Genomic DNA, 51909 nt, shown 5'->3' on the forward strand with positions numbered 1-51909 from the left:
GTCTTTTTCTAATTAAAAGTTAATGCAGCAGATGGAGCTTTTTTATCCAGGAAAGATATTCAATTTGGAGTTTCCTTTATCTTTCTTTTTTATAAAATACAAACTAACGATTTTTAATTCTTCATTTAACAATGATATCTGCTTATTTTTTACAATCTTTGTTTCGTTAATCTTAAAAGCAGTTGTATGAAATCAAAGTTGAGAAGAATATTGCTTACGGGTATATTCGTTTTCCCTATCTGCGCAGCCTGTGCCCAAGTTAAAACAGATAAAATGCTTGGGAAAGAATTAGCTAATCAAATGTCGAAACTGTCGGCCGATGCCCGTGATCTATTTATTGAAGAACGTTTTAATTCAGGAAATCACCCTGATTTTATGAATAAGTTTGCGCGAGTCGATGTGCGAATTACAGATAAAGGCGGGAAAATAGTAGAGGGGTATTACTTTGTTGCTCCGGATTACTTGTGCATTGGTACAAATAACGATTTTATCCGTATGCCCATACAGCCTGCTACCGCGCAACGTATAGCAGATAAGTCGGGTTGCTTTCTTTCCACCCGTAAAATCAGTGATGATGTATATAATTCGGCTGTTGTAAAGTTAGAACCCCACCCGTTGACTAAAGACAGGGATTCTCTTTATACATTTATAGAACATAATAATATTATCGAAGGGCAGCGAGCCGGGCGTTCCGGACTTATCGCAGGGCATAAAAAAGATGTGATCATTACACAGCGATTGCTCGAAAGTCCTAAAGATGACAGAGTAGCATTGTATGGTTGGCATAAGCCTGATGGTAAGCCTATTCAGCCTATCTATACAGGTCATGTCGATTGGTATTTGGATTATAGTCATGGCATCCGTCTGGTTAAAGATACTATATATGTCGAGGGTAAGCCAATGCATTATATCGATGTAATGAAGCATCCTGTATATAGTAGGCTTATAAGCGATGAAGAGCCTTGCGACTATTATGCGTACCCTACCGAAAATAATAGCCGCAAAAAAACTTGTTATCTGGATGGTTTTTCGCTGAACGGATTGAATGAACAGCGGTTGGTTATTAAGGATGCCTTTCCGGATGTTACGATTATTGTTAATGCGCCATCACCTGTAAAATTCGATAGAGATAAAAAAACAGCTCTTGTCTTATATGCTTTGCCTAACGGAAATACAATAGACTGGACTGCGGGCAAGTTGATGGAAAACGGAGATGATTGGCATTATGATATACAGCACATTGGGGCGCAAATACGTTTTGTCAGAGATGTTTGTCCCGGATATAACTGGGTCGTGGCCTATTTGCAGAGTTACGAGAAGAGCAGTTGGACTACATGGAGTAAAAATCATCCTGATAATGGGAAAATGATTATTCAACAGGTTGTTGATAGCCTCCGTAATCTCTTTGCACCTTACCATCCGGTTATTATGCTGAATGGACATAGTGGTGGCGGACGGTTTATATTCGATTATATCACAGGTGTCGGTAAAATTCCGCATGATGTAGAGCGAATAGCCTTTCTCGATAGTAGTTATGGCTACGAAGATTCACTTCATTATAATAAACTGAAAAATTGGCTTAAAGATTCAAAGGATCGTTATCTGGATGTGATTGCTTATAATGACAGCACGGTCATTTATAACGGCAAGCCGTTGGTAAGCCCGACCGGAGGGACATGGTATCGCAGCCGTAAAATGCAGAAGGATCTATCAGCCGATTTTGATTTCAAAACGGTGACTGATACGACCATGATTCGGCACGATGCGCTTAACGGGAGAATACAATTCCGGTTGAAGCAAAATGATGATGGAAAAAATATCTATCATACCGTGTTAGTTGAACGTAACGGATTGATTCATTCCCTTCTGTCCGGAACTAAATATGAAGATAAGCAATATCTGTTCTGGGATGAACGGGCGTATAGACGGTATATTTTTAAAACAGGTTATTAATCGTTTAATTCGATCACATCCAGATCAGAGATATTTCCATTGTCAAGCACAAAACGAACGAATGTCCTGACTTTATGAAACCCGTATTTTCCGGCAGCCCCGGGATTGATATGCAGGCAGTTCAGTTTTTTGTCGAACATTACCTTTAAGATATGGGAATGACCTGTGATGAATAGCTTAGGTGGCTTTGCGTAAAGTATCGGGCGGATAAAAGGATCATATTTTCCGGGATAACCGCCTATGTGTGTCATCAGCACATCTACATTTTCCAGAGTAAAACGCAAAGTTTCGGGGTAAGCCCTTCGTACTTTACTGTCGTCTATATTGCCATATACGGCACGAAAAGGTTTTAAGGCTTCGAACTGTAATGCCAGATCGAGAGAACCGATGTCGCCGGCATGCCATATTTCGTCACATTCGGCAAAATATTTTTCGTACTTGTCGTCCCACCAGTTATGGGTATCTGATAATAATCCTATCTTTTTCATTTTTATAGATTAATGCAAATACAGAAACAAACAGACAAAATAAATGTCCCCATCGATGTATATTTCAGATAAGGATCGAGCCGGCGATTTTCAGAGATACGAAATATATCGATCAGAATTTTTATAAAGAAGATAAAACTGAATAAGTACAGATACTGATACCATTGTTCTGCATAAATAATGGAGTATATGGCAAAGCATGCCATCGCCCCAATCGTTAGCGCCGCATGATATAGTTTTGCGTTCTTCAGGCCGATACGAACCGGAATAGTAATTTTACCGGACTTACGATCATTGTCTATGTCGCGCATATTATTAAGATTCAGTACACAAACGGTAAGGAATCCCAATCCGATAGCAGGTAGCCAGGGTTTGAAGCCCAGTTGGTGTGAATGCAAGAAATAGGTGCCGACAACAGATACCAACCCGAAGAAAACAAAAGAAAATATATCACCCAGTCCTTTGTATCCATATGGATTTTTTCCCGCTGTATATTTAATAGCAGCCACGATACTTGCGCCTCCAAGTACCAGAAACAGGAGAATATACTTCAGTTCCATAAACTGCAAGGCAACGTAGATGAGCAAGCTGCCGACGATGGCAGCTGCCCCGATAGCAATGTATATGGCCTTTTTCATTTGTCCGGGGGTGATTGCTCCGCTTTGCACCGTCCGCTGAGGTCCTACGCGTTCGCCTGTTGTATCCGTGCCATGTTCGAAATCTCCCAGATCATTAGCCATATTGGACAATAGTTGGAGGATATTGGCAATCAAAATGGTTAGGATAAGTACGGGTGTGCTATATTTACCACTGCTATATGCTATGCCGCTTCCACAAAGGGCTGTAGCAGTCGCCAGAAATAAAGTGCGTGGGCGTAGAGCCGATATCCACGATTTTGCTGAAGCCATATATAATTTCGTTTTTCGGGATACAAAGATACATAAAAGAAAAAATCACAAGGTATTCTAAAAAACTCTTTTAACAGTACCCCAATCCAACAATAAACGAATACCCCAATCCTGATATTTTGCTTTGCGGAAAGATGTAAAAACACCTATGTTCAATAGAGGGGTAATGTTCAGAGAGTATCCTGCTTCTGTATATAACTTCATATCAGGTGTATATAGATTCTTTAAATGCAGGGTTTCCGTAAACATTTTTCCCTGGAAATATGGTATGCGCTTAATCAATATATGATTACTATTGTAGTTCAACATACTGTTTATCCAATACTTGTTAGTTGAAGCTGAGTAATTGTCTAATAACATAAAAGAGCTAAACGGGGATTTCAGATTAATCATTACATTGGACGTATTGAAATGCTGATAATCGGCAAAATGAAGATTGTTTTTATTTCCTATATAAGTTCCACCACTTATCTGATAATTGAAACGATTAAATTCATTCAACGTAATATTCTGAGAAACCGCAAGTCCTATTTTCCGGTATCTGGAATTGTTGGTTTGCCACGAAGAAAATCCTTCGCTATACCTCAAATAGAAAGTAGGAGATGTAAGCTTTTCATATCGTTTAGCCCCGTCCCTCACAGAATAGTAAGCATAGGGAGTGTAGTTTATACCTACATAGTATGCGGTTTTGTCGAACCGGTCGTCAGGATATATGTTTGATGATATTTTGCCGCGTTTTCCCCATGTATAATCCGTATGATTGCTTAATCCCGATCGCCGGGCTATTTCAAACCCTGTTATCAGTTTTAATCCGTTGGAAATATCTATATTGTTGGTAATGGAAACAAAATCTTTCTGATAATAAAAATTATAGTTATTCCCTTTTATTAATGAATTTGTCGCGTTATTGAATCGAAGGATACCATTCGGATTAAAATCTTCACTAACCGAGCCCGTAGATATTTCTAGTTTGCCCAGCCGCATAGGTGCGTAACTTAGGTTGATGTCTCCGCCTCCGAGTAATCTTTTTCGGGATAAGGCGTAATATACGTATGGAGATACTTCCAGCCTGTTGTGTTTATTTAGTTTGGTTTTTACCCTGAACTTCTGCCCCAGCCATAACCCGTCCACAAAATTGTATTCGGGTGCAGCACGGAACAGTCCGTCGTATTCTATAACCACTTTGCTGGAATCCCCGCCGATTTGCCCTCCGGTAAAAATATCACCAAAGGAAAACTTTGGATTATGATGCTCTTTCCTTACCGAATCGAGATGTTGCTGAACGGAATCTTTTTTTTCAAAACTGGATATTTCCCGCTTGTCCAGAGGTATAATCCTGATGTTGTCCCAATAGATAGAATCTCTTTTGTTAGCAAGGCTGTCCGCTGTTTTTGTGTATAATGTGTCTCTTTTTATTTCAAAGTCTCTCTTCTTACCTTTTTCTTTCTTAGCTACCTCTTCCGCCGCCTCTTTATTCAATTCAATATCTCTATAAGTAAGAGACGCGTAATAATTCATGGTTATATGATTGCCAAGCATATTCAAATCTACTTCGGTAAGATATGTAATTGGAAGATACACTCCTGGGTTAACCTCCTGATACGTAATGTTGTAAAATTCCTTAACGCCAAAGGTGTTACTGTTTAGTTTCACAGAATGTATATGCCAGGTGTTATCGGCAATATAAATATAGCCTTCATAAAGCGCCGGATCTTTTAGCTTCGGTTCCACCTTTATTTTGTTTATTACCAGTCCGTCTTCTTCCGAAAAACCTTCATATCGAAACTTATAATATGAAAAAGCTTTAGGATTTAGTGGCGATATAAGAGAACCTGCTTTAGGATTGTACAGTGACGACCTTGTAATACCCATCGCGTCTTTTGAGTCTAAATTGTCAGGTATGCTACTCGAGAAAGCTTTGACTGTCTGTTTATATTTGTCAGGCGCCGTAAATTGTATTTCACTGAACGATTCTTGTACGAATACGCGGTTTTTTAATTCCGATAACTTTACGCCTTCTTCTTTTTTAGCCAATTTGTCTACAAGAGAAGCTATTTTAAGTAATTCCGCGTTTCCTTTTATATATACGTCTGCGGTATATGCTTTTGCCGATTTGGCATAAACAGGAGCTTTTTCTATTGCTTTTCTCATGATAGGGTAGGCCGGATCCTCGCCTTTCGATACTGTAACCTCATTCAGCATAAAGGGGTTTTCTTCCAGAGTGACATTGACAGAGATTGTCCCTGTTGAGGAAATATTCACTTTTCTTTCCTCTGTTTTAAATCCCAAGCATTTATATTCTACCGAATAATTTCCGGGAGCGAGGGTTGTCTGGTAATACCCGTCTTCATTGCAAATAAGTCCCTGTTTAATTTCTTTAATAAATACAGAACTGCCGTACAATGGGGTGGCTGTCTTGTCGACTATCCGGCCTTTAAAGTTTTGAGCCAAAAGTTGAGATGTAAAAAGTATACAAATGATGAAAGATAGAATGTATTTCATTCGCTAAATCTGTTAATTAACATAGTTTGCTGTCGGACACAAATATATTATATATTTTTTTTACGCTAAAATAGTTTTGCCTCCTGATCATTTTTTGTAACAAAAAAATGACATTCTTCTATATAAGTAGAAGGTATGAGATTATTTTATTATTTTTGCGCAGAATTTTTCTCAAATATTTTAAATATAGAAATGCTTACAGTAGAGAAGATTGGCGGAACATCCATGTCCCAGTTTAAAGATGTACTGGAAAATGTGATTGTCGGAAAAAGGAAACCCGAAGATATGTATAACCGTATTTTCGTCGTTTCGGCGTATAATAATGTGACTAACTGGCTTTTGGAACATAAAAAAACCGGAGAGCCGGGTGTCTACGTGCAATTTCTCGAAAATAGCGATTACAGTATAGGGTTAGATAGCTTATGCCAGCGCCTGCTGATGATCAATAAAGGATTTGAAGAAATAGGATTGGATCAGAAGGAAGCGGAAGAGTTTATAACGTTCCGTATCAAACAAGCCAAAACAATGCTTCATAGCTTGAGCAAGGTGATGGCGTCCGGTTATGTGAATGCCGAAGATATTTGCTTGGCTGCCCGCGAAATACTAGCTTCGTTAGGAGAAGCCCACTCGGCGTGGAATACGGTCAATATATTGAATAATAACGGAGTATCGGCGCGGTTTATAGACCTCTGTGGATTTAACGACTCACTGCCGTTGACTATAGATGAACGCATACATAGGGCTTTCAAAGGAATCGACTTCAGCAAAGTTATGTGTGTGATTACCGGGTATACCAAAGGTACAGAGGGTATTATGAGGGCTTTCGACCGGGGATATACCGAAGTCACATTTAGTAAAGTCGCGGTAGAAGTAAATGCAAAGGAGGCAATTATTCATAAAGAATATCATTTATCAAGTGCAGATCCCAACATTGTCGGAGTTGACAAGGTCGTTCCGGTAGGTCGCACTAACTATATAATAGCCGACCAGTTGGCAGATATAGGAATGGAGGCTATCCATCCTAAAGCATCTAAGCCTTTGGAATTGGCGAATATAGATATTCGCATAAAAAATACTTTCGAGCCGGAGCATCCGGGGACACTGATTACTCGGGAATATGTGTCAGAGATACCTAAGATAGAGATTGTTTCAGGGACAGACAAGGTTCTGGCTATTGAAATACACGATCCGATGATGGTCGGCGAGGTTGGTTTCGACTTAAGAATAATGCAGATATTTGCCAGATTCGGTGTTAGTTACATCCTTAAATCCACGAATGCCAACTCGATAACAATGGTTGTTTGGGATAACTATAAATCCCGCGAACTGATAACAGATCTGGAAAGTAGTTTCTATCAGGTTACAGTCGAACGGGTTGCTTTGGTGTGCGTTATGGGTACTAATATAGCATTGCCCGGTTTCTTGTATCGGGCATCGAAAGCTTTATTTGAAAGAGAAATAAACGTGGAGAGCTTCGCTCAATCCTTGCGTCAGGTTAATATGCAGTTTGTTATTAAAAGAGAATCGTACAAAGACGCGGTAATAGCTCTTAATGATGAGTTATGTATTGATAAATAGATTTAATAAGACTTTTTTATATTTTTTAATTGCATGGAATAATATTTAATCCTATTTTTGTTAGCTGAAATATAAGAAAGAGTTTGCTTTAATACCTTGTGGGACACTTGACTTGATAGAAAACCACATGTGTAATATAAAACCTTTGAATTTGTTTAATTATTCTCTATTAGAAATTGTTTTCGACGTTATATTTAGTTAAGAGCGTAGGTCTGAGTGCAATATTTGGGACAAGATACTTTGAAAGAAAAAACAGAATAGTATATTTGTACCCTTAAAGATTGTCACTAGGGCATTTTTTTGATTTGAACGGAGATAAATATAAATAAAATAAAAAAAATTGATTCACTAAACTTAAATTATTTATTATCATTATGGAAACTAAAAAACAACAACCAACCCAAAAACCAAGATCGAAAGGCGTTTCTGCTTTCCTAGTAGTTATTGGATGTCTGATTGTAGCACATCTTTTCTTCTACGTAGTTGCTGGAAGTCCAAGTAACTTTGATGAAAAAGGACATCCTATTAACGGAAACATATTAGGTACGTTATTTCAAGGTGGGTTTGTAATTCCTATCGTAATCACGCTGTTGCTTACAGTATTAGTTCTTTCTGTTGAAAGATTTTTTGCATTAAACAGAGCTAGCGGTAAAGGAAGCACTGCAAAATTTGTGATGAACGCAAAAGCTAAATTGGAAGCCGGAGATATCGCTGGTGCTTCTAAACTTTGCGACGAACAAAAAGGTTCAGTAGCTAATATCCTTAAAGCCGGTTTGATCAGATATGCAGATGTTGAAAAATTGACAGATGTTCATAATGATGAAAAAGCTGCAATGATCCAAAAGGAAATCGAGGAAGCTACTACTTTGGAACTTCCATACTTACAACAAAACCTGTCGGTTATCGCTACTATTTCTACACTAGGTACATTGATGGGACTATTCGGTACAGTACTTGGTATGATCAAATCATTTAGCGCTATGGGACAAGAGGGCGCTCCTGATGCGACACAGCTGGCCGTTGGTATCTCTGAAGCCCTGATGAATACAGCGATGGGTATCGGTACAGGTGCTTGTGCTATCATTTCTTATTCTTTTTTCTCTGGAAAAGTTGAAGATATTACTAATGCTGTTGACGAGGTAGGTTTTGCTATCGGCCAAACTTATACTACTCTACACGGTGGTTTATCTAAATAATTGATTTTTTTCAGAAAGATTTGTGGAATTTTTATGAAATTCTACTCTAATAAGTAAAAACAAGAAGATGGGAAAGACTAAAGTCAAGAAAAACAGTACATTCATCGACATGACGGCGATGAGTGACGTTACTGTACTCTTGCTCACATTCTTCATGCTAACAGCAACTTTCTTGCCGAAAGAACCGGTACAGGTGCAAACACCACAATCAGTATCCGAAACAAAGGTGCCTGACTACAATGTATTGAATATTTTGGTAGATCCGAGCGGTAAAGTGTTCCTGAACATTGAGCCTGCGGATAAAAGAAAACAAGACTTGCTGGAAGCCATGGGGAAAGATTTCGGCGTAACATTTACTCCAAAGCAAATACGATCTTTCATGGACCAAACTCATATTGGTGTTCCTATGAACCGGATGTCTGCATTTTTGGATTTATCGTTAAGCGAGCAAGATGCTGAAATAAAAAAATGGGGCGTGCCCATTGACAGCGTGAACGACCAATTTTCACGTTGGGTAAAACACGCGCGTGAAATAAGCGAGGATATGGGGATTGCCATTAAGGCTGACCAGACAACACAATTCCCTCTTGTAGATGTTGTGATGAAAAGACTGGTTACTATTAAAGAGAACAGATATAGTTTGGTAACATCTCTGAAGGCTATGCCGGATGTGTAATCATGATTTTAACCTATAATTAGAAAAAAAAATTATGGCAGAAGTACAACAATCGGGTGGCGAAGAGAAAAAAGGTAAACCCAAAAAACAGACTTTGAGGGTAGACTTTACACCAATGGTGGATATGAATATGTTATTGATCACATTCTTTATGTTCTGTACAACGTTGAGTAAACCGCAAATTATGGATATTGCGATGCCAACAGATCAGAAACTGACAGAAGAGGATCAAGTAAAGGTAAAAGAATCCAAAGCAGTTACTCTCATCTTAGGAGCAGATAATAAATTGTATTATTATACAGGAATGCCTAACTATGCAGATTACACTTCATTAAAGGAGACTGACTATTCTCCCGAAGGTATCCGCAAGATATTGTTAGAACGCAATGCTCCTATTGTGGCTAAGATGAAAGATCTGAGAAAAGAAAGAACCGATAAGAAAATATCGGAAGACGCTTTTAAAGAACAGTCGAAAGAGATTAAGGATGACAAAGATGGACAGGTGGTTGTTATAAAACCGACATCGGAAGCGACTTATAAAAATCTTGTAGACGCTTTGGACGAAATGGCAATATGTAGTATAGCAAAATATGCTATTGTGGACATGGCAGAAGGTGATCAGTTCTTACTTGAAAACCTGAAAACTAACGGGGCTTATGGGGCTAACGCCGCACCACCAAAAAAGTAATCACATTCTAAAAAAGGACTAAAATTATGGGAAAAGACATTAAATTAAATTCCTCGGAATGGTGTGATGTGGTTTTTGAAGGTAAAAATAAGCAATATGGAGCCTACAAACTACGTCAGTCATCATCGAAAAGACACATTGTCGCGTTTTTAGTAATTCTTCTTTTCGCGGGATTCGTATCAGCCCTTCCGGGTTTGATAAGTGAGATCAAGAAATTGGCGCAAAACCAACAGGAGAACATCGACGAGACTTTTGAACTTTCAAATATTCCGGTTGAGGATATACCGGAAGAGAATAAGATTATGCAGGAGACTGCTCCTCCCCCTCCTCCATTGAAAACAACAGTTCAGTTCGTTCCTCCTACAATTGCTAAGGACGAAGATGTTTCAGATAAAGATGTGATGAAATCGCAGGATGAAATACAGGAATCAAAAATCCAAATTTCGGTAGCGTCTGTACAAGGAACTAGCGACAAAGGTGTTGATATTGCAGAATTGAGAGATCATAAGGTAATTGTCGAAGAAAAGCAGGTTGAAGAGAAGCCGTTTATTACAGTAGAGCAAATGCCGACTTTTCCGGGAGGAGAGGTTGAAATGCAGAAGTTCATCCGTGACAATCTGAGATATCCTGTTGTTGCTCAGGAAGCTGGTATACAAGGTCGTGTAACTCTTCGTTTCGTTGTATCTAAAACAGGAACAATAGAAAATGTAACAGTTGTGCGTGGTATTGACTCATCATGTGACAAAGAAGCTGTCAGGGTAGTGCAGTCTATGCCTAAGTGGATTCCAGGGAAACAGAATGGTTTGAATGTACCTGTGTACTTTAACCTTCCAATTCAATTCCGTCTGCAAAACTAAGATGAATATTTTGTGAAATATTTGTTATAGAGATTACAAATAAGATTTAGAAAGAAGAGAAGCTGGAATGAAAGACATCTTCTCTTCTTTTTTCCAATTTTTAGATATATGAAAGAAGGAAATAAGCTGTCAGCAAAAGTCATTTACGGAATAGTTATGGTGCTTTTTTATGTGTGCATATCTATTTTAGTCGTATTCACATCCGTTTTTAAGGAGTTTATGCCTAATGATATTATTCGTGTGATAATAGGTGTATTGTTTTTTGCATATGGCTTGTTCAGAGCCTACCGGGTATGGAAAGGGGTCTGAATTATCAAGAATTATCTATAAAAAGTATGTTATGAAAAATCTAAGTCTTATTTTATGTGTGATATTTATTTTCTTTTCATCTTGTGGTAGAAAGAGAATAACACGGACTGATACTCTGACAAGCGGTGTAGCCACATTTGCTGTGGATGAGTGTTTTGCTCCGGTTATACAAGAACAAGTCGATGTCTTTGGGGCTTTGTATCCACAAGCGCTCATTGTTCCCCAGTATACAAGTGAAAACGAAGTATTTAATTTATTTATGAAGGATAGCCTGCGCCTTATAATTGCGGCTCGCGAACTTACACCAAACGAAGCACAAATAATAAAAGACAGAAAGCAGATTCTTCGTTCGCAAAAATTGGCGATAGATGGTCTTGCTCTCATTGTAAATAAAGAAAATAACGATACTTTAATAACAGTATCTGATTTGAGAAAAATAATGACAGGAGAGATTCGTTCGTGGAAAGAACTGGACCCAAAATCATCTCTTGGCAATATTGCTGTGACATTCGACAGCCCAAATTCGAGTACAGTAAGGTTTGTTCGGGATTCAATATTGCATGCCGGACAGAAATTAGGTGATCATGTCAAAGCCAGAGCAGCGGATAGTATAAAAACAGCGAATTTGAAAGACCGGACTCCAAATCAACAAGTGATAGATTATGTCGCATCTAATCCTAATGCGTTAGGCATAATAGGAGTCAACTGGATAAGTAATCCATCCGATTCTACAAATTTGAGTTTTATCAATAATATAAATGTAATGTCGGTAAGTAGAGAAGAAGTGGCTACAGCTGCAAATAGCTTTAAGCCTTTTGCTGCTTATTTGGTACTAAAAAAATATCCTCTGACACGTGATATTTATATAATAATATCAGATGTGAGGGAAGGGTTGCCGGCAGGTTTTGTACGCTTTGCAGCCGGCGAAAAGGGGCAAAGGATTATACTTAAAGCCGGGCTTTATCCGGCTACAGTGCCAACAAGGTTGGTTCGAATCAATCAGACACTGGATTATAAGAAATAAATATTAATTGTAAATAACTATAAGATGAAAATGAAGTATTTTTTAGGCTCGTTACTGGGCTTCATTATTAGCATTACAGCAATGGCTCAGAATAATCCCGGATATGATTATTTGAGTCTTGACGAAATTAAATTGGCGAAAGACTATTTTACAAAAAATTTGACAAAGTCTCCCGCTGAATATAATTTCTACTTGGGCGAAATAGCTTATAAAGGAGGAAATATGGCTGAAGCTAAATCTCAGTACGAAAAAGCTTCTTCGGCTAATGTGGAATCTCCATTTGGAGCTATCGGATTAGCAAAGCTAGAGCTAAAGTCGAATACAAAAGAAGCTACTAAAACACTTACAGATATTCAGAAAAAAAATAAGAAAGATATATCTATCGGTTTGGCTGTTGCTAAAGCATTCCTCGATAACGGAATGAAAGACGAAACAGTAAAGGCTATCCAGGAGCTTCGCAAGGCGGATAAGAAATCTCCTTATTCCTATATTCTTGAAGGTGATATGTTAGCTAAAGAAAATAAACCGGGAGAAGCTGCTGCTCAGTACGATCAGGCTATATATAACGATCCTAACAGCGTGTTGGCATACATGAAAGGTGCTAAAGTTTACGAGTTTATCAACCGTAAAACGGCTACGGAATTGTTGAGGAAAGCGATAGAAATCCGTCCTGATTATAAAATTGCATATAAAGACTTAGCTGATTTGAATTACAGAGAGGGAGTATATGCGGAAGCTATCCCTGCCTATAGGGAATTCTTTAGCGGGGGCGACTACACAGTGGATGATATTCGCCGTTATGCCGGCGCTCAGTTTTTTACAGGAAACTATGAAGATGCGAAAAAGGTTATAGCAGAAGGAATACAAAAAGAACCAAATGATTTTGTATTGAATCGTCTGTTGATGTATAGCTTGAATGATTCTAAAGATTATGTAAAAGGATTGGAAGTAGGTGATAAATTCTTTAGTCTACCTCTTAGACCAGGAATTGATACAGCTAAATATATTGTACAAGACTATTTGATTTATGGTAATTTGAAAAGCGAAAACGGAGATAAAAAAGGTGCTGTGGCGCAATTCAAAAAGGCCATCGAGCTAGATCCATCTAAAGTCGCGCTACTTAAATCAATAGCATCTGAAAGTGCAAGAGAAAAAGATTTTGAAGCTGCTGCCGAATACTACAACCAATACCTTAACATGGCAGGTGTAACAGCCAATGCGGAAGATTATTTCCAGTTAGGTAGTTACTATACTTCAGCAGGTCAATCGTTGATGGGAAATGAAGATCCTGAAATAAAGGGAAAAGGCCTCGCATTGTTGAAAAAAGCAGATGAAGCATATGCGAAGGTTGCGGAACTTAAGCCGGATAGCTATTTGGGTAATTATATGAGAGCCCGTGTGAATTACCAGATGGATCCAACTTCAGAACAAGGATTAGCAAAACAGTTCTATGACAAGACAATAGAAACGCTCCTTGCTGACGCAGAACCTAATAAAAATGTTATGATTGAAGCATATAGTTATTTAAGCTACTACTATTATTTGCAATTTGATAAACTTAAAAAAGCAGATGATAAGGCTAAAGTAAAAGAATATGCAGGAAAAGTTCTTGAACTCGACCCTGAAAACAGTAACGGTAAACAATTATTTGATTGGGCTAGCGCCAAGTAAAATAAGAAATAAAACAAAAATAAACCTGTACTGAAAAGTGCAGGTTTATTTTTTTATAATTATTATGATTCTGAGATACGGAAAAAATAGTATCTTTGTACCCAATTAAGTGGATAGATTTGTATCGATTGCAACCACATGAAAAAATGCTAAAACATTTTCTACTGCGCATACATCTCTTTCTGTTTTTATTAACAGTTAAATTAATTACACAATGAGTTATTTATTTACATCTGAATCGGTTTCGGAAGGACATCCCGATAAAGTTGCCGACCAGATATCAGATTCCTTACTAGATGAGTTCTTAGCCTATGACGCGGACTCTAAAGTAGCATGTGAAACATTGGTTACTACAGGTCAGGTTGTTTTGGCCGGAGAAGTAAAATCGAAAGCATATATAGATATTCCTGAAACAACACGCAGAGTGATTGAACGTATAGGCTATACAAAGAGTGAATACCAATTTGAAGCTCAATCGTGCGGTGTGTTATCAGCCATACATGAGCAATCGGATGATATAAACAGAGGTGTCGACGGAAAATCGGACCCTATGGATCAGGGAGCCGGAGATCAGGGTATGATGTTTGGTTATGCGACGGGCGAAACCGATAACTATATGCCATTGGCCTTAGACCTGTCTCACGCTTTGTTACTGGAACTTGCCGCAATACGTAAGAATGAACCGGCCTTGATGCCATATCTTCGCCCGGATGCGAAATCTCAGGTTACTATCGAGTACGACGACGATGGAACACCTTTACGTATAGACACTATTGTTATCTCTACCCAACATGATGATTTTGCGGATGACGATACCATGCAAAAAAAGATTAAGTATGATGTAATCAATATTCTTATTCCTCGTGTCAAGGAGAAATACAGTTTCAGAGAAGATATAGCTAAATTATTTACGGATAATATCACTTATCACGTTAACCCTACCGGACGTTTTGTTATAGGAGGCCCTCATGGTGATACAGGCCTTACCGGGCGTAAGATTATTGTAGATACTTATGGCGGTAAGGGAGCACACGGAGGTGGAGCGTTTTCGGGAAAAGACCCATCTAAGGTTGATCGTTCGGCGGCATATGCGGCTCGTCATATTGCTAAAAATCTGGTGGCGGCAGGAGTATCTTCTGAGGTATTAGTACAGGTTTCTTATGCTATAGGTGTCGCTAAACCAATGAATATTTATGTAAATACATATGGGAAAAGCAATGTAACACTGACAGACGGAGAGATAGCTAAAAAAGTAGAGGCTCTATTCGATATGCGTCCGAAGGCTATCGAGCAACGTTTAAAACTAAGGAATCCAATTTACGCAGAGACTGCGGCGTATGGACATATGGGACGTAATCCGGAAGTAGTTGTAAAACAATTTAAATCTCGCTACAACCCCGAAGGTATAACAAGAGAGGTGGAATTGTTTACATGGGAAAAACTGGATTATGTAGATGTAATAAAGAAAGAATTTAATTTGTAATAATCATAGAAGGCATATGTTCACCTAAAGGGGAATGTATGCCTTTTGGTAATATATAATGAAAGACTCCATCTCGTATATAAATTCTATTGTTGTAGATAGCCTTGTAGCGCAAGACTCTTTGCCTCAACAGAATTTTAGCCCTTTCGGAGGGGAGATGGCAAAAACTTTAACAGCCTATACTGAAAAAGGCAGCAGAACTGATGCTTCAAGACACTATGGAAGTAAGTTACCATTCAGTATGGAGAATACAGACGGTATCTTTGTCTTACTTCTGTTTTGTTTTTTATTCTTTGCCCATATATATAATGGCGGTGTTTCTTTTCTTAAAGAGAATCTTTCTCTCTTATTCCTGTCCGAAAGAGAAAAGAGGATACATAAACAAACGACAGTAAAAGAAATATTATATGGGTATTTTCTTGTGCTTCAGGCTATAGTCTTGGTTGCTATCTGCGTGTACGACGTATTTGTCGAATACGATTCGCCGGAAGTAGTTCATACACCCTTTCTCACCGTTATTACTTTTATTCTGGTAATAGGTCTTTTTCTGGGAGCTAAAGACTTTATGTATAAAATTATCGGCTACATATTCGATCAGCAGAAACTCATGAAGGCATGGCGGAGGATTTCTGTCGTTGGTCTCGAGATACTAGGGATATTATATTTCGTTCCTACGCTGTTGCTTATATATTCCAGTTATTACCATTTAGCGATTTTAGTGCTCATGCTTCTAATGTTTCTTGTAGTCCAAATAACACTTTTTTATCAAATAATAATCTTTTTTGTTAATCAAAAATTTAACTTTTTGTATTTGATTGCATACCTTTGCACTTTCGAAATATTACCATATATATTTTTATCAACAGGATTGATTTATTTATATAGAACCGATATATTTACCATATTATGGCTTTAAAGATAAAGAATATTATGATATCGCAACCGGCGCCCTCTACAGAGAAGTCGCCGTATTATGATATTGCTGAAAAATATCATTTACAGCTGGATTTCCGCCCTTTTATCAGAGTCGAAGGCTTAGATGCTAAAGATTTCAGACAACAGCGTATTAATATACAGGATTATACTGCGGTTGTATTTACAGCGAGAATTGCAATCGATCACTTTTTTGCATTGTGTGAGGAACTTAGGATCACAATGCCGGAAACAATGAAATATTTCTGTATTTCGGAAGCTGTAGCCCTATATCTTCAGAAATACATTGTATACCGAAAGCGTAAAATATTTTTCAGTACAACAGGCAAAATGGATGGCTTGTCCTCTGCTTTGACCAAACATAACAAGGAAAAATTCTTGGTTCCGGTATCAGATGTACATACCGAGGATTTGACATCAGTGCTGGATGAAAAGAAAGTAGATTATACAAAATCTATTATGTATCGAACAGTGAGCAACGAATTTACCGAAGAAGAGGTATTGTCTTATGATATGTTGATTTTCTTTAGTCCCGCAGGTATAGTCTCTTTATTTAAAAACGCCCCGAATTTTGAACAAGGGGAAAAAGCCATAGGCACGTTTGGCGGATCTACTGCGAAAGCTGTGCGTGACGCGGGGTTGAGGCTTGATTGCGAAGCTCCCTTACCGGGGATTACATCTATGACCGCCGCTCTTGAAGCTTTCATAAAAGAAAACCATAAGTTAAAATAAAAACTGAGGAATTAAATACGAGAAGCTTAACTGATATTGGTTAAGCTTTTTTTATATAAGGTTATGATTATTAATGATAAGGAACTGGGAGAAATAAGGCTCGTCAAGAATGGTCGTGCCCGTAAGATAATTGTCAGAAAAAAAGATGGTTATCTCCAGCTCACGCATCCTCCGTCTGTGACTATATCATACATAGAAAAAACGATAGAGGAAATGCGTCCCCGGCTTATTTCGTTAATCGAAAAGAATAGTGATAGATTAAAATTTTCACCACAAACAGAATTCCGTACATACAGTTTTTCTTTGAGAATTGCGGAAAGTAATTCGACCTCTAACTTCTATATAAGCCTGAAAGATGCTATATTATCTATTTCCTGTCCCACAGGCACTGATTTTGAAAAAACGTCAATTCAGAATTTAATTCTGAAGCAGATAGAAAAAGCCTTACGATACGAGGCTAACCGTTTATTGCCGGCAAAGGTGAAACTCTTTGCGCAAAAATGCGGCTTTACCGTTTCAGATATAAAAATAAATAAAAGCCGTACCCGGTGGGGTAGTTGTTCGTCAAAAAAGAGCATCAACCTTTCATACTATTGCATGCTCTTACCGGAGCACCTCATAGATCATGTTATCTTACATGAACTTTGCCATACTGTAGAAATGAATCATGGCGATCGTTTCTGGCAATTACTGGATAAAGTCACAGACGGTAAAAGCAAAAAGCAGACAAAAGAATTGAAAGCTTTTAAAACTCCTATATAGATCAATCAAATAAAGAATCTGCGCCAAAACCTACCGGTAACAAAGCTTTAGCGGACTCCAATTCATAAATTTTACTTTCTCCGTATAAAATTATTTTTATTGGACGGTTATACCTGTTCTCAACTTCCAGTAAAACTTGCCTGCATCCGCCACAAGGGCTGCACGGATTAGTTGTGAACTCACCTTTGCTACTACAAGCTGCCACAGCAATAGCTTCTACTGCCACATCGGGATATTGGGCGTTGGCATGAAAAACGGTCACTCTTTCAGCACACAATCCTGAGGGGTAAGCTGCATTTTCTTGGTTGTTGCCGGTTATTATTTCCCCATTGGCGAGAAGAATAGCTGCTCCTACATGAAAGTTAGAATAGGGGGCATATGCTCTTTTTGTAGCGGATTTGGCTTCATTTACAAGTTTTTTTATAGCTTCCGGGCTTTCTTCGTAGTTGTAAACGAGTATCTTTGTTGTTAAATTTAAACTTTCCATATTTATTGCTGTTATTATATAAACATTAAATATATGAAAAAAGTAGATACCTCTTTCAAAACAATTATATTTTCTACTCTCATTTTCTTTATCTCTATTCCTACCTTTTCACAAGCCAAACGCTATAAGATTTATGATGACTATATCAGCGCCTATAAAGGGATTGCAATAGACCATATGAGGCGGTATAAAATACCTGCCAGCATAACTCTTGCTCAAGGATTGTTGGAGTCAGGTGCAGGGAAGAGTTCTCTTACAGTCAGTTCAAATAATCACTTTGGTATAAAGTGCCATAGCGACTGGACCGGAGAAAAGGTTTATAAAGCAGATGACGGTCCGAATGATTGCTTTAGGAAATATAAAAAAGCAGAAGATTCGTTTGAAGATCATTCCAAATTTTTGGCCAAGGCGAGATATAAAAACCTGTTTGATTTGGAAATAACCGACTATCGAGGATGGGCAAAAGGTTTGCAGCAAGCAGGATATGCTACCGATAAGGCTTATGCGAATAAATTGATAAAACTTATTGAAGATTATGAATTGTACCGGCACGATAAAGAAGATCTTGGTAAAGGGAGGGCTAAGGAGGAGACACGTCCGTTGAATCCTGAGTATAGTCATACTCCATATAAAACACATAACCTGATATATGTTATTGCTATGGATGGCGATACTTATGAAGCTATCGCTGCCGAATTCGACTTTAAGCCCAAAGATTTATATAAATATAATGAGGTTCCGGAGGGATTCCCATTAAAGAAAGGCGATCTGGTATATTTCCAGAAAAAGAAATCGAAGGCCGATAAGCCTTATTATGAACATGTGGTTCAGGTGGGCGAATCGATGCACAGTATTTCACAATTGTACGGGATAAAGGTGAAGAACTTATATAAGATGAACAAAAAAGACTTCGAATATGTTCCTATAGAAGGTGATGTTTTAAAATTAAGATAATACTAAACTAAACAAACTACTGATGAAACGTTTATTGTTCATGTCTATTCTTATTCTCTTTGTTGCCGTAGTAAATGCACAAGATGATAAAGCCAAATTGGAAAAATGCTTGGCATAAGTCTTGCTTATAACTTTTAAACAAGATAGCGACTAGTACTAATTAACCCCTATCTGCCTATACCACTAACTTTTAAACAAAAAATAAATAATAATTATAAAAAATATATTATCTTTGCCACATTCGAGATTTTATGGTTATAATAACTTATACAAAATATATGAATAAGAAAACTTTACTAACTTTACTACTACTGCTCTGTATTTCAGTCGTTTCGTATGCGCAGTCGGAACGTTCGGTGCAGTATTCGGTACCTTCCCGAAATGAATATTTATTAAAAGATCCGGTTTGGTTTATTTCATTAGGAGCCGGAGCTCAACTTTATGAAGGAGAGGATGACAACGGTGTGCCAAACAATCGCATATCTTATTTATCAAGATTGACGTTTACACCAACACTTACCATCGGTCGTCGTATGAGCAATATTGTTACTCTTCGTTTGCAGCTTTCGGGAGGTAGTCTTCATGGCTATAACGACGGGTATAACGGAACGTATACCAAATGGGGCAGAAATGGCAGCACAGGTGACGACATTAAGTATTTGACAAAAGATCCCGCTTGGGATTATATGGGTTGGAGTGAAGGCATTGACTATGAATATAGCCCTGTCGACGCCACAGGAGAATCTGTATGGCATCCAAAAAATTGGTGGGAAAATCAACAATATTATATGCAACATTTACGTTATATGAGTGTGACCGGAGATGTAAGTATAAATTTCTTAAACCTGATAAACGGGTATAAACCTAATCGCAAATGGGAAGTGAATCCATTTGCAGGAGCTGGGGTATATCAGCGTTTTGCACATCGGGGCAATCTTGCAGGCACATTTGTCGGTGGAAGTCTGGGTTTAAATGTTGGATTTAATTTTACAAAAAATTGGCAAATTTTCGGAGAAGCCCGTGGTATTTTTATTGACGACACTTTTGACGGACAAAAAGGAGATATGAGTAATAATGGTATAGCTCAGTTGACTGCCGGTATATCATACAAATTCGGAGAACCTAAATATATTGATCCGGCAATAGAAACGCGCTTGTTATTACCTTATAATATAGCACGTGCATGCGACAATATGGTTCTTGTTCCCGGTGGAAATATAGAATTAGGCACAGGTATAGATCCGCTTTGGGGAGATACAATCGCACGCAAGCTTGTTGCTGTAAGTCCGTTTTGGATGGATGAAACCGAAGTTACAAACAAGCAATATCGCGAATTTGTATATGCAGTACGGGATTCTATCATAAGAGAACGTCTGTCCGACCCTGCGTATGGTGGTGATCCTACATATAAAGTGCAGGTAAAACCTGAAAAAAACTATACAGGAGAAATTAAACAGCGTATAAATTGGAGTAAACCTATTCCTTGGAAGAATCCAACAGAAAGAGAAGCCAGTGCTATTGCCAGTGTTATGGGAGGAAATCCTTATGGAGCAGATAAATCGGGGCAGGCAAATTCAGCTCTTAACTATAAATACGATTGGTTTGATTTCAAGAGTTACTATGCATTTATCTCTAAACTAAAAGAAGGAGAAGCCCGTTCTATAGTTATATCTAAAGATACAGCTTATGTGAACATGAGAGGTGATATCATTCGTGAAACATTATCCAGAACATCACATGGTGATCCGATAGACTTTACGAATACATATATTGTAAATATACATCCGGACGTTATGGTATGGATGACTGATTTTGCCAATGCTAAAAGCGAAAGATATGTAGACACATATTTCACAGACAAAGCATACGAAAACTTCCCGGTGGTAGGTGTATCGTGGGAACAAGCAGATGCTTATTGTGCTTGGCGTACAGCTAAATACAGGGCAGAAGGTAAATGCACTCAGGACGGATTTGAGGGATACAGATTACCGACTGAAGCTGAATGGGAGTTTGCAGCCAGAAATGGCCGCTCGGAATTGATGTACCCTTGGTATTCAAACAAAACCCATACTACCGACGGTTTGGCTCATGCTAATTTTAGAGCTTCGAAAGATTTGAAAGACTTAATGTCTTCTGTGGCGACATTCCAGCCTAACAGATTTGGTTTATACGATATGGCTGGAAATGTAGCTGAATGGACAACTACTACTTTCACCGAATCTGTAGACCGCATGAGTGATGAAGTTAATCCGGATTTCAGTTACAGAGCCGTACTTGCAGATCCGAAAGTATTAAAACGTAAAATTGTAAAGGGAGGTTCATGGAAAGATGCCACGGTAAAATCCGGAGATCGTTCCGTTGAATTTCAAGATAAAGGCCGTTCATTTATTGGTTTCAGATGTGTAAGAAGCTGGAACTTTAATGAAAAGGGTAAGATTAACTAAAAACCTATAAAAAAATTATATGGGGAAGATGAATAGTTTAGAAGTTTTTCTATCCAGCAGTTCAGGAAAAAGGTTGTTCAACATTTTCTACAGCTGGGGAGCTGCTATTGTTATAATAGGAGCAATGTTCAAAATTATACATCTTCCTTATGCTAATCAAATATTGATGATAGGAATGATTACCGAAGCGTTGGTGTTTTTTATATCAGGTTTCGATAATTCATCGGGAGATTCCGTTTCTGCCGGTTCGGGAATCATTGTTGGAGGAGCCACCTTCAATGGAGATGTCACCGAAACAAATACAACAGAAACAGGTAAAAACCCAAAAGGGAAGGGAAGTTCTTCCGGGTCGGTAGTAATAGTCGGAGGAGGAGGGGGTAATATCCATGCTTCCGGCAGTGTTGCCCCGAGTGGTATAGCTTCCGCGACACCTAATAGAATATCATCCGCATCCGGTGTCGATCAAAAAGCACCAGTTAAAACAGGAGATGCACCTGAATATAGTCAGAGCATATCCAATACGGCACAAAATCTGGAAGATTTTTCGAATACGATACAATCTTTAAACGAAGCTTCTCAGAAGCTATTGACAGCATACAATCAAGTCACCGAAACAAATGGATTTGTAGATAATCTTGCTACATTAAACCAAAATGTAAGTGGATTGAACGATGTGTTTAATGCACAGTTGCATACTATAACAGAACAAATGTCTGCTATCAGGTACATCAACGATAGCCTGAACAGAATGAAAAATCTGTATGATGGCGCTATTGGCGACAGCTATATGTTTAAAGAAGAATCGGCTAAAATGACAAAACATATTGAAGCCCTCAATAACGTTTACGCACGTTTGTTGCAGGCTATGACAACCAATAATAACCCAAACCAACCAAAATTTTAAAGAGAAAGAAAATAATTAAAAAAACTAAAAAAGGAATAACAAATGGCTTTAAGTAGAGGGCAATTAACAAGACAGAAGATGATTAATCTGATGTATCTGGTCTTTATTGCAATGCTAGCTTTAAATGTTCCTACAGAAGTGTTGGATGGCTTTGATTTGGTAAATGAGAATCTTCAGGAATCTATAAAAGTTGCAGATGAACGTAATAAACAAATATATACAGACATTAATGCTTCATATGAAGGTAATCCCGAAAAAACGCAAGATTCTTATAGCCGGGCTCTAAATGTAAAAAGCAAAACAGATTCTCTTTTCGATTATATTCAATATCTAAAATTGGAAATAGCGAAAGAGAGTGATGGCAAAGAAGCAGACTTAAACAATTTAAAATCAAAAGATAACTTAAGCGCTTCTACTGATATAATGATAGCCCCGGAGGGTGGTTATCAAGGAGAAAACCTGAAGAGATTATTGGACAGCTACAGAGAGGCCATGATCGCACAGATTCCGGATGAGACGAAGAAAAGTATCGTACGGAACACTTTATCGACTGAACCGTCAAGAAAAGCAAAAAAAGAAGGTAAATCATGGGTTCTATCCTCCTTTGAGAATATGCCGAGTATTGCCGCCATAACTTATTTAACCGAGTTGCAGGTAAATATCAGACACGCGGAAGGTGAAGTCCTGAATGATCTGGTTAAAAACATAGACCTGAAAGATGTCAGGGTAAACCAGTTGAGTGCATTTGTTGTTCCTCAGTCCAAATTTGTAATGCAGGGTACACCATATCGTGCCGAAATAATATTAGCGGCAGTGGATACTACCCAACGTCCACGTATAGTTATCAATGGCAAAGAGTTGCCATATGAAAAGAACGGCTTATTTGAGACGACAGGTATCAGGGGGCTTAATAAATTCAGTGGATTTATTGAAGTTATGGGTCGAGACGGAACACCGTTCAAACGCGAATTTTCTGACGAATTTACTGTTATGGAACCGATGGCTACGATAGCTCCATTACTCATGGATGTTGTTTATGCCGGATACCAGAATCCTATCAGCATATCTGTACCGGGAGTTCCTAATCAGGATGTTGTCGCAACTGTTGTAAGCGGAGGATCGTTAACAGTTTCAGGAAACACTTGGACTGCAACTCCTTCCACCTCGCAAATAGGACAAAAATTCGTTATTTCGGTATCTGCCAGGATGAACGGCACAATGCGTCCGATAGCGCAGAAAGAATTCAGAATACGGGCATTGCCTGATCCTGCACCTTATATTGAATATAGGGATGCAAGCAACAACCCGAAAGTGTTTAAAAGAGGTAATTTAGCCCGTTCTATTCTTCTTGGCACCGACAACCTGAAAGCTGCTATTGATGATGGGATTTTGAATATTCCTTTTACCGTAACAGGCTTCTCTACCATATCGTTAGATGCTATGAACAACCGGAGTGAAGAAATATCGGCAGGGAGCAACTTTACAGAAAGACAAAAAGAGCAAATGCGAGGGCTTACACGTGGTAAAGAATTAATTATAGGAAAAATAAAAGTAAGAGGGCCTGACGGAATAGAGCGGGAACTCAATGCGATGATTATAAGAATTATTTAAACTAACACAAAAATACAACTATTATGAAATATGTAATTTCATTACTATTTGGCGGATTACTGATGGCTAGTCCGCTATTAGCGCAAAACAACGCAGACAATGAACATCGGATGATGAATCAAGGGCCTGTTACTAAAACAACAGAAGACATGGTCACTGATATATCTTCAAGAGAATTATTTTTAATGGAGAATTCGATGAATGATTATTATTCTGCAACATGGAAAAGGGATATATACAGGGATGTACCCAACATAGAGGGTAACGAAACACTCTTCTATCCTACTGTCTCGACAGACAAAAGGGTAAATCTATTTTCATTAATCATCAATTTATTGTCTGACAATACCATTAAGGCATATAAATACGAAGATCAACCTGATTTTAATGCTAATAGCAAACGTGATGTAAGAGAAGTTCTGGATGAAAATAAGATTGCATATACTGCTGTAGACAATAGGACTGTGTCGGTTACACAAGAAGAGATAGCAAAAGCCAATATCATAAGTTACTTTGTAAAAGAGAGATGGTATTACGATATCAAAACCGGTAAGGGTGACGTGCGTGTTGTGGCTATATGCCCTATTATATGTGATAGGGGAAGAACTTTCCCTACATTCTGGATCAATTTTGACGACATAAGCGTATATCTGGCCAGGGCAATTTCTCCGGTGGCAGTAGCGAATGTAACTCCGGTATTGAGTAATGCCTCTATATTTGATATATTCAGAAATAGATATTACAGGGGTTGTATCTATCAGGTAGGTATGAGAAACCTATCGCAATATTTTACTACGCCGGAAAGTTTAGCTAAAGAACGTGCGCGCATAGAAACCGAACTAGATTACGTGCAATCCAGATTTGATGCTGTTGCTGTTGCACATCACGAAAACTAAATAATCTTTCTTACATAAAAAATCCCCGGAGAGAATTTCTACGGGGATTTTTATTTATACTTGTAATCCTGGTTAACCAGGTTTTTGCATTTCCTGTATTATCTCCATGCCTTTATGTATAGCCTGCTCGTTCATCGGCAACAAACCATGATGACGTTCCGGCAAAGATTTCTTGAGCCCCAACATTACATTAGCCAGATCTACCATCGGACAGACCTTGAGAAGACCGCCCAATACAATCATATTGAATGCTTTTGTATTCTTCATTTGGGTAGCAGTATCTATCGCATCTATTTTATAGATGTAAATATCTTTTCTCGATGGCGCGCGTCTGAATCCATTCGGATCGTATATAAGTATACCTCCGGGTTTTACATGTGATTCGAACTTATCCAGAGAAGGCTGATTTAGAATGATCGCTATATCATATTCGTTCACAATAGGTGAACTTATTGTAGTGTCACTCAGTATAACTGTTACATTAGCTGTTCCTCCACGCTGCTCAGGGCCATAAGAGGGAAACCATGATACCTCTTTATCCTCCATCAGGCCGGAATAAGCCAATATCTTACCCATCGAGAGTACTCCTTGTCCACCAAAGCCTGCGATTATTATTTCTTGTGTCATGTATTCTTGGTTTAAATGTTTTTCAAATCGCCCATAGGATATACAGGGAACATATTCTCTACCATCCAATCATTAGAGGCTGCCGGAGTCATTTTCCATCCCGAACTACATGTGGATACTATTTCGACAATAGATGTACCTTTATTCTCCATTGCATTCTCAAAAGCTTTTCTGATCATACGCTTCGCTTTTTTTACAGCTGCTGCCGTATGCACACTTTGGCGTGTAGCTAAGCAAACACCATCCAGTAAAGCTAGCAGATCAAGTATTTTAAGAGGGTATCCATTCTCATGAATATCTCGTCCGTTAGGTGTAGTAGAAGTCTTCATCTTATCGAGGGTGGTAGGAGCCATTTGTCCTCCGGTCATACCATATATGCCATTATTAATAAAAATAATAGCAATATTCTCTCCCCTGTTGGCAGCATGTATAGTTTCGGCGGTACCAATTGCCGCTAAGTCGCCGTCTCCCTGGTACGTAAAAACCATTTTTTCGGGATTTAACCGCTTTACAGCCGTAGCTACAGCCGGTGCTCGCCCGTGCGCGGCCTCTTGCCAGTCTATATCGATATAACTGTATGCAAAGACACCGCATCCTACAGGAGCAATTCCTATTGTTGTTTCTTTAAGTCCCATTTCGTCCACAATCTCTGCAATGAGTTTGTGCACAACCCCATGAGAACAACCCGGACAGTAGTGCATCTCGGTATCGTTCATCAGTTCGGGCTTGGCATATACGAGGTTAGCCGGATCTATTATATTTGCGCTCATAATTATTAAACTTTGAATTTTATATAACGGCTTTATTATAAACCGAATTTATTCTCAAGAGCATCAACCACTTCGGAAGGAGTAGGCACAATACCTCCCATACGTCCGTAATGTTCAACCCTTACTTTTCCACTTACAGATAGACGGACATCTTCAACCATTTGCCCGGCATTCATTTCCACTGTAAGTATACCTTTTATCTTGGATGAATATTTATCAATTTCTTTAGAAGGAAATGGCCAAAGGGTAATAGGGCGAATAAGACCTACTTTTATACCTTTTGCACGAGCCAGTTCCATCGCTTTCTGACACAAGCGGGCAGCCGAACCAAAAGCCATTAATATATAGTCTGCATCTTCACAGTTGATTTCCTGATGCATGCATAATTCACTTTCTATTTTTTTATATTTAGCCTGTAAACGAAGATTATTAATCTCCATTTTCTGAGAATCCAGTTCAAGGGTTGTGATGATATTCGGTTTTCTGCTATCCGGTTTCCCTAAAGTAGCCCAGGGGCATTGCTCTCTTATTTCAGCATCTGTTCTTCTACGCTTATAAGCCGGAAGTTTCACTTTTTCCATCATCTGCCCTATTACACCATCGGTAAGAATCATTACCGGAGTTTGATATTTAAAGGCCAGATCGAATCCCAGTACTACAAAATCGGACATTTCCTGTACCGAGCTGGGAGCTAATGTTATCAATTTATAGTCGCCATGACCGCCACCCTTCACTGCCTGAAAATAATCAGCCTGGGAGGGTTGTATAGTACCTAATCCGGGACCGCCACGCATAACATTAACCAGCAGGCAAGGTAATTCGCCTGCCGCTATATACGATACGCCTTCGAGCATAAGGCTCATACCCGGGCTTGAAGATGTAGTCATTACAGCTTTTCCGCAACCGGCGCCACCGTACACCATATTAATAGACGCCGTTTCACTTTCAGCCTGAAGAACAACCATACCTGTTGTTTTCCAAGGGGCTTCGTTCATCAATGTCTCTAATATCTCCGACTGTGGAGTAATAGGATAACCGAAGTATCCATCAGCTCCATATCTGATTGCAGCATGAGCTATGGCTTCGTTGCCCTTCATTAAAAATATTTCTTCTGACATAAGCTTTTGATTGATTAAAAACGAATTATCTTTTTACTTTCGATACAGGGATAATTCGTAAACTATTCGATTTTTTTCTTATAAACGGTAAGGCATCCATCAGGACATACATATCCGCAATTGGCACATCCGATACAAGCGTCCGGATTTTTCATGTAAGCATAATGATAACCTTTACTATTTACATTACGAGGCTGTAATTCGAGGACATCGCAAGGGCACGACACTACACATAAATTACAACCTTTGCACCGCTCTTCGTTTACAACAACTGTTCCTTTTACTTTGGCCATTTCGATTTACTGTTTTTTTAGTAGAATGATCTCCAGACACAAAGGTATAGGTATTTATTTTTATTTCTTCCTCTTTTAGTCATAAAGATATTAAAAAAAACCATGTCTTTAAACATATTTTTGGGGCGTTAAATACTGAATATCAGATATTTATGAAATAAATGATTATTCTGTTAAGTTTTCAACCTTAAAATTGACAATTTGAAACAAATCCTGTGGTTTTATTTGTATTTGTAATCCCCTCTTACCTGCGCTTATATAAATAAATGAATGTTTTTCAACCGTTTTGTCAATATATGAGGGGTATTGCTTTTTCATTCCGATAGGAGAACAGGCTCCTCTGATATAACCTGTTACGGTCAATAAATCTTTCATCGGAATCATATCACAATTTTTATTTCCGGATACTTTAGCTGCGATTTTCAAGTTCAGTTCTTCGGCTCCGGGTATAATACAAACAAAATAACCCGACTTATCACCTTTCAGGACTAACGTTTTGAATACCTGATCCACAGGCTCATTAAGCTGTTCTGCCACATGAATTGCACTCAGGTCATCTTCATCAACGTCATAAGGTACCAGGTTATACTTTATTTTTTGCTTATCCAGCAACCTGATGGCATTTGTTTTGTCAATCTTCATTGATACTTGCTATTTCACATACTGAAACAATTAATTCTATGAGATGTTTCTGAAATTAATTATTTATAGCTTTCGATAACATTATTGGAGAAATTCGCAAATCTTGTCAAAAGTGAAGCGGAACTGCCGGTCTACCTCATCCGCTATCTTTGGCAGAGCCGGAAACGGATCTTCATGTATATATTTATACGGGTAATCTAACGTCTCTATCCTAACGGGAATATCCCTACAAATACCTTGTAGGGTATTTATAACTTCATAGGCAGGGACTACTTCATCATTAGCCAATGTTATTGCGTAAAACTGATGGCTCATTCTTCGGAAAGTTTCTTCACGTTCCAGAGTCAATGTTTTATAATTCAACATACTCCTAAAATTATTACCTTCAGGATGAGTATGCATATAATGACGAAGTACCTCATCCCGTCTCATATGGCTTTCTAAATGCTCGACAACATAAGAGTACAGGCTTACATTCGCCTCACTATCGAGGATAAATTTCGATACCGGTGACAAACGATTGAATACCGCCCCACCGCAAAACGTAGCATACTTAGAATTAGTAAAATGGCCATCTTTATTGCTCATCATCAGTATTTCGCCAAGAAAAGTACCAATAGAATAAGAAAAAAAGTCTATCGATGCATCGGGTTCGATGGCAGGATGGCGCCCTTCCTTCATCGCTTCTACAAAATCGATTACATCGTAATAGGTTTGCAATCCCGACCAGATAAACCGTTGAGGCTTATTATGTAATCGTGTGCTGATAGCTACATTCGACAGGCTCGAGCAGATTACATCGGGATGACGCTCTTTTCTTTGCTCACTCACCCGGTACATTTCGCGGGTACTACTCCATGCGGCCGGAGCCCTGTTCATATGAAAGGCGATAGGAAACATTACAATGGACTTGCCCGTTTTCCCGGCAATGTATGTAGCCCATGGCAAGTATTTATACCACGTTTTTTCGTTGAATCCGTGAAACATGAATATTATACCTTTAGCTTTCTGTTCCTTTTCGGGCATAATCATATGATAACGGAACTTAATATTCTCCCCTATTTCCGAATCTTTCTTATTCAACATCCTTTGAATAACATCCGGTTCATAATCCTGAGGGAGACCGGGTATATATTCATAATCGTCATTATTTCCCAGTCCACCGGGAAGAATAAAACGATAATTCGATTCGAAAGTATAGTTCCGCATTACCAGATTATTGTCTATTACTATTTCACTATCTGTGTAATTCTCTATCTTTTTGAGATGATTAAAAAGATCTATATACTTCATATCCATCCATTTTATTTTTTATCTATCAATAATTGGTGTCCAATACGACAATATAAACATTTTTTGAGTTCACAATATTCTCTTTTCAATTGGATAATGGCTTGTGAATCCGCCGCATTATTTAAAGGCATTTTCAGTTTTGAAAAACTCTTGGTTATACTATTCTGTTCGGGCTTCAACATCTCCAAGAATTGTAAGGCGCGATCGCAATGCACTTCACTATTTATGGACTTTCCGTAAATGAACAAAATAGGCGCGATTGTATTTATCAGTATTATATCAAGTGATGAATCGCCAAGATATTTTGATTTCTTCGGCGAAGACTGTCCGAATGTATAATGAGTCTGCCAATATTCCGATGCATTAACATGAAACATCAACCGTATGCGTCCAATATCGGTGCATTCGATAATTTTAGAAAATAATCCATAAGAACTATGTAATAAAGCCGCAAGCTGGGCGATCCTTATTTGAGGAAAAGCCGTTGGCCGCGTCCTTAAACTTTTGAATATATATGATTCTAACGGTTTCAGCTCGTATTTATTTTTCAGGAACTCGTATTCTTTTTTCAGCAAAGAAAAATAGTTATCCGAAACTTTTACATCTTCTAATATACCCGCCTGACCAAATAACAAAGCTTCTATCTGAACAAGATTATCTCCCTGTTTCTGTATATATCTTAGTGGAAGACTTAAAGCAAGCCGTTCGAAAGAATCGGAATTCAATCCGAAACCAAAATTACGGGAAAGCAAGACATAAAACACATCCTCCCACGAATTATTAAAACGCTCAAGTAATATTTGTATATTATTTGACTTTCGTTCCAAACGCTCGATCAGCAAACTACGCATCCAGGAGTTAAGATGAAAAGACGGCATGGACGCAATATAATTGCAACAGGGGATATCGGTATTGGAATGGATCAGAAAATCGTAATTTTCTTTTATAGATTCAGGATAGGCTATTTCACACTGAAGGACAGATTGCCCGGCTTCGTTAACTACTTCGCAATTTGCTTTCTCTACAACATGGAGGATCACCGAATTATAATTCTTATTCGTATGATGTTTATGTCTTACCCAATCATCGGAAGAAATATGAATCTCTACATTTCCCGCCCAGACTTTATCGCCTATCTTGATTTTCGCATTAAAGAAATCAGGGCCTTCGTTGGTATTTGATAAACCGACATCTATCACCTCAATCTGTTGTCCATCTGTCGTTCTAAGATCTTTTCGAAACAATCGAAATTTCCATATGTAGTGTAAAATGTCTTCCATAAATATTGTACTATAATATTAGTATGTCCACTGTTAACTGTTGACTGCTAACTGCTAACTGCTTACTGTTAACTGTTGACTGTTGACTGTATTTATAATCCTGTTATTCCCATTTTTTTCATCAAAAAACTTGCATTCATATTTTGGGCAATTCCTTCCCTTATCTGATAAGTAAATGACAATTGTTCGTCTTTTATATCGGCTTCGAAACGGTAATTCTTTATTGCATCGGGAAATTCCTTTTCCAGATTTCCTAAAACAAGATCATGTGTTGCGATAATACCGTTCCCATTCAACGACACCAATTGCTTCATTAAAGCGATGGAACCTTTTTGTTTATCTTCGGAATTAGTACCTTTTAGTATTTCGTCCAGAATAATGAATAATTGCTCACCCGATTGCAACCGGTCAATAATCATTTTCAGACGCTTAAGTTCTGCAAAAAAATAAGATTCGTTATCAGTCAACGAATCGGAAGTACGGAGATTTGTTACCAGTCTGAATGGATAAAACTTTAAAGAACTTGCACAAACCGGAGCTCCGGCACAAGCTAGCGTTAAATTTATGCCAACAGTACGCAGATAGGTACTCTTTCCTGCCATATTTGCTCCTGTGACTACAAGGAAAAATGGATTTTTATTTACCGCAACATCATTACGCACACAAACACTTCTATTAATCAGAGGATGTCCTAATTCTTTTCCATCGAAAACAAATGTATCTGAAACCTCCGGATAAATATAATCAGGGTGATTGTATGCATAAAAGGCAAATGATACCAGGCTGTCAAATTCTGCTAATACCTTTAGCCATGTAGCGACATTATCTTTATGCTGTAATATCCAATTTTCTATCCTTATCGCATAGTAAATATTCCAAAAGAATACAGGATTAAGAAGTATCAGCCCTAAAACGTTGAAAGACTGGTCAAGATTGTTGCTATACGATTTCAATTGGTGTATTGCTGAAGATGCCGGTTCGTTACCTTTTATCTTCTCTTGCATCTCCTTTAACATCGAGGAACTGAACTGCTCTGTTTCTATAATCTTCAAAAGCCGGGAATATCTTTCTAAAACACTCATCCGCTTTTCAAACAGGTTCATTTTCTCTTTTATATCCTTCAACGGAACAAGACTTAACATAAAAGCTAAAGACCAACACATCCCCACAACGGAGAAAGGTATTACCTCTAAAACATATAATACAGTAACTACGGCAAAAACAACAGGGATAATATATACAAAGTATCTCCAGAAACTCTTAGCAAGGGACTTGGTCTGCATAAATTGCTGCGAAAAATAATGAATATCCAGGTCTTCTGTTTCGCTCAGTTGACCCGTTACCCTAAAACGGTTAAGAAGACCGGAATCAGCGCTCAACTCTTTCACCGCATCCTGATGACCTACGATATCTGCTTTTCTTTCATAAGTATCGAGTAAAGAATCCGCCAGCCTGTTTTTTCCGAAAGAAGTAACAGTCCTGTTAATGGATTGAAAAAACGAACGATTACCGAACATATCCAGATCGAGACTATAACTATGGTCACCATCAGCCTTTTCGGGAGCCCCGTCAAACGCGGAAAAGTCATAATCGATTCCGTTCAGTTCATTTTCAGCATTCCGGATAAGCAGTTCACAATACCTCTTTTGCAAGAAAAGCTTATAGTGATATTTCATAAAAAAAAGGAATAACATGATAGAAAATCCAACAGACAATAAAACAATTGAGGTTTGCCCCCAAAACAGGTAACAGAGAGAAATACAAACCAACACGATCACAAGCCTGATAGTTCCTGTTTGAAATATATCTTTTTTCAATTTTGAAAGTTTTGCACTTTCCGACTCAATAAGTTTTTTATACGATTCCTTTACTTCGTCCAATGTCATATCTATAGCTTAAAATAATTCGTGTAATACATCCAACGATTTCAAGGCCGGAAAATCGTAAAGATGTAAACGATAATATTCAATTATTCTGTTTATAATTATTATCCGGTCTTGCCTTGTGAAGACAAAATGGTGCATATTCTCGTAAGATACGCGTGCCAGCAAAGATAATACTTTACTCTCTTGCCTGTTAAGAAAATGCCTGTGTAATGGTTGAAAAGAAACAAATTCACCATTTATCATATCGAACAGGCCATTATCCTTATATTCTTCCAAATTGGGATAAAAACCCAAAAAGTGACTAAGTTTGAGCATAAAAACCAGATGATAGTTTGCTATACTCTTATCTGTCATGTCTAATATTTGCACCGATTGACAGAGGAATTCGAAGATCAGTTTATCACTGGTATCGCGTAAAACCCTGGTAAGAAACTCGGAAAGGAAAAATGCCATTGACGTTTTTGCCAGATCGCCCGAAATACTATACAAGTGAGTATCGATCCGAGCCTCTCGTATACGCTGGATATCGCGTGAAACCTGATGTTCCACCTCCATATCGAGTATTGCCAAGGGAGAGAATAAAGAACGAGGCGCCTTTGAGCTTTTACCTTTAGTTTTGGAAACCATATAAGTCACCCGGCCGAAAGATTCGGTAAAAACTTGGGCAAGAATATACTTGTCGTTATAATTTATCGTATTCAGAACTAAACCTCTGGTTTTATAAAGCACTTCTACAATCGTTTTATTTTAACAAATGTACAATACATATTCGAAAAACGGAGGCTCTTAAAGAATAATTAGCTAACTTCGCAGTCAATAAACAGAGTGTCATGTCTAAAAATATAAAGAACATCTTATTCGATCTGGGTGGAGTAATTATAACCCTGAACAAACAAAACGCATTAGATCGCTTTACTGAAATAGGGTTCCCTAACATAGAAGATTATCTGGGAGAATTTCGTCAAAACGGTATATTCCTGGAATATGAAGAGGGCAAAATTTCACCCGAAAATTTTTATAAAGAATTTCGCAGATTATCAGGGAACGAAAACATCCCGGCCGAAGATATAGATTCAGGATGGCTTGCCTTTTTAGCAGGTATTCCGGAATACAAATTTAAGTTGCTAAAAGATTTACGCAAAAAGTATAAGGTCTACTTGTTAAGCAATACCAATCCTTCGATTATGGGATGGGCTTTATCAAAAGACTTTTCTCCTGAAGGGCTGGCGATGGATGCCTATTTCGACAAGTGTTATCTTTCTTTTCAGATAGGATGCGCTAAACCGGATAGAGAGATTTTTGACTTTATCACGGATGATTCGGGAATGATCCCAAGTGAAACCCTTTTTCTTGACGATGGAAAAGCCAATATAGAAATGGCGAACGAGATAGGATTCAAAACGTATCAGGTAGATCAGACCGAGGATTTAAGAAAAGTATTTACTGACAGGGGATTACTATAAACTACATATATGCTGCTTATTGACAAAGAGCATAAGATAGACCATCCGCCATTAGTGGCTACCATCGGTTTTTTCGATGGAGTACATATTGGACACCGTTTTCTGATAGATCAGATAAAACGGGAAGCCGCGTCGCGAAATTTGCCTACTGCCGTAATTACCTTTCTTGTACATCCGAGAAAGGTATTGCAAAAAGATTACCAACCGGCTTTGCTTTGCGGCTTCGAGGAAAAGGTGACCCGTTTGGAGAGTACAGGTATAGACTATTGTGCCTGCCTCGATTTTACGGTAGAAATATCAAAGCTATCGGCGCAGGAGTATATGAAGAATATCCTCAAGGATGAGTTGCATGTAGATACCCTGGTTATAGGTTATGACCATCGTTTCGGATACAATAGAGAAGATGGCTTTGACGATTATAAGCGATACGGTAAGGAGATCGGCATCGATGTCGTTAAAGCAGAAGAACTTACCGGGCACGGGCATGTTAGTTCATCCCGCATACGCCGTTTGTTAGGAGAAGGACAAGTACGTATGGCAGCTGATTTACTTTCATATAACTATACTATATCGGGTAAAATCGTCGAAGGCTTTAAAGTAGGGCGTACAATAGGTTTCCCTACCGCAAATATACAAATATGGGAAACTTACAAAGTTGTACCGGCTTTTGGTGTATATGCCGTATATGTGCATGTGGATAATCAACAATACGATGGTATGCTTTATATAGGAAGGCGTCCGACTCTGCATAATGGAGATAATATAAGCATCGAAGTAAACCTCTTTGATTTTGACGGAGACCTTTATAATAAGGATCTTACAGCTGAATTTCTCGATTTTATCCGTCCTGATGAAAAATTTTCAGATGTAGAAACTTTAATAGAACATATAAGAAGGGATAAAGATAGAGTAAAAGATGTTATTCAAAGATACAAACGACTGAATCCATAAGCGTTACAGCAAAATGACGGACAAAATTCTTAAAATAACATTTAATACAAAAAAATAATCACCTAAAACATTAAATTACTGAATTTTATTTTTACATTTGCCCTTGCATTAGAGTTCTTATTATTTGTAGTTTAAATTTTTCTTTTCAAGTCGCCTTTCCTTTATCTGGTAACCTTTCTTGTCTAGTCTATTTTAGCTTCCGTTTTATTTACTTCTTCTGCAAAATATATTTAATATTTAATTTTATTTTTTTACGATGAACATTTTTATTGCAGGGTTGAGCTACAGCATCAACGACAACGATCTGAAAGATCTATTCAATGAATACGGAGAAATCTCTTCAGCAAAAGTTATTATGGACAGAGCTACCGGCCGTTCTAAAGGTTATGGTTTTGTTGAATTGGCGGACGATGCAGCTGGCCAAAAAGCTATCGAAGAACTAAACGGTGCTGAATATGACGGCAGAACTATTTCTGTTTCGGAAGCTCGTCCTCGTACAGAAGGAAGCGATCGTCCACGCAGAAACTTCGACAACAACAGAGGTGGAAACGGTGGATTTAGAAGACGTGAATATTAATCGGCTTTTAGATATTAGAAAAAAGCTACCTTTTCAGGTAGCTTTTTTTTATTTTTACTGTTCCGGCTATTATTTTGTAGTAACAGAAAAAACTTCCTCACCGGCAGGTCTGCTTTGATCCATATTATAATCAGGGCTATATTGTCCGGCAGGCATATCCGTAAGGGTATAAAAGTTTGCGGCACGAGCCACCTTAACATGAGGTGTAGCCGCGGTATTGATAGCATTGGCAGCCATACCAACCAATGCACCCAAAAGTCCTCCCCCACTGGTATTTAAAGATGTATCGTAAACGATATTACCCTTTCTGTGGAAGATTTCCTTATTGTCTGTTGTTGATTTCAGTGAATATTCGACTTCTACTCTTACGCTGGATGCAGCAGCAGCTTTTTCCCATTTTGTTATGGTAGTAAATAGCACCGCATCTGCCCCCAATATTTCTTTAAATTTACTCAAACTACCATCTTTATACAATTCGGCATCATAAGCGCTCTCTGATTTGAACATTTCCATAGTTAAGAACGCAGGAAAAACATAATATCCTCTTTCGGCCAAGGGTTGAGACAAAGTAAAGAAAAGATATTCCTTGGCATCCACATTATTCGTCTTGTTGATAGGAGGCATTACTGCTATACTAAGAGGATGCTGACCATACATTGCCGCATACATATCGGCTTTTGTATGTTTACTTGTTGTGGTACATGAAGACAATGCCGATATTGCCAGTAGTACGATTATAAATAATTTAGTTGCTTTCATTCTCTAATTTTTTAATGATTCGTGACATAAAGGCTGCTGATTCAGGGTATAATGCTACTTCTCTTTTCATCATAGCAATGCCCTCTGCCTTCTTTCCTTTTTTAATAAGTAAATACCCATAATCGGCACAAATGCCCGGAGGAATCGTCTGCCTTGTACCTGTTTGCTTATTTATCATCGCCTCATAGGTTTTCAATAAATCGTCAAGACTGGCATCAGTACTGTTTTTTACATAATCGTAAGCCTCTTGTTGATAGTTTCCCCAGTTATACAAAGTCTTCTTCGAAGGAGTACAACTAACTACCAATAGGGCAAACATAAAGATTGACCCTACAATCAATTTTTTCATAAATTATAAATTAGTTTATTAGTATTTAAGGTAATTGTATTTTGCGAGTTTCTTGTGTTCCCAGCATGACGTCTTTTTCGAACAAAACGTCACCTCTGTATACTACTTTCACGTGTCGTTTTCCTGTTTTTATAACATATACATTTCCCTTCACGGTCTTACTTTGTATCAGGTTAACTTTCGCATTGAACGGAGCATCATTATCTACATAGACATCTACTCCGTCAGAATATTTATCAGCGCTTCCTTTTACTATTGTAAACTGTAGATAAGCCTGATTCTCGAGACCTTTCGACTCTGTTGTTCTTCCTGCTGTACATGCGCTTAATGCAAATATGGTAACTATTACCATTACCATCCAGATATATTTTTTCATTTCTTTATCTCCTCTATATAATAGTTATCCAATTTATTTGTATCAATTTGTCCGGCGGTAAATTCCACCAAAGAAAATTCCGATTGAGGGTTATCGCCACCAGTCAAAGTTATCTTTATTTTACCTACTTCCTTGCCGGGTAATTCCATAGTCATCCCTGTTTGAGGATTTTTTACTGAACGCCCTTTTTCTTTTACAATAAAGGTATCTCCAACCGATATACCCTGGCTTTGGCCTCCTGTTATATAGACATCATCACCGTCCACTGTGAGGAAATAGGCTTTCCATGGACGATCCATACAATTATTTATAACATTTTCAACGAGTTTGGATATGGCAACCGATATAGCCTTATCGCTCAAGGTTGCATCAAAATCGGCTGAAGCCCCAACTCCTAATGTAGACTTACTTTTTAGCTCGGCATCACCCTTTGCTTCTTCCGAATATATAATTTGCCCTGAAGAAACGTCAATAAGCCTTATATTAACGGCAGCCTCTGCTACTTGCGTCTTGGTACGGGTGAATACACCTGCATCTCCAAGATTTTTCCTGCCAAACTCTGTTATAGAACCTACGATGATGTAGTCAGCTCCAACACTTTTAAAATCACCGCCTTTTTCATTTTCGGCCAAAATTTTATCCAAATCGGAACGTTCCAATAAAATAAATTTATCACTGGCAGCTAATTTGTTCGATAAGATGTCCAAAGCTTGTTTTGCCATAGGATCATTCTCTTTATCATAGAATATGCCCTTACCATATTGCGTTTCGTTAGAGAAACGTGCAATAGCAACTTTTCTTTTTAGTGTTTTACCTTGCTCTTTTCCTTCCTGCACTTGTAACTCTATGTGTGTTTCTTTCTTCTGGGCATAAGAAGATAGCGCAATAAATAAAGTCAGGCCAAGGCATAAAATGCGATAATTCTTCATAAATAAAATTTTATAGATAAATAGTTATGCAATAATAAAAAGTTTTTTCCAAATAAGATGAAAATTATCAAGAATACTTCATCCATTTATTTTATCGCGCATTTCTTTAGCTATAAACCAAATAATACAAAATGCGATATAAATGAAGACCAGATACATAATTCCTCCCAAATGATGTAGATATATCACAGCGAATGCTACCATAATAATACCTCCGGTAACAGATAATGCCTGCCACAAACGCGTCATTATATCCAGCTTTTCACCCCATACTTTAGGACGGAACACCCAATCTATAGGCTTAGTAAAAGCATTAAGTAACAATATGGAGTAAGACATATACTCATAACGTACATCGTTGAGGATACAGATAATAGCAACAACCCCTATCATTGCGCCATAATACAGCTTCCCGTATTTAGTAGATGCGCTGGAAGGCATATCTGTTGCCATAAAGATAGCACCCAGCAACAAGCCTCCTAATGAAAACTGTATATTATAACCGGAGAAGATAAATAGAAGAGCGGTAAAAGCGACCAATAATGCAAACGGAATATGCCACGAGATGCGCCGCCTCAGGAGTAAAAATAAGCCGCCTAGCACCAAAAAGAATATAGAATACTCTCCTATTGCCCCCGATGCTTTGAAAAACAACTGATTAAAGAATTCATCTCCGAAAATGTTTATTTCCTGTAAATTAACAGCTGTTTTGTCGTACCATATAGTTCTGGAGGTCATTACCACAGGGAAAAACACAGTCATAAATTCCCGGCCCACAAGAGCCGGATTAAAGATATTCCGTCCTAAACCTCCCCACAGTAACTTTCCGAAAAGGACAGCCATAGCCCCACCAAATGCAACAATATGTAATGGTGTAAAAGGTGCTATGGTAAAGGCTAGCAGTATACCCGTTATAATAGCTGAGCCGTCAGATACAGAATCGGTATGTTTAAAAAATATAGCAGAGAAAATAAATTCGGTAACTAACGCACTTCCTACAGCTACAAGCACAACCATCAACGGTACATAACCAAAAGCGAAATATGACATCACGACACAAGGTAGTAACGCTAAGATCACATCAGTCATTACCTTGCCGGGACTATCGTCTTTTCGTATAAAAGGAGCGTATATTGTTTTATTGTATTGCATTAGCCAACTGTTTTAATTTCATTTTCCCTTCTTTTATACTCTCAATAAGTGGCACATTGCTCGGACAAATATATTCACATGCGGCACATTCTATACAGCTGCTTATGCTGTACTTTTCCAGATTAAAGTATTTGCCCCTTCTGAAATATTCTTCAAACTTCATGGGCATCAAGCGCATTGGACATACATCCACACAGTAGCCGCACGATATACAATTGCTCCGCTTAAATTTCTCTTTTTTCAGGAACAAAACGCCGCCGCTTCCTTTTGTGACAGGTATAGACCAGTCCGTTATTGCTTTACCCATCATAGGCCCGCCCAAAACGATCGTCTTATTATTAGTAGTAAGCCCGAGCAAGTTGAGGATATGACCGATAGGTGTCCCTATTTTCACTTCAAAATTGCCGTAATATTCAGACCTCTCACCCGATATGGTTATTATACGGCTGATGACAGGCTTGCGGTTTACGACAGCTTCATACACCGCATCTATTGTACCAACATTATTTACAATAACGCCTGCATCGCGGGGACGTTGATTGCGACGTATTTCAATACCTGTCACCGATTTTATAAGCTGCAATTCTCCTCCCTGAGGATATTCATTGGGAAGTACAAAAACCCTGATTTTTTCAAATTCCTTCTTGCGGAGAAACGGAGAAAAAATCTTTTGTAATTCTTTATTCTGCTCCTCAATAGCTATAACAATATCTTCTGCTTGCAGGATACTGTTCAGTATATTGATTCCCTGGAATAACTTTTCTGTCCTTTCGGCCATGAGAGCATAATCGGCTGTAAGGTATGGCTCACATTCCGCGCCATTAATGATGAATGTATTTATGTGTCGTCCTTCCAGCCTGTACTTAGTTGCTGTCGGAAATTGAGCGCCTCCTTCTCCTGCAACTCCCGCTTTTTCGATCAGGTCTATTATTTGCTCCGGAGTATATTCCGGCTTTTCCTCTTGGTACTCTATTTTTGTTTCCTTAAAATCATTTTTTATAACAATAGTGAGCAATGACTGCCCATCTGCCTGGGGATATTCTTTTATATCATGAACTATACCCGATACAGGAGAGTGAACATTAGATGCCCAACCCGCACCTTCGGGTATTTGAGCTATCAACTGATATTGCCTGACAGCATCTCCTATTTTTACAATAGGAACCGGAACACTACCCGCATATTTTAACAGGGGCATGTATAAAAAAGGAGCGTCAGCCAACGGCTGTATCAGCATCTCTTTCGTTTTTCCTTTCATCGAAAATATATGCATCATAAGCTAATTATGATAATATGAGAACCCTTCGGTGCAAGCGACCCGACCGCCCTCATCCATTATGTAACCTTCTAACTTATAGTATTCAGATAAAGAATCCATCTTTTTCAAGAATCCCCGGGGCGTTTCGTTAAACAATCCTGTGGAAACAATATCTCCCACCATACAACTATCGCTTACAATACCGACTTGTTTGTTGAATGACGGGTAACCCGTAACGGGATTCAAAATATGCCCGTATTGTTTCCCCTCTATATTGATATGAGTTTTCGATTGAGAGGATGTCGAATAACAACAGTTCGCGATATTCAAATCAAATAATAAAGATTCATCGTCGGGATTCCCAGCCGTCACCTTCCATGACGGATGAGCCTCATCGTTCAGGGCATAAATAGTGCTCCCCCCTGCATTGATTATAGCATCAGAAATACCCATTTCTTTCATTTTCCCGATAAGCTTGTCCACGGCATATGCTTTGATAAACGAACCTGTTATGATTTCCTGCCCTTCGGCTATTCGAACCTTATTGTCCAATATTTCTATTTTTCTATAATCCACCAAAGGTTTTATGGAATCGATTTCCTGCCGGGAGGGTACGTTCCATTGATCCTCTTTATAAAAGCCCCATAGCCGTATAAGCGGCATAATTGTTATATCATACGTACCATCAAAGAAACCGGACAAAAAGATTACCTCTTTTAAAATTTTCACAGTCTCATCATTTACATTGACAAAGCAACCCGGGGATTTATTTATCTGGTCAATGTACGATCCTTGCCGGTACGAATTATAGTACCTGTCAACATCTTCCAATACTGCAAATAACGTATCAAAAACAGAATCATCATAAAAAACAGAGATTTTTATCTTTATATGGGCATGAAAAAGGAATCTCATTTGTGCCTTATATAACCGGTCTATACTCATTGAGTAGCTGAAGATTTTTCCGGAGTCTCTTTTTCTATTACAGTTTGCACCTCAATTTTTGTCTCTTTATCTTTTTCCTTTTTCTTCTCAATTGGCAAAGCAACCTTGTTCGTTTTTACAAGCTCTTCTTTTTTCTCGGAATTTTCAGCCTGCCCGGCTTCTTGTTGCTGTTTCAAATTTTTCTCTAAGGCCTTCAATATAGGTGAAATTCCACCTTTAGCAGAAATTGCCCCTTCATTATTTGTAGCGGCATTCGCTCTATATCCCCAAACAATTAGAACTATTCCAAATAAGAAAAGACCAACTTTTCTTATGACTTCCATTACATTGTTCATACTTACAATAAGTTATATTTACAAATGTAGAATATATGCTTGATTTGATGAAAAAGATTAACTATTTATAATAAAAAATCGTACTTTTGCCCGGAAAACAATTCTTAATAGATTCATGCGAAAAATAGCAGTATTTGCGATCATCCTGATTTGCAGCTTTATCAAAACTTATGGTTCAACATATCCACAACCTACAGACGATGGAAATAAATTTGAACTTTCACGTTTCATTTTGACAGATGGTAAAATAAGACATCTTACATCGGACATCAGCAATATGATTTTCAACAGAAAAAGTGGATTCAAATGGCCCATGACAAAAATTATTTTTTCGAAAGATAAAAATAATAACGATATACTCAGGCTCGACATAACAGCTTTGGACAACGAATGGAATAAAATAATAGAACCGGGAGAAAAGCCGTATGGTTATTTTATTATAAATAACCGACTATTTGTTATCTCAACAAAAGAAGACTCGCCTATAGACCTCACTCAATATTTCGAACCGATAGAAGATGGGGAACGGACATTCAGCAATACAAAATGTAAAATCCAGATAAAAAATCCTAAATGGGTTTATCAATGTGACGACACTTCTATATTTGCCCGAAAATTACAAGAAAGTAATCTTGAAGCTTTAGGGCGATAAGAAAATGATAAAACAAGAAAGGCCTGGATTGTCCAGGCCTTTCTTGTTTTATAGTTCATTTACTAATTATCAAAGTTTACTCGCCAGACTTTTGGGAATATAAAATGTATCGTTCTTGTCGATGTAAACTGTCACCGAATTCAGAGTAATAAGTTTACCATTCAAATAAGCAACGGATTTGAACGCAGGTATTGTTAATACATCCTTACCTTTTTTCACTTTCAATACAGGAAAGTCCGTACTTTTATCAATTGAGTATTCTAATCCTTTGAACACATCGGTATGCTTTGCAAATATCTCATTCGTCATTTCGGTCAATGAAGTTTTCAGCCCCATGGCATCGAATAAATACTGATTGATTTCCCTATTAGTATTCATTCCTATCGGCAAATCCCCTTTCGGATGATATGCTGCCAAAAACACTTCTTCTCCCGTATGTCCTCCGGTAGTAAAGCCAAAATATGTATGTGCATTCATAATATTTATAATACTCGATACCATATTAACGCTGTTGCCTACTTTCATATAATCACTTTCGTGTTTATAATTCTTGGAGTTCAAAAGTAAACTCAACTCTTCGTCTGTCAAATCGATATTCGTATATTCTTTAAATACACTCTTAAATTGGCCGGGATCGGTCTTCAACAAAATTCTTTCAAGTCCCTCTCCTGTTTTTTTATATTGCGAAACATTCTTGAAAAGTTGGTCTTTTGTAGCCTTATCATACGATTTCAAGTCTCTGCGACCAATCGTAAATCCGCTGTTGCCATGATCGGGAAGAATTATTACAGTTGTTTTTCCGTTCTTCCTGGCAAAATCCATTACTTTAGCCACAGCCTTGTCGAATGCAAGAAATTCAGTAATACAACCTACCGCGTCATTTCCGTGAGCGCTCCAGTCGACCTTACTACCCTCTACCATTAAGAAAAATCCATTTTCATTTTGGGATAATCTATCCAGAGCCTTCTCTGTCATTTCGGCAAGAGATGGTATTTGAGTATCATCTCTGTCCAAGTCGTAAGGATGTTCCCTGTCACAAAACAGCGCCCAAATTTTTTCTTTCCCCTTAAAATTACGAAAAGTATTTACGTCATCTTGAATAAGAGTAGTACCTGTACTTTTAAAATACTGTTTTATATCGTCTGTAATTATAGAATTACCCCCGCCAAACATAACATCCAAATTCTGATAAGCCATTTGAGATGCAATATATGGATATTTACCTCTTGCATAATAATGAGCCGAACAGTCAGCCGGTGTTGCATGAGGAAATTCGACGGTAACAACCAAGCCTGTAGATTTATTTTGCTGATATTTGGCCGCTTCTAAAATAGTAGCCAAAGGCTGGTAAGCCATAGTAGGGTCAACAGGGACAAGATCGTTAGCAGGGTCTGCAACCGGATAAATAGCGACATTGCCCGTTTGCTGAGGCATACCCGTCATATAGCATGAAGTGGTGGGCGCAGAATCGCCGATAGGCGCATTTGATGAAAAAGTTTTTACAGTGCCGCACAAGTAAGGGTCGATAGCCAGATTATCGCCTCCCAGATTATTGTATATCTGATACCAGCGGGCGGCTGAAACCACTCCAATGGATGTTCCATCGGGAATCATTACAATAACATTTTTTGTTGGCTTAACTTGTCTCCGGTATTGCTGTTGAGCCCATGCAGTCGAAAAAATGAACAGGAGCATTAAGCTCACACAAATCTTTTTCATACTTTCACTATTTAGTTGATTAATATTCTCACAAAGTTACAAAACAAAATATAAGTTGTCCGGCAAAGTTATCTTAAGTATTTTAAAAAATATTGATGTATCTTTGCATCTTAACAAAAAAGTGATAATTTGACTAATGGAGAATAAAAAGCCTCTGATACTAATTACAAATGACGACGGCTTCTTAGCCAAGGGAATAGAGGCCCTCATTGAAAGCGTAAAAGATTTAGGAGAAATAATCGTTGTTGCTCCCGATGGTCCGCGTTCGGGCATGTCGAGTGCAATTACATCGTTACAACCTCTTCGCGTGCACTTAGAGAAAGAAGAAAAAAATTTAAAAATATACAGCTGTACGGGTACCCCTGTCGATTGTGTAAAGCTTGGCATCAGCCAGTTGGCAGACCGCAAACCTGACATCGTCCTTTCGGGTGTAAATCATGGATCTAATGCCGCCGTTGCCGTATTGTATTCGGGAACGATGGGCGCAGCGCTCGAAGGTGCCTTATTTAAGATTCCGGCAGTAGGATTTTCCATATTAGATCATGCCCACAACGCCGATTTTACATATACAAAAGAGTATATAAGAATCATAACCAAACAGGTGCTGGAAGAAGGATTGCCGATAGGCACTTGCCTGAATGTAAACATACCGAAAGGGAATAGCCTGAAAGGTATCCGGATATGTAAGCAAACTCCGGGACAATGGATCAAAGAGTTCTTGAAATCGAAAGACGGAGCTAACCATGATGTCTTTTGGCTAACAGGTGAATTTGCAAATGATACGCCTGACGATGAGATGACTGACGAGTGGGCTTTGGCTAACAGGTATGTGTCTGTGGTACCTGTCAAGGTGGATATGACCAACCACGAACATCTGGGGACAATAAAAAGTTGGGAAAAACTCGTATGAGTCAGTAGTAAGTAGTAAGTAGTAAGTAGTGTACTGGAAATAATTAAATCTTTAAATTTTTAAATCTTGAAATATTGAAATATTTTCTGGTAGCGGGAGAAGCCTCAGGTGATTTGCACGGATCGAACCTGATGGCGGCATTGAAAGAACAAGACACGAATGCGGAGTTTTGTTTTCTGGGAGGAGATCTTATGCAGGCCCGAGGAGGTAAACTCGTAAAGCATTACCGCGAAATGGCTTTTATGGGCTTCATTCCTGTGCTAATGAATCTCCGGACTATTCTCCGCAACATGAAAATGTGCCGGAAAGAAATTATAAAGTTTCGGCCTGATGTCCTTATACTTATCGACTATCCTGGGTTTAACCTGAAAATAGCTAAATATATAAAGACACATACCCAAATTCCTGTATACTATTATATTTCGCCAAAAGTCTGGGCATGGAAAGAGTATAGGGTCAAATCGTTCAAGAAGTATGTAGACGAAATGCTTTCCATACTTCCTTTCGAAGTGGACTTTTATAAAAAGCATAACTATCATATCGACTATGTAGGGAATCCCGTTGTAGATGCAGTAGCCAACTTCAAGAAGGAAAATATAAACGACCTGAAGTATAGTTTTATTATAGAAAACAAACTCGAAAACAAACCTATTATTGCCCTGTTAGCCGGAAGCAGAAAACAAGAGATAAAAGACAACCTTCCTGCAATGCTGGAATCGATAGAACCTTTCAAGGATTATCAGGCAGTAATAGCAGGCGCTCCGGGAATAGATCCCCAATATTACAATAAATACATAGGGAACAAAAATTGTAAGATTGTTTTTGGGCAAACATACCGGTTACTCGAATACGCGAAAGTCGCGCTCGTTACATCGGGAACCGCGACGCTGGAAACGGCTTTATTCAGAGTGCCGCAGGTAGTTTGTTATAAAACGCCAATCCCAAAAGTAGTATATTGGGTTTTCAAGAATATATTGCATACCAAATATATTTCCCTGGTCAATCTGATTGCGGGCAGAGTTGTGGTGCAGGAATTATTTTCTAAATTTTTCTCTGTTTCCTCTATCAGGAATGAAGTAGATAAATTGCTCAATGACAGTCTTTACCGGAATAAAATGATAGAGGACTATGATGAGATAATAGATATATTGGGGAAACCGGGCGCTTCTTCCCGTGCAGCAAACATTATCGCACATAAAATAAAAAAGAGAGAAGATTAACCTTCTCTCTTTTCTTTCTCTTTATATTCAAGTTTTAATATGCCCACTTTAAATAAACGGCTCCATATGTAAATCCCGCGCCAAATGCGGTAAGGATAATATTATCTCCTTTCTTCAACTGTGATTCCCATTCGTAAAGGCAAACAGGGATAGTTCCGGCGCTGGTATTTCCATATTTTTGAATATTCACCATCACTTTTTCGGAAGGTAATCCCATACGATTGCCAACAGCTTCTATGATACGTATATTGGCCTGATGAGGAACCAACCATGCTATATCATCTTTTGTAAGATGATTCTTCTCCATTATTTCAACAGAAACATCAGCCATTTTCGATACGGCATGCTTAAACACGACCTGACCATCCTGATATACATAATGCATACTTTTGTCTACTGTTTCGTACGATGCCGGATATACAGAGCCTCCGCCACGCATATGCAGATGAGGAATGCCAACTCCATCGACATGCAATATAGAATCCATTACTCCAACTTCTTCTTCTGTAGGCTCCAGCATTACAGCTCCCACAGCATCGCCGAATAACGGACAAGTAGTCCGGTCTTTATAGTTAGCTATCGATGTCATTTTATCACCACCTACCACAACCACTTTTTTGTAATTGCCCGACTTGATAAAATTCGACCCTACTTCTAAAGCATATATGAAACCTGAACATGCTGCCTGAATATCGAAGCCCAACGCGTTTTTTATTCCGCAAGCTTCTGCCGTCATGGCTGCTGTAGATGGAAATATAAAATCAGGTGTTGTAGTAGCAAAGATAATAGCCTCTACTTCTTCCGGTTTTGTATTTGTTTTTCCCAACAATTCTTTCACGGCTTCGGTAGCCATTACAGAGGTACCTTTTCCTGCGCCCAACACACGACGTTCTTTAATCCCCACACGGGTCATTATCCACTCGTCGGTAGTATCTACTATCTTTTCAAGATCGCTATTCGTCAAAATATCCTTTGGAATATATGCACCAATACCGGTAATTGCGGCTCGAATCATTATTCTTTTGGTTTTGATTGTTTTTAATAAAAAAAATGCCCTAATATTAGGGCTTATGAGTTTTGGCTGGAATTAAACCGCCGCACCTTTTTCTATTGCCAATTTTCCGCGATAGTATCCGCATTCAGGGCAAACAGTGTGGAATACATGCCAAGAACCACAATTAGAGCATACTGCCAATGTAGGAGTTACAGCTTTATCGTGGGTTCTTCTTTTCGCTGTTCTAGACTTCGATTGTCTACGTTTCGGATGTGCCATTTTTCTGTTTTATTTAGTTATTTTATTGTATTTGAATTAGAAAAGTCAATTTTCCATTAATTTAATCTTCGTCTACGGATATATCTTTAAGTGAATCCCAACGGGGATCACTATAGGATGAATCATCATCAATTGATACATCATCGGTTTCTTCGTCCTGATCATCCTCATCATCAGCGATTCTGGCCCTATGTTTATTTAACTTGGAAGACATCGCTTTATTGCATGTACCGGCAGGATGTGTTTTTTTAGCCGGCAAACTCAATACAATGAATTCATACAAAAACCACGCAATATTTATCTCTCCGTCATCTTCCGGAATTATAACTATTTCATCACTCTCTTCCGAATACTCTTTTCCAAACTTAACAATAAGTTTATTCTTGGTATCCACATCCATGGAGACATCATCCAAACACCTATCGCAAGGAACCTGAACCGAACCGGTAATATTAAAATTCAACTCGAAAGTCGCAGATGTCTTTTTCAAAGAAACCACTGCTTTCAAATCTCCTTTTTTGACTTCTGCCGTTCCATCATCAATAAGGGCAAAGAAACTTTTATCCAGGTCATACTTGAATTCATGTTTACCTTCCGATAAGCTCCTCAGAGGTATATTATATAAGCTAAACTTTCCCATGTCCTGATTATAATTCAAAAAAGAACGGCGCAAAGGTACAAAGTTTTTTTTAATAAATAAACAATTTAATTCTAATCTTGAAAGATGTAACGGCGCTAAATATTTATTTCGTAATTTTATAGAGGTTATTAACAGGAGATAAAAATGAGTGCCGAAATAATAATTTCATAGGGTTTGCCCTGATATATTTATGTGAATTATGTGAATCAGTAGTTGAAACGTTCGATTATTTGCATTATTTTCTTCTGCGCGCAATCACAGATTGCTTGCGTCCCTTTTGCCCAAAGCCGCAAAAGGAACCAAAAACGCTTTTGCGCCCCACTTCAACGTCCGACCCATAACGGACTTAAAGGCTAAACAAAAAAACTCGCTCCGGGTTTTGTATAATACGAATCATTTGATAAGCTCAAACACGTTTTTGTTTTTAACGCCTTCTTCGTCCTATGGGTGCCCCGTACTTGAAGCTAACGGCGCAGCTGATGCACGACAAGGCAGCCGCTTGTCGTGCGTCAGTCTCCCGCGCATTAGTTTCGCAGGCGGAGAACCCGCACGGTGCAGGCGGCGTAGAAAGGGACGGGGCGATAGCCCGTTCGTCCCTTTCAGCCGGCAAACCGGTTGTGGGTCGCCGAGGGACGGAGCGCTAGCTTTTTGCTTACTTTTGGGCAATGCCAAAAGTAAGGACAAGCCCGGCTGGGCGCGGCAGTAATGAGCATATGTTGAGAATATAAGCAATCTGTGATTGCGCGCAATGGACAGGTTATTGGCTCTCCCGCCCCCCATGCAGCTTATGGTAAATTTATAAAAGGCAATGGCACTACATACGACGCCGACTGGCGTCAGACACGAAAAAATGACCTTTGGGGCGATGGGACACAAAATGAAGTTATGGTGAAGGCTGCTAGCGACCCATGTCCAACGGGATGGAAAGTGCCTAGCCAGAAACAATGGGCTTCTATATATACCAGTATGACGTCTCCGAATATATGGACTTGGACTGCTGACGGTTATAAGGTAGGCTCGTCATTATATTTGCCTGCCGCTAACAGCCGATACTACGATGGTAGGCTGCTCTTCGTTGTCAACTACGGCTTCTACATGAGTACTACGTTTATAGTGGCGGCTCGTACCATCTGTACTTCGGCAATAGCATCATTAGCCCGACAAGCTCCGGCATCCTCTACCCGGTCAACGGATTTCTACTAAACCCTATGATTGCAGGCGCTGCAATGGCTTTAAGCTCAGTAAGCGTGGTTACAAACAGTTTATTATTAAAAACCAAGAAAATATAAAATAAGTAGTTAAAGGAGTTATCGCTCGATTTGATCGCTAGTAGTCAAGTAGTTAGAATAAAACATACTCTTCTGCTTACTACTTACTACTTACTACTTACTACTTACTACTTACTACTTACTACTTACTACTTACTACTTACTACTTACTACTTACTACTTACTACTTACTACTCATTCAGGCATATATACATCCAGCACTTTATCGGAACCAGACAACACGTCTTCCGCTTTCACAACCTCAACATCATCTTCTACCGCGTTATATTTATATATGTTGACCGCCCTGACTGCTTCTACATTATGCTTGGCTATTACAACCACATTCTCGGTATAATATTCTTCGGGCACATATATTTTAATGACTCCCTGATCGCCTATATTTTCAGAATACAGATTTGTTTGATAATTCGATTTATAAAAATATCCTCCTACAGCAAATATCAGTACGGCGGCAACACTTGCTGCTGAAATCTGCCACAAATGGTAATGGTGTTCTTTCTTTTTTGCAGCCTGGGTTTTCCGGTTCAAACGTTTATGTATGCTATTAATGCGTTCTATATGATCATCATTAATGCTGTCAAATCCATCAATAGCATCATACATAAACGGATCTTTCATCGAATCTTTTTCGATCCGGTGGGCATCAGCTCCTTTCCTGTTTCCTTTTATGTAATCCTGCAAATTCATTCTTTTAAATTTTTCTCAATACAGATTTTCAAATTCCTTTTCCCGTTTTGTATATAACTCTTTACACTTTTCAGATGAAACCCCGTTTCATCCACAATTTCCGCATACGATTTCTCCTCATAGAAAAACTTCTCTATAGATACCCGTTGAGGCTCAGGAAGCTTTTCCAGGCATTGGCTCAAAGCCTTATCTTTTTCCTCTTCCGAATCTTCACTTAATAGATCCAAAACGGAGTCGGATTCCATAAATTGAGAATCGAAATTTACAACAATTTCTCTCTTATTTTCTTTTAGTACATGAAAACAGTGATTCTTAACAACACTATACAACCAATTCTTAAAAATCTTGATTTCATACCCTTGTATTTTCTGCGACAGATTCTCAAATATATCAATCACAGCATCCTGCGAACCTTCGGGGCTTTGGAGATACTTCAGACACAACCCGTATATTAATGGGATGTACCGTTCGTAAAGTTGCTGAAAATATTCGGCCTCACCCGTCTTCTTAAAAAGGGATAAAAGCTCTTCATCACTGTATTCTACTTTTTTATATGAACTAAATAAACGCAATGGAATCAATTTTACACAAATCTACAAGAATTTGTGTAAAATACAAAAATGAATAATGCCAATCAGCAGTTAAAGTTATTATTGTAGTGTAAAAACGTTCGGTTATTTTATGTCATAGTACATGACAAAAAATATTGCAAAATCTTATATTTCCCTTACAGGGCGCGGTTTCAGGGGATTTCGTTTTCCCACCCAAGGCGTTGCCATTGGGCTATATTATGTAGCCCCTTCAGGGCATCGTGGAAAGAAACAGGCTGAAGGCCTGATATATTCGAGCCCGGGGTAACACACCCCGGGTAGATAACAACCGAAGGAATTACGCCCTGTAAGGGCAACATAATAAGTCTTTTAAATAGAGTTTATATTGAATAAGAGTTTATTTTAATTGATTATCAAGCATTTACAAAATAATATATTTTTTAATATACTGAAAATAAGCAGTTTGATATTTTTTAATTATAACTAATTGATAATCATTAGTCTCAAAGTTTATTCTATATAATGTCTAATGTATGTAAAATATTTTTTGTCATGTACTATGATTTTATGTATATAATCATTCTTAGTAATATCTTTTATTCTTTGGATCATCACTGCCGCGCCCTGCCGGGCTTGTCCTTACTTTTGGCATTGCCCAAAAGTAAGCAAAAAGCTAGCGCTTCGTCCCTCGGCGACCCACAACCGGTTTGCCGGCTGAAAGTGACCAACGGGCTATCGCCCCGTCCCTTTCTACGCCGCCTGCACCGGGTGGGTGCCCCCAATGTCATTAAGTTAAGGATTTTCATATAGCATCTCTTTGATTTTTAGAGACCTTTGGTCGTACTCTCTTTTTATATCTGAATTTATTTCGCATATTAGAACGATTGGGTCTTATTGGTATCATAT

General features: G+C 38.4%; 55 protein-coding genes. 27 read left to right on the forward strand and 28 right to left on the reverse strand.

All coding sequences use genetic code 11. From position 1 onward, the window contains the following. Positions 1–186: 186 nt before the first annotated feature. Complete coding sequence (locus ACYPZI_RS09655; RefSeq protein WP_459601003.1) at positions 187–1953, forward strand: hypothetical protein; 1767 nt, start codon at positions 187–189, stop codon at positions 1951–1953. Here the strand turns inward: ACYPZI_RS09655 and ACYPZI_RS09660 are convergent. The 3 genes from ACYPZI_RS09660 to ACYPZI_RS09670 are packed head-to-tail and all read right to left on the reverse strand — an operon-like array spanning position 1950 to position 5851. Continuing rightward, positions 1950–2441: a metallophosphoesterase family protein gene (locus tag ACYPZI_RS09660; RefSeq protein WP_459601005.1), complete on the reverse strand. Its 492-nt coding sequence runs from the start codon at positions 2439–2441 to the stop codon at positions 1950–1952. The two genes, ACYPZI_RS09655 and ACYPZI_RS09660, sit on opposite strands and share 4 nt — an antisense overlap. 2 nt (positions 2442–2443) lie before the next feature. After that, a complete protein-coding gene (menA, locus tag ACYPZI_RS09665) occupies positions 2444–3349 on the reverse strand; it encodes a 1,4-dihydroxy-2-naphthoate octaprenyltransferase (protein ID WP_459601007.1) in 906 nt (301 codons plus the stop codon). A 57-nt stretch (positions 3350–3406) separates the two neighbouring features. Beyond that, positions 3407–5851: a DUF5686 and carboxypeptidase regulatory-like domain-containing protein gene (locus ACYPZI_RS09670; protein ID WP_459601009.1), complete on the reverse strand. Its 2445-nt coding sequence runs from the start codon at positions 5849–5851 to the stop codon at positions 3407–3409. A 135-nt stretch (positions 5852–5986) separates the two neighbouring features. Between ACYPZI_RS09670 and ACYPZI_RS09675 the strand changes: the two genes are divergently transcribed. The 12 genes from ACYPZI_RS09675 to ACYPZI_RS09730 all read left to right on the forward strand — a co-directional run bounded on the left by ACYPZI_RS09675 (position 5987) and on the right by ACYPZI_RS09730 (position 17760). Continuing rightward, a complete protein-coding gene (locus ACYPZI_RS09675; RefSeq protein ID WP_459601011.1) occupies positions 5987–7429 on the forward strand; it encodes an aspartate kinase in 1443 nt (480 codons plus the stop codon). Positions 7430–7803: 374 nt separating this feature from the next. Then, positions 7804–8625: a MotA/TolQ/ExbB proton channel family protein gene (locus tag ACYPZI_RS09680; protein WP_459601013.1), complete on the forward strand. Its 822-nt coding sequence runs from the start codon at positions 7804–7806 to the stop codon at positions 8623–8625. A 67-nt stretch (positions 8626–8692) separates the two neighbouring features. Continuing rightward, positions 8693–9301, forward strand: a complete 609-nt coding sequence (locus ACYPZI_RS09685; protein ID WP_459601015.1) for an ExbD/TolR family protein — start codon at positions 8693–8695, stop codon at positions 9299–9301. Between the two features lie 34 nt (positions 9302–9335). Next, positions 9336–9989: an ExbD/TolR family protein gene (locus ACYPZI_RS09690; protein WP_459601017.1), complete on the forward strand. Its 654-nt coding sequence runs from the start codon at positions 9336–9338 to the stop codon at positions 9987–9989. A gap of 26 nt (positions 9990–10015) precedes the next feature. After that, complete coding sequence (locus tag ACYPZI_RS09695; protein WP_459601019.1) at positions 10016–10846, forward strand: energy transducer TonB; 831 nt, start codon at positions 10016–10018, stop codon at positions 10844–10846. 108 nt (positions 10847–10954) lie between these two features. Beyond that, positions 10955–11155 carry a hypothetical protein gene (locus ACYPZI_RS09700; protein WP_459601021.1) on the forward strand — a complete coding sequence of 67 codons (201 nt, stop codon included), beginning with the start codon at positions 10955–10957 and terminating at the stop codon, positions 11153–11155. Positions 11156–11186: 31 nt separating this feature from the next. Beyond that, positions 11187–12179, forward strand: a complete 993-nt coding sequence (locus ACYPZI_RS09705; protein WP_459601023.1) for a PstS family phosphate ABC transporter substrate-binding protein — start codon at positions 11187–11189, stop codon at positions 12177–12179. A gap of 24 nt (positions 12180–12203) precedes the next feature. Then, complete coding sequence (locus ACYPZI_RS09710) at positions 12204–13850, forward strand: tetratricopeptide repeat protein (protein ID WP_459601025.1); 1647 nt, start codon at positions 12204–12206, stop codon at positions 13848–13850. Positions 13851–14064: 214 nt separating this feature from the next. Beyond that, a complete protein-coding gene (metK, locus tag ACYPZI_RS09715) occupies positions 14065–15333 on the forward strand; it encodes a methionine adenosyltransferase (protein WP_459601027.1) in 1269 nt (422 codons plus the stop codon). A gap of 58 nt (positions 15334–15391) precedes the next feature. Continuing rightward, positions 15392–16249 carry a DUF4271 domain-containing protein gene (locus tag ACYPZI_RS09720; RefSeq protein ID WP_459601029.1) on the forward strand — a complete coding sequence of 286 codons (858 nt, stop codon included), beginning with the start codon at positions 15392–15394 and terminating at the stop codon, positions 16247–16249. Continuing rightward, a complete protein-coding gene (locus tag ACYPZI_RS09725; protein WP_459601031.1) occupies positions 16240–16998 on the forward strand; it encodes a uroporphyrinogen-III synthase in 759 nt (252 codons plus the stop codon). Before ACYPZI_RS09720 ends, ACYPZI_RS09725 begins: the two co-directional genes overlap by 10 nt. A gap of 63 nt (positions 16999–17061) precedes the next feature. Beyond that, positions 17062–17760: a M48 family metallopeptidase gene (locus ACYPZI_RS09730; RefSeq protein WP_459601033.1), complete on the forward strand. Its 699-nt coding sequence runs from the start codon at positions 17062–17064 to the stop codon at positions 17758–17760. A 1-nt stretch (position 17761) separates the two neighbouring features. Here ACYPZI_RS09730 and cdd read toward each other — a convergent pair whose 3' ends face one another. Then, positions 17762–18247 carry a cytidine deaminase gene (cdd, locus tag ACYPZI_RS09735; RefSeq protein ID WP_459601035.1) on the reverse strand — a complete coding sequence of 162 codons (486 nt, stop codon included), beginning with the start codon at positions 18245–18247 and terminating at the stop codon, positions 17762–17764. 33 nt (positions 18248–18280) lie between these two features. Here cdd and ACYPZI_RS09740 point away from each other — a divergent pair, with 33 nt between their 5' ends. The 5 genes from ACYPZI_RS09740 to porN all read left to right on the forward strand — a co-directional run bounded on the left by ACYPZI_RS09740 (position 18281) and on the right by porN (position 25056). Then, complete coding sequence (locus tag ACYPZI_RS09740; RefSeq protein WP_459601037.1) at positions 18281–19201, forward strand: glucosaminidase domain-containing protein; 921 nt, start codon at positions 18281–18283, stop codon at positions 19199–19201. A gap of 278 nt (positions 19202–19479) precedes the next feature. Continuing rightward, positions 19480–21645 (forward strand): T9SS ring complex lipoprotein PorK/GldK, encoded by a 2166-nt coding sequence (gene porK / locus ACYPZI_RS09745; protein WP_459601039.1) that lies wholly within the window; start codon positions 19480–19482, stop codon positions 21643–21645. A gap of 19 nt (positions 21646–21664) precedes the next feature. Further along, positions 21665–22549: a type IX secretion system motor protein PorL/GldL gene (gene porL / locus ACYPZI_RS09750; protein ID WP_459601041.1), complete on the forward strand. Its 885-nt coding sequence runs from the start codon at positions 21665–21667 to the stop codon at positions 22547–22549. A gap of 42 nt (positions 22550–22591) precedes the next feature. Next, on the forward strand, positions 22592–24160 hold the full coding sequence (gene porM, locus ACYPZI_RS09755; RefSeq protein WP_459601042.1) for a type IX secretion system motor protein PorM/GldM: 1569 nt from the start codon (positions 22592–22594) through the stop codon (positions 24158–24160). A gap of 23 nt (positions 24161–24183) precedes the next feature. Continuing rightward, positions 24184–25056 carry a type IX secretion system ring subunit PorN/GldN gene (gene porN, locus ACYPZI_RS09760; protein ID WP_459601044.1) on the forward strand — a complete coding sequence of 291 codons (873 nt, stop codon included), beginning with the start codon at positions 24184–24186 and terminating at the stop codon, positions 25054–25056. A gap of 72 nt (positions 25057–25128) precedes the next feature. On the opposite strand, the gene ACYPZI_RS09765 is transcribed toward porN, so the two are convergent. From ACYPZI_RS09765 to recO, 9 genes are all read right to left on the reverse strand, one after another. Further along, positions 25129–25683, reverse strand: coding sequence for a 2-oxoacid:acceptor oxidoreductase family protein (locus tag ACYPZI_RS09765; protein ID WP_459601046.1), 555 nt, complete (start codon positions 25681–25683; stop codon positions 25129–25131). Positions 25684–25694: 11 nt separating this feature from the next. Continuing rightward, positions 25695–26453 (reverse strand): thiamine pyrophosphate-dependent enzyme, encoded by a 759-nt coding sequence (locus ACYPZI_RS09770; RefSeq protein ID WP_459601048.1) that lies wholly within the window; start codon positions 26451–26453, stop codon positions 25695–25697. A 35-nt stretch (positions 26454–26488) separates the two neighbouring features. Next, the gene (locus ACYPZI_RS09775) at positions 26489–27571 is read right to left on the reverse strand and encodes a 3-methyl-2-oxobutanoate dehydrogenase subunit VorB (RefSeq protein ID WP_459601050.1); all 1083 of its coding nucleotides are present in this window, start codon (positions 27569–27571) and stop codon (positions 26489–26491) included. Positions 27572–27633: 62 nt separating this feature from the next. Beyond that, positions 27634–27864 carry a 4Fe-4S binding protein gene (locus ACYPZI_RS09780; protein WP_459601052.1) on the reverse strand — a complete coding sequence of 77 codons (231 nt, stop codon included), beginning with the start codon at positions 27862–27864 and terminating at the stop codon, positions 27634–27636. A gap of 165 nt (positions 27865–28029) precedes the next feature. Continuing rightward, complete coding sequence (ybaK, locus tag ACYPZI_RS09785) at positions 28030–28506, reverse strand: Cys-tRNA(Pro) deacylase (RefSeq protein WP_459601054.1); 477 nt, start codon at positions 28504–28506, stop codon at positions 28030–28032. Between the two features lie 81 nt (positions 28507–28587). Next, on the reverse strand, positions 28588–29805 hold the full coding sequence (locus ACYPZI_RS09790; protein ID WP_459601056.1) for a DUF6051 family protein: 1218 nt from the start codon (positions 29803–29805) through the stop codon (positions 28588–28590). Positions 29806–29810: 5 nt separating this feature from the next. Then, positions 29811–31079, reverse strand: a complete 1269-nt coding sequence (locus tag ACYPZI_RS09795; protein WP_459601058.1) for a DUF2851 family protein — start codon at positions 31077–31079, stop codon at positions 29811–29813. 92 nt (positions 31080–31171) lie between these two features. Next, entirely contained in the window at positions 31172–32965 is a 1794-nt protein-coding gene (locus ACYPZI_RS09800) for a MutS-related protein (RefSeq protein ID WP_459601060.1), read from the reverse strand. Between the two features lie 9 nt (positions 32966–32974). After that, positions 32975–33694: a DNA repair protein RecO gene (gene recO, locus ACYPZI_RS09805; protein ID WP_459601062.1), complete on the reverse strand. Its 720-nt coding sequence runs from the start codon at positions 33692–33694 to the stop codon at positions 32975–32977. A gap of 101 nt (positions 33695–33795) precedes the next feature. On the opposite strand from recO, the gene ACYPZI_RS09810 reads away from it, so the two are divergent. From ACYPZI_RS09810 to ACYPZI_RS09820, 3 genes are all read left to right on the forward strand, one after another. Further along, a complete protein-coding gene (locus ACYPZI_RS09810) occupies positions 33796–34428 on the forward strand; it encodes an HAD family hydrolase (protein WP_459601064.1) in 633 nt (210 codons plus the stop codon). 9 nt (positions 34429–34437) lie between these two features. Then, the gene (gene ribF / locus ACYPZI_RS09815; protein ID WP_459601066.1) at positions 34438–35379 is read left to right on the forward strand and encodes a riboflavin biosynthesis protein RibF; all 942 of its coding nucleotides are present in this window, start codon (positions 34438–34440) and stop codon (positions 35377–35379) included. Between the two features lie 256 nt (positions 35380–35635). Next, positions 35636–35956, forward strand: coding sequence for an RNA recognition motif domain-containing protein (locus ACYPZI_RS09820; protein WP_459601068.1), 321 nt, complete (start codon positions 35636–35638; stop codon positions 35954–35956). A gap of 69 nt (positions 35957–36025) precedes the next feature. Here the strand turns inward: ACYPZI_RS09820 and ACYPZI_RS09825 are convergent, their stop codons facing one another. The 8 genes from ACYPZI_RS09825 to ACYPZI_RS09860 all read right to left on the reverse strand — a co-directional run bounded on the left by ACYPZI_RS09825 (position 36026) and on the right by ACYPZI_RS09860 (position 42059). After that, the gene (locus ACYPZI_RS09825) at positions 36026–36715 is read right to left on the reverse strand and encodes a GNA1162 family protein (protein WP_459601070.1); all 690 of its coding nucleotides are present in this window, start codon (positions 36713–36715) and stop codon (positions 36026–36028) included. After that, a complete protein-coding gene (locus ACYPZI_RS09830) occupies positions 36702–37064 on the reverse strand; it encodes a DUF4810 domain-containing protein (protein ID WP_459601072.1) in 363 nt (120 codons plus the stop codon). Before ACYPZI_RS09830 ends, ACYPZI_RS09825 begins: the two co-directional genes overlap by 14 nt. Before the next feature lie 25 nt (positions 37065–37089). Further along, positions 37090–37440: a hypothetical protein gene (locus tag ACYPZI_RS09835; protein ID WP_459601074.1), complete on the reverse strand. Its 351-nt coding sequence runs from the start codon at positions 37438–37440 to the stop codon at positions 37090–37092. Then, positions 37437–38369, reverse strand: a complete 933-nt coding sequence (locus ACYPZI_RS09840; RefSeq protein ID WP_459601076.1) for a CsgG/HfaB family protein — start codon at positions 38367–38369, stop codon at positions 37437–37439. The genes ACYPZI_RS09835 and ACYPZI_RS09840 overlap by 4 nt, the downstream gene beginning before the upstream one ends. 78 nt (positions 38370–38447) lie before the next feature. Then, entirely contained in the window at positions 38448–39521 is a 1074-nt protein-coding gene (locus ACYPZI_RS09845; RefSeq protein WP_459601078.1) for an RnfABCDGE type electron transport complex subunit D, read from the reverse strand. Further along, positions 39508–40797, reverse strand: coding sequence for an electron transport complex subunit RsxC (gene rsxC / locus ACYPZI_RS09850; protein ID WP_459601080.1), 1290 nt, complete (start codon positions 40795–40797; stop codon positions 39508–39510). The genes ACYPZI_RS09845 and rsxC overlap by 14 nt, the downstream gene beginning before the upstream one ends. Positions 40798–40800: 3 nt before the next feature. Further along, complete coding sequence (locus ACYPZI_RS09855; RefSeq protein ID WP_459601082.1) at positions 40801–41694, reverse strand: FAD:protein FMN transferase; 894 nt, start codon at positions 41692–41694, stop codon at positions 40801–40803. A gap of 26 nt (positions 41695–41720) precedes the next feature. Then, positions 41721–42059 (reverse strand): hypothetical protein, encoded by a 339-nt coding sequence (locus ACYPZI_RS09860; protein WP_459601084.1) that lies wholly within the window; start codon positions 42057–42059, stop codon positions 41721–41723. A gap of 115 nt (positions 42060–42174) precedes the next feature. On the opposite strand from ACYPZI_RS09860, the gene ACYPZI_RS09865 reads away from it, so the two are divergent. Continuing rightward, entirely contained in the window at positions 42175–42711 is a 537-nt protein-coding gene (locus ACYPZI_RS09865; protein WP_459601086.1) for a hypothetical protein, read from the forward strand. A gap of 69 nt (positions 42712–42780) precedes the next feature. Here the strand turns inward: ACYPZI_RS09865 and ACYPZI_RS09870 are convergent, their stop codons facing one another. Then, positions 42781–44430 (reverse strand): alkaline phosphatase, encoded by a 1650-nt coding sequence (locus ACYPZI_RS09870; RefSeq protein ID WP_459601088.1) that lies wholly within the window; start codon positions 44428–44430, stop codon positions 42781–42783. A gap of 136 nt (positions 44431–44566) precedes the next feature. On the opposite strand from ACYPZI_RS09870, the gene surE reads away from it, so the two are divergent. Together surE and lpxB are read left to right on the forward strand one after the other, a co-directional pair. Beyond that, positions 44567–45340 (forward strand): 5'/3'-nucleotidase SurE, encoded by a 774-nt coding sequence (gene surE / locus ACYPZI_RS09875; RefSeq protein ID WP_459601090.1) that lies wholly within the window; start codon positions 44567–44569, stop codon positions 45338–45340. Between the two features lie 74 nt (positions 45341–45414). After that, entirely contained in the window at positions 45415–46560 is a 1146-nt protein-coding gene (gene lpxB, locus ACYPZI_RS09880) for a lipid-A-disaccharide synthase (protein ID WP_459601092.1), read from the forward strand. A gap of 34 nt (positions 46561–46594) precedes the next feature. Here the strand turns inward: lpxB and ACYPZI_RS09885 are convergent, their stop codons facing one another. The 4 genes from ACYPZI_RS09885 to ACYPZI_RS09900 form a co-directional block, all read right to left on the reverse strand. After that, positions 46595–47575, reverse strand: coding sequence for a beta-ketoacyl-ACP synthase III (locus tag ACYPZI_RS09885; protein ID WP_459601094.1), 981 nt, complete (start codon positions 47573–47575; stop codon positions 46595–46597). 72 nt (positions 47576–47647) lie between these two features. Continuing rightward, a complete protein-coding gene (gene rpmF, locus ACYPZI_RS09890; RefSeq protein WP_459601096.1) occupies positions 47648–47833 on the reverse strand; it encodes a 50S ribosomal protein L32 in 186 nt (61 codons plus the stop codon). A gap of 61 nt (positions 47834–47894) precedes the next feature. Further along, on the reverse strand, positions 47895–48473 hold the full coding sequence (locus ACYPZI_RS09895) for a YceD family protein (protein ID WP_459601098.1): 579 nt from the start codon (positions 48471–48473) through the stop codon (positions 47895–47897). Positions 48474–48914: 441 nt separating this feature from the next. Next, positions 48915–49205: a hypothetical protein gene (locus ACYPZI_RS09900; RefSeq protein ID WP_459601100.1), complete on the reverse strand. Its 291-nt coding sequence runs from the start codon at positions 49203–49205 to the stop codon at positions 48915–48917. A 3-nt stretch (positions 49206–49208) separates the two neighbouring features. On the opposite strand from ACYPZI_RS09900, the gene ACYPZI_RS09905 reads away from it, so the two are divergent. Then, on the forward strand, positions 49209–49676 hold the full coding sequence (locus tag ACYPZI_RS09905; RefSeq protein ID WP_459601102.1) for a hypothetical protein: 468 nt from the start codon (positions 49209–49211) through the stop codon (positions 49674–49676). A gap of 260 nt (positions 49677–49936) precedes the next feature. Here the strand turns inward: ACYPZI_RS09905 and ACYPZI_RS09910 are convergent, their stop codons facing one another. Beyond that, a complete protein-coding gene (locus tag ACYPZI_RS09910; protein ID WP_459601104.1) occupies positions 49937–50452 on the reverse strand; it encodes a hypothetical protein in 516 nt (171 codons plus the stop codon). Then, on the reverse strand, positions 50449–51024 hold the full coding sequence (locus ACYPZI_RS09915; RefSeq protein ID WP_459601106.1) for an RNA polymerase sigma factor: 576 nt from the start codon (positions 51022–51024) through the stop codon (positions 50449–50451). The genes ACYPZI_RS09910 and ACYPZI_RS09915 overlap by 4 nt, the downstream gene beginning before the upstream one ends. A gap of 121 nt (positions 51025–51145) precedes the next feature. Between ACYPZI_RS09915 and ACYPZI_RS09920 the strand changes: the two genes are divergently transcribed. Beyond that, a complete protein-coding gene (locus ACYPZI_RS09920; protein ID WP_459601108.1) occupies positions 51146–51310 on the forward strand; it encodes a hypothetical protein in 165 nt (54 codons plus the stop codon). 245 nt (positions 51311–51555) lie between these two features. Further along, a complete protein-coding gene (locus ACYPZI_RS09925; protein WP_459601110.1) occupies positions 51556–51813 on the forward strand; it encodes a hypothetical protein in 258 nt (85 codons plus the stop codon). Positions 51814–51909 lie beyond the last annotated feature (96 nt).

The organism is Dysgonomonas reticulitermitis, assembly GCF_054601275.1.

Coding starts and splice junctions, on each gene's coding strand:
- ACYPZI_RS09655 (WP_459601003.1), top strand. CDS start 187: ATGAAATCAAAGTTGAGAAGAATATTGCTTACGGGTATATTCGTTTTC.
- ACYPZI_RS09660 (WP_459601005.1), bottom strand. CDS start 2,441: ATGAAAAAGATAGGATTATTATCAGATACCCATAACTGGTGGGACGAC.
- menA (WP_459601007.1), bottom strand. CDS start 3,349: ATGGCTTCAGCAAAATCGTGGATATCGGCTCTACGCCCACGCACTTTA.
- ACYPZI_RS09670 (WP_459601009.1), bottom strand. CDS start 5,851: ATGAAATACATTCTATCTTTCATCATTTGTATACTTTTTACATCTCAA.
- ACYPZI_RS09675 (WP_459601011.1), top strand. CDS start 5,987: ATGAGATTATTTTATTATTTTTGCGCAGAATTTTTCTCAAATATTTTA.
- ACYPZI_RS09680 (WP_459601013.1), top strand. CDS start 7,804: ATGGAAACTAAAAAACAACAACCAACCCAAAAACCAAGATCGAAAGGC.
- ACYPZI_RS09685 (WP_459601015.1), top strand. CDS start 8,693: ATGGGAAAGACTAAAGTCAAGAAAAACAGTACATTCATCGACATGACG.
- ACYPZI_RS09690 (WP_459601017.1), top strand. CDS start 9,336: ATGGCAGAAGTACAACAATCGGGTGGCGAAGAGAAAAAAGGTAAACCC.
- ACYPZI_RS09695 (WP_459601019.1), top strand. CDS start 10,016: ATGGGAAAAGACATTAAATTAAATTCCTCGGAATGGTGTGATGTGGTT.
- ACYPZI_RS09700 (WP_459601021.1), top strand. CDS start 10,955: ATGAAAGAAGGAAATAAGCTGTCAGCAAAAGTCATTTACGGAATAGTT.
- ACYPZI_RS09705 (WP_459601023.1), top strand. CDS start 11,187: ATGAAAAATCTAAGTCTTATTTTATGTGTGATATTTATTTTCTTTTCA.
- ACYPZI_RS09710 (WP_459601025.1), top strand. CDS start 12,204: ATGAAAATGAAGTATTTTTTAGGCTCGTTACTGGGCTTCATTATTAGC.
- metK (WP_459601027.1), top strand. CDS start 14,065: ATGAGTTATTTATTTACATCTGAATCGGTTTCGGAAGGACATCCCGAT.
- ACYPZI_RS09720 (WP_459601029.1), top strand. CDS start 15,392: ATGAAAGACTCCATCTCGTATATAAATTCTATTGTTGTAGATAGCCTT.
- ACYPZI_RS09725 (WP_459601031.1), top strand. CDS start 16,240: ATGGCTTTAAAGATAAAGAATATTATGATATCGCAACCGGCGCCCTCT.
- ACYPZI_RS09730 (WP_459601033.1), top strand. CDS start 17,062: ATGATTATTAATGATAAGGAACTGGGAGAAATAAGGCTCGTCAAGAAT.
- cdd (WP_459601035.1), bottom strand. CDS start 18,247: ATGGAAAGTTTAAATTTAACAACAAAGATACTCGTTTACAACTACGAA.
- ACYPZI_RS09740 (WP_459601037.1), top strand. CDS start 18,281: ATGAAAAAAGTAGATACCTCTTTCAAAACAATTATATTTTCTACTCTC.
- porK (WP_459601039.1), top strand. CDS start 19,480: ATGAATAAGAAAACTTTACTAACTTTACTACTACTGCTCTGTATTTCA.
- porL (WP_459601041.1), top strand. CDS start 21,665: ATGGGGAAGATGAATAGTTTAGAAGTTTTTCTATCCAGCAGTTCAGGA.
- porM (WP_459601042.1), top strand. CDS start 22,592: ATGGCTTTAAGTAGAGGGCAATTAACAAGACAGAAGATGATTAATCTG.
- porN (WP_459601044.1), top strand. CDS start 24,184: ATGAAATATGTAATTTCATTACTATTTGGCGGATTACTGATGGCTAGT.
- ACYPZI_RS09765 (WP_459601046.1), bottom strand. CDS start 25,683: ATGACACAAGAAATAATAATCGCAGGCTTTGGTGGACAAGGAGTACTC.
- ACYPZI_RS09770 (WP_459601048.1), bottom strand. CDS start 26,453: ATGAGCGCAAATATAATAGATCCGGCTAACCTCGTATATGCCAAGCCC.
- ACYPZI_RS09775 (WP_459601050.1), bottom strand. CDS start 27,571: ATGTCAGAAGAAATATTTTTAATGAAGGGCAACGAAGCCATAGCTCAT.
- ACYPZI_RS09780 (WP_459601052.1), bottom strand. CDS start 27,864: ATGGCCAAAGTAAAAGGAACAGTTGTTGTAAACGAAGAGCGGTGCAAA.
- ybaK (WP_459601054.1), bottom strand. CDS start 28,506: ATGAAGATTGACAAAACAAATGCCATCAGGTTGCTGGATAAGCAAAAA.
- ACYPZI_RS09790 (WP_459601056.1), bottom strand. CDS start 29,805: ATGGATATGAAGTATATAGATCTTTTTAATCATCTCAAAAAGATAGAG.
- ACYPZI_RS09795 (WP_459601058.1), bottom strand. CDS start 31,079: ATGGAAGACATTTTACACTACATATGGAAATTTCGATTGTTTCGAAAA.
- ACYPZI_RS09800 (WP_459601060.1), bottom strand. CDS start 32,965: ATGACATTGGACGAAGTAAAGGAATCGTATAAAAAACTTATTGAGTCG.
- ACYPZI_RS09810 (WP_459601064.1), top strand. CDS start 33,796: ATGTCTAAAAATATAAAGAACATCTTATTCGATCTGGGTGGAGTAATT.
- ribF (WP_459601066.1), top strand. CDS start 34,438: ATGCTGCTTATTGACAAAGAGCATAAGATAGACCATCCGCCATTAGTG.
- ACYPZI_RS09820 (WP_459601068.1), top strand. CDS start 35,636: ATGAACATTTTTATTGCAGGGTTGAGCTACAGCATCAACGACAACGAT.
- ACYPZI_RS09825 (WP_459601070.1), bottom strand. CDS start 36,715: ATGAAAGCAACTAAATTATTTATAATCGTACTACTGGCAATATCGGCA.
- ACYPZI_RS09830 (WP_459601072.1), bottom strand. CDS start 37,064: ATGAAAAAATTGATTGTAGGGTCAATCTTTATGTTTGCCCTATTGGTA.
- ACYPZI_RS09835 (WP_459601074.1), bottom strand. CDS start 37,440: ATGAAAAAATATATCTGGATGGTAATGGTAATAGTTACCATATTTGCA.
- ACYPZI_RS09840 (WP_459601076.1), bottom strand. CDS start 38,369: ATGAAGAATTATCGCATTTTATGCCTTGGCCTGACTTTATTTATTGCG.
- ACYPZI_RS09845 (WP_459601078.1), bottom strand. CDS start 39,521: ATGCAATACAATAAAACAATATACGCTCCTTTTATACGAAAAGACGAT.
- rsxC (WP_459601080.1), bottom strand. CDS start 40,797: ATGATGCATATATTTTCGATGAAAGGAAAAACGAAAGAGATGCTGATA.
- ACYPZI_RS09855 (WP_459601082.1), bottom strand. CDS start 41,694: ATGAGATTCCTTTTTCATGCCCATATAAAGATAAAAATCTCTGTTTTT.
- ACYPZI_RS09860 (WP_459601084.1), bottom strand. CDS start 42,059: ATGAACAATGTAATGGAAGTCATAAGAAAAGTTGGTCTTTTCTTATTT.
- ACYPZI_RS09865 (WP_459601086.1), top strand. CDS start 42,175: ATGCGAAAAATAGCAGTATTTGCGATCATCCTGATTTGCAGCTTTATC.
- ACYPZI_RS09870 (WP_459601088.1), bottom strand. CDS start 44,430: ATGAAAAAGATTTGTGTGAGCTTAATGCTCCTGTTCATTTTTTCGACT.
- surE (WP_459601090.1), top strand. CDS start 44,567: ATGGAGAATAAAAAGCCTCTGATACTAATTACAAATGACGACGGCTTC.
- ACYPZI_RS09885 (WP_459601094.1), bottom strand. CDS start 47,575: ATGATTCGAGCCGCAATTACCGGTATTGGTGCATATATTCCAAAGGAT.
- rpmF (WP_459601096.1), bottom strand. CDS start 47,833: ATGGCACATCCGAAACGTAGACAATCGAAGTCTAGAACAGCGAAAAGA.
- ACYPZI_RS09895 (WP_459601098.1), bottom strand. CDS start 48,473: ATGGGAAAGTTTAGCTTATATAATATACCTCTGAGGAGCTTATCGGAA.
- ACYPZI_RS09910 (WP_459601104.1), bottom strand. CDS start 50,452: ATGAATTTGCAGGATTACATAAAAGGAAACAGGAAAGGAGCTGATGCC.
- ACYPZI_RS09920 (WP_459601108.1), top strand. CDS start 51,146: ATGACAAAAAATATTGCAAAATCTTATATTTCCCTTACAGGGCGCGGT.
- ACYPZI_RS09925 (WP_459601110.1), top strand. CDS start 51,556: ATGTACTATGATTTTATGTATATAATCATTCTTAGTAATATCTTTTAT.